Annotated in this window: 46 protein-coding genes; 31 read left to right on the top strand and 15 right to left on the bottom strand. The window is 71.6% G+C overall.

Features of this window, described 5'->3' with window-relative positions:
• Positions 1–146: 146 nt before the first annotated feature.
• The 5 genes from ABZ795_RS26900 to pdhA form a co-directional block, all read right to left on the bottom strand.
• Positions 147–2,882 carry a hypothetical protein gene (locus ABZ795_RS26900; RefSeq protein WP_357532360.1) on the bottom strand — a complete coding sequence of 912 codons (2,736 nt, stop codon included), beginning with the start codon at positions 2,880–2,882 and terminating at the stop codon, positions 147–149.
• 335 nt (positions 2,883–3,217) lie between these two features.
• Positions 3,218–3,355, bottom strand: a complete 138-nt coding sequence (locus ABZ795_RS26895; protein ID WP_327023419.1) for a hypothetical protein — start codon at positions 3,353–3,355, stop codon at positions 3,218–3,220.
• A 217-nt stretch (positions 3,356–3,572) separates the two neighbouring features.
• A complete protein-coding gene (locus ABZ795_RS26890) occupies positions 3,573–5,018 on the bottom strand; it encodes a dihydrolipoamide acetyltransferase family protein (RefSeq protein ID WP_357532359.1) in 1,446 nt (481 codons plus the stop codon).
• Positions 5,015–6,004: an alpha-ketoacid dehydrogenase subunit beta gene (locus tag ABZ795_RS26885; RefSeq protein ID WP_357532358.1), complete on the bottom strand. Its 990-nt coding sequence runs from the start codon at positions 6,002–6,004 to the stop codon at positions 5,015–5,017. The genes ABZ795_RS26890 and ABZ795_RS26885 overlap by 4 nt, the downstream gene beginning before the upstream one ends.
• On the bottom strand, positions 6,004–7,179 hold the full coding sequence (gene pdhA, locus ABZ795_RS26880; protein ID WP_327023417.1) for a pyruvate dehydrogenase (acetyl-transferring) E1 component subunit alpha: 1,176 nt from the start codon (positions 7,177–7,179) through the stop codon (positions 6,004–6,006). The genes ABZ795_RS26885 and pdhA overlap by 1 nt, the downstream gene beginning before the upstream one ends.
• 516 nt (positions 7,180–7,695) lie before the next feature.
• Between pdhA and ABZ795_RS26875 the strand changes: the two genes are divergently transcribed.
• On the top strand, positions 7,696–8,466 hold the full coding sequence (locus ABZ795_RS26875) for a hypothetical protein (RefSeq protein ID WP_357532357.1): 771 nt from the start codon (positions 7,696–7,698) through the stop codon (positions 8,464–8,466).
• A gap of 82 nt (positions 8,467–8,548) precedes the next feature.
• Positions 8,549–9,178: a phosphatase PAP2 family protein gene (locus tag ABZ795_RS26870; RefSeq protein ID WP_327023415.1), complete on the top strand. Its 630-nt coding sequence runs from the start codon at positions 8,549–8,551 to the stop codon at positions 9,176–9,178.
• A gap of 10 nt (positions 9,179–9,188) precedes the next feature.
• On the opposite strand, the gene ABZ795_RS26865 is transcribed toward ABZ795_RS26870, so the two are convergent.
• The 3 genes from ABZ795_RS26865 to ABZ795_RS26855 are packed head-to-tail and all read right to left on the bottom strand — an operon-like array spanning position 9,189 to position 14,006.
• Positions 9,189–10,412, bottom strand: a complete 1,224-nt coding sequence (locus ABZ795_RS26865) for a hypothetical protein (RefSeq protein ID WP_327023414.1) — start codon at positions 10,410–10,412, stop codon at positions 9,189–9,191.
• Positions 10,413–10,471: 59 nt separating this feature from the next.
• Positions 10,472–12,175, bottom strand: coding sequence for a GTPase (locus ABZ795_RS26860; protein WP_357532356.1), 1,704 nt, complete (start codon positions 12,173–12,175; stop codon positions 10,472–10,474).
• 4 nt (positions 12,176–12,179) lie between these two features.
• Positions 12,180–14,006 (bottom strand): ABC transporter, encoded by a 1,827-nt coding sequence (locus ABZ795_RS26855; protein ID WP_357532355.1) that lies wholly within the window; start codon positions 14,004–14,006, stop codon positions 12,180–12,182.
• 218 nt (positions 14,007–14,224) lie between these two features.
• On the opposite strand from ABZ795_RS26855, the gene dnaK reads away from it, so the two are divergent.
• From dnaK to ABZ795_RS26830, 5 genes are all read left to right on the top strand, one after another.
• The gene (gene dnaK, locus ABZ795_RS26850) at positions 14,225–16,090 is read left to right on the top strand and encodes a molecular chaperone DnaK (RefSeq protein WP_357532354.1); all 1,866 of its coding nucleotides are present in this window, start codon (positions 14,225–14,227) and stop codon (positions 16,088–16,090) included.
• Positions 16,091–16,136: 46 nt separating this feature from the next.
• On the top strand, positions 16,137–16,901 hold the full coding sequence (gene grpE, locus ABZ795_RS26845) for a nucleotide exchange factor GrpE (protein ID WP_327023411.1): 765 nt from the start codon (positions 16,137–16,139) through the stop codon (positions 16,899–16,901).
• Positions 16,902–16,980: 79 nt separating this feature from the next.
• Positions 16,981–18,162, top strand: a complete 1,182-nt coding sequence (gene dnaJ, locus ABZ795_RS26840; RefSeq protein WP_357532353.1) for a molecular chaperone DnaJ — start codon at positions 16,981–16,983, stop codon at positions 18,160–18,162.
• 29 nt (positions 18,163–18,191) lie between these two features.
• Positions 18,192–18,629 carry a MerR family transcriptional regulator gene (locus tag ABZ795_RS26835; RefSeq protein WP_327023409.1) on the top strand — a complete coding sequence of 146 codons (438 nt, stop codon included), beginning with the start codon at positions 18,192–18,194 and terminating at the stop codon, positions 18,627–18,629.
• Between the two features lie 156 nt (positions 18,630–18,785).
• Positions 18,786–19,052: a hypothetical protein gene (locus ABZ795_RS26830; RefSeq protein WP_327023408.1), complete on the top strand. Its 267-nt coding sequence runs from the start codon at positions 18,786–18,788 to the stop codon at positions 19,050–19,052.
• A gap of 73 nt (positions 19,053–19,125) precedes the next feature.
• Here the strand turns inward: ABZ795_RS26830 and ABZ795_RS26825 are convergent, their stop codons facing one another.
• Positions 19,126–19,554 (bottom strand): hypothetical protein, encoded by a 429-nt coding sequence (locus ABZ795_RS26825; RefSeq protein WP_327023407.1) that lies wholly within the window; start codon positions 19,552–19,554, stop codon positions 19,126–19,128.
• A gap of 264 nt (positions 19,555–19,818) precedes the next feature.
• Here ABZ795_RS26825 and ABZ795_RS26820 point away from each other — a divergent pair, with 264 nt between their 5' ends.
• The 9 genes from ABZ795_RS26820 (at position 19,819) to ABZ795_RS26780 (ending at position 28,534) form a co-directional block, all read left to right on the top strand.
• The gene (locus ABZ795_RS26820; RefSeq protein WP_357532352.1) at positions 19,819–20,937 is read left to right on the top strand and encodes a hypothetical protein; all 1,119 of its coding nucleotides are present in this window, start codon (positions 19,819–19,821) and stop codon (positions 20,935–20,937) included.
• 98 nt (positions 20,938–21,035) lie between these two features.
• Positions 21,036–23,627 carry an ATP-dependent chaperone ClpB gene (gene clpB, locus ABZ795_RS26815; RefSeq protein WP_357532351.1) on the top strand — a complete coding sequence of 864 codons (2,592 nt, stop codon included), beginning with the start codon at positions 21,036–21,038 and terminating at the stop codon, positions 23,625–23,627.
• Positions 23,628–23,749: 122 nt separating this feature from the next.
• Positions 23,750–24,127: a hypothetical protein gene (locus ABZ795_RS26810; RefSeq protein ID WP_357532350.1), complete on the top strand. Its 378-nt coding sequence runs from the start codon at positions 23,750–23,752 to the stop codon at positions 24,125–24,127.
• Positions 24,128–24,182: 55 nt separating this feature from the next.
• Complete coding sequence (locus ABZ795_RS26805; RefSeq protein WP_357532361.1) at positions 24,183–24,752, top strand: DUF4178 domain-containing protein; 570 nt, start codon at positions 24,183–24,185, stop codon at positions 24,750–24,752.
• Positions 24,753–24,896: 144 nt separating this feature from the next.
• The gene (locus ABZ795_RS26800) at positions 24,897–25,808 is read left to right on the top strand and encodes a hypothetical protein (protein WP_357532349.1); all 912 of its coding nucleotides are present in this window, start codon (positions 24,897–24,899) and stop codon (positions 25,806–25,808) included.
• Positions 25,809–25,925: 117 nt separating this feature from the next.
• The gene (locus ABZ795_RS26795) at positions 25,926–26,576 is read left to right on the top strand and encodes a hypothetical protein (protein ID WP_357532348.1); all 651 of its coding nucleotides are present in this window, start codon (positions 25,926–25,928) and stop codon (positions 26,574–26,576) included.
• Between the two features lie 8 nt (positions 26,577–26,584).
• Positions 26,585–27,409 (top strand): SDR family oxidoreductase, encoded by an 825-nt coding sequence (locus ABZ795_RS26790; protein WP_357532347.1) that lies wholly within the window; start codon positions 26,585–26,587, stop codon positions 27,407–27,409.
• A gap of 159 nt (positions 27,410–27,568) precedes the next feature.
• Positions 27,569–28,099, top strand: coding sequence for an orotate phosphoribosyltransferase (locus tag ABZ795_RS26785; RefSeq protein WP_327023401.1), 531 nt, complete (start codon positions 27,569–27,571; stop codon positions 28,097–28,099).
• Between the two features lie 57 nt (positions 28,100–28,156).
• The gene (locus tag ABZ795_RS26780) at positions 28,157–28,534 is read left to right on the top strand and encodes a metalloregulator ArsR/SmtB family transcription factor (RefSeq protein WP_007454255.1); all 378 of its coding nucleotides are present in this window, start codon (positions 28,157–28,159) and stop codon (positions 28,532–28,534) included.
• 392 nt (positions 28,535–28,926) lie between these two features.
• On the opposite strand, the gene ABZ795_RS26775 is transcribed toward ABZ795_RS26780, so the two are convergent.
• The 3 genes from ABZ795_RS26775 to ABZ795_RS26765 all read right to left on the bottom strand — a co-directional run bounded on the left by ABZ795_RS26775 (position 28,927) and on the right by ABZ795_RS26765 (position 33,197).
• Positions 28,927–31,452, bottom strand: a complete 2,526-nt coding sequence (locus ABZ795_RS26775; RefSeq protein ID WP_357532346.1) for a polynucleotide kinase-phosphatase — start codon at positions 31,450–31,452, stop codon at positions 28,927–28,929.
• 67 nt (positions 31,453–31,519) lie between these two features.
• Positions 31,520–32,935, bottom strand: a complete 1,416-nt coding sequence (locus tag ABZ795_RS26770; protein ID WP_357532345.1) for a 3' terminal RNA ribose 2'-O-methyltransferase Hen1 — start codon at positions 32,933–32,935, stop codon at positions 31,520–31,522.
• Positions 32,936–32,984: 49 nt separating this feature from the next.
• On the bottom strand, positions 32,985–33,197 hold the full coding sequence (locus tag ABZ795_RS26765) for a hypothetical protein (RefSeq protein ID WP_327023398.1): 213 nt from the start codon (positions 33,195–33,197) through the stop codon (positions 32,985–32,987).
• Positions 33,198–33,359: 162 nt separating this feature from the next.
• Here ABZ795_RS26765 and ABZ795_RS26760 point away from each other — a divergent pair, with 162 nt between their 5' ends.
• Both ABZ795_RS26760 and fbaA read left to right on the top strand, forming a co-directional pair.
• Positions 33,360–33,743, top strand: coding sequence for a phage holin family protein (locus ABZ795_RS26760; RefSeq protein ID WP_327023397.1), 384 nt, complete (start codon positions 33,360–33,362; stop codon positions 33,741–33,743).
• Positions 33,744–33,908: 165 nt separating this feature from the next.
• On the top strand, positions 33,909–34,934 hold the full coding sequence (gene fbaA / locus ABZ795_RS26755; protein ID WP_203221708.1) for a class II fructose-bisphosphate aldolase: 1,026 nt from the start codon (positions 33,909–33,911) through the stop codon (positions 34,932–34,934).
• 111 nt (positions 34,935–35,045) lie between these two features.
• Here the strand turns inward: fbaA and ABZ795_RS26750 are convergent, their stop codons facing one another.
• Complete coding sequence (locus ABZ795_RS26750) at positions 35,046–36,293, bottom strand: hypothetical protein (protein ID WP_357532344.1); 1,248 nt, start codon at positions 36,291–36,293, stop codon at positions 35,046–35,048.
• Between the two features lie 146 nt (positions 36,294–36,439).
• Between ABZ795_RS26750 and ABZ795_RS26745 the strand changes: the two genes are divergently transcribed.
• Positions 36,440–36,868 (top strand): DUF3151 domain-containing protein, encoded by a 429-nt coding sequence (locus ABZ795_RS26745; protein ID WP_327023395.1) that lies wholly within the window; start codon positions 36,440–36,442, stop codon positions 36,866–36,868.
• 124 nt (positions 36,869–36,992) lie between these two features.
• Here ABZ795_RS26745 and ABZ795_RS26740 read toward each other — a convergent pair whose 3' ends face one another.
• A complete protein-coding gene (locus ABZ795_RS26740; RefSeq protein WP_357532343.1) occupies positions 36,993–39,311 on the bottom strand; it encodes a chromosome partitioning protein in 2,319 nt (772 codons plus the stop codon).
• 69 nt (positions 39,312–39,380) lie between these two features.
• Positions 39,381–40,382, bottom strand: a complete 1,002-nt coding sequence (locus ABZ795_RS26735) for a hypothetical protein (protein WP_357532342.1) — start codon at positions 40,380–40,382, stop codon at positions 39,381–39,383.
• 122 nt (positions 40,383–40,504) lie between these two features.
• Between ABZ795_RS26735 and ABZ795_RS26730 the strand changes: the two genes are divergently transcribed.
• The 12 genes from ABZ795_RS26730 (at position 40,505) to ABZ795_RS26675 (ending at position 50,672) form a co-directional block, all read left to right on the top strand.
• Entirely contained in the window at positions 40,505–41,794 is a 1,290-nt protein-coding gene (locus tag ABZ795_RS26730) for an adenylosuccinate synthase (protein ID WP_357532341.1), read from the top strand.
• A 112-nt stretch (positions 41,795–41,906) separates the two neighbouring features.
• Positions 41,907–43,154: a phosphoribosylamine--glycine ligase gene (gene purD / locus ABZ795_RS26725; protein ID WP_357532340.1), complete on the top strand. Its 1,248-nt coding sequence runs from the start codon at positions 41,907–41,909 to the stop codon at positions 43,152–43,154.
• An 80-nt stretch (positions 43,155–43,234) separates the two neighbouring features.
• A complete protein-coding gene (locus ABZ795_RS26720; protein ID WP_357532339.1) occupies positions 43,235–43,750 on the top strand; it encodes a MauE/DoxX family redox-associated membrane protein in 516 nt (171 codons plus the stop codon).
• A gap of 431 nt (positions 43,751–44,181) precedes the next feature.
• Positions 44,182–44,721, top strand: a complete 540-nt coding sequence (locus ABZ795_RS26715) for a hypothetical protein (protein WP_357532338.1) — start codon at positions 44,182–44,184, stop codon at positions 44,719–44,721.
• A complete protein-coding gene (locus tag ABZ795_RS26710; protein ID WP_327023388.1) occupies positions 44,721–45,239 on the top strand; it encodes a hypothetical protein in 519 nt (172 codons plus the stop codon). The genes ABZ795_RS26715 and ABZ795_RS26710 overlap by 1 nt, the downstream gene beginning before the upstream one ends.
• On the top strand, positions 45,230–45,784 hold the full coding sequence (locus ABZ795_RS26705) for a hypothetical protein (RefSeq protein WP_327023387.1): 555 nt from the start codon (positions 45,230–45,232) through the stop codon (positions 45,782–45,784). The genes ABZ795_RS26710 and ABZ795_RS26705 overlap by 10 nt, the downstream gene beginning before the upstream one ends.
• A 2-nt stretch (positions 45,785–45,786) precedes the next feature.
• The gene (locus tag ABZ795_RS26700) at positions 45,787–45,975 is read left to right on the top strand and encodes a hypothetical protein (protein WP_357532337.1); all 189 of its coding nucleotides are present in this window, start codon (positions 45,787–45,789) and stop codon (positions 45,973–45,975) included.
• 18 nt (positions 45,976–45,993) lie between these two features.
• On the top strand, positions 45,994–46,548 hold the full coding sequence (locus tag ABZ795_RS26695) for a hypothetical protein (protein WP_327023385.1): 555 nt from the start codon (positions 45,994–45,996) through the stop codon (positions 46,546–46,548).
• A gap of 93 nt (positions 46,549–46,641) precedes the next feature.
• Positions 46,642–47,148, top strand: a complete 507-nt coding sequence (locus tag ABZ795_RS26690; RefSeq protein WP_327023384.1) for a SigE family RNA polymerase sigma factor — start codon at positions 46,642–46,644, stop codon at positions 47,146–47,148.
• The gene (locus ABZ795_RS26685; protein ID WP_357532336.1) at positions 47,145–47,744 is read left to right on the top strand and encodes a hypothetical protein; all 600 of its coding nucleotides are present in this window, start codon (positions 47,145–47,147) and stop codon (positions 47,742–47,744) included. Before ABZ795_RS26690 ends, ABZ795_RS26685 begins: the two co-directional genes overlap by 4 nt.
• A 113-nt stretch (positions 47,745–47,857) precedes the next feature.
• Complete coding sequence (locus tag ABZ795_RS26680) at positions 47,858–48,490, top strand: hypothetical protein (RefSeq protein ID WP_357532335.1); 633 nt, start codon at positions 47,858–47,860, stop codon at positions 48,488–48,490.
• 160 nt (positions 48,491–48,650) lie between these two features.
• Positions 48,651–50,672 (top strand): flotillin family protein, encoded by a 2,022-nt coding sequence (locus ABZ795_RS26675; protein ID WP_357532334.1) that lies wholly within the window; start codon positions 48,651–48,653, stop codon positions 50,670–50,672.
• Positions 50,673–50,731 lie beyond the last annotated feature (59 nt).

Raw genomic sequence — 50,731 nt, 5'->3', positions numbered from 1 at the left:
GATCTTTGTGTGAGAACTCAGATCATGGACAGGGTCCTCCCCATTCCGCTAGACCTCGACCACCACGAATCCCCCCCGATGGTCAAAACACGAGAAGCGCCCGCCCCCTTGGGGCGGGCGCTTCGCGTTTCGGGTGGTGCCAGTGATCAGCCGGCGGCGTTCTTCAGGCAGAGCACCGGGTTCTCCACGTTGCCGCGCAACTCGACGTACGGCAGGGCCGGGTCGGGGCACTTGTCCTTCGAGTCGACCTTCGACACCACGCTGAAGGTCTCCGGCTCCCCGCACACCGCCTCGATGGCGGTCTCGCCGGAGCGCTTGACGCAGGAGCCGACCGCCGGGTCGAAGGCGTTGTCGTCCGAGCCACCGAACTTGCCGAGCAGCAGCAGCAGGCCCAGCGGGATGGCGAGGATCAGCACGGCGGCCACCAGCACCGCGGCTAGCACCCGGCCGTTGCGTACCTTCGGCGGTGGCGCGTCTGCGGCCGGCTCGGCTACCGGCTTGAACGCGTCGAATCGGCCCTGCTCCGGCTCGGCGGCCGGTGCGTCCGGGCTCCACGGCGCGTTCGCCTGCGGCCCCGAGGGGAAGGCCGTGGTGTGGTTGCCGCCGGAATCCGGGCGGGCAGGGGAGCCGTAGGTGACCCCGGGACGGTCGTTCGGGCCGCCGAAGGGGTCCCGAGCGGCACCACCGGACGGGCCGCCGAAAGGATCACCGGGCGGGGCACCGAAGGGGTCACCAGACGGACCGCCGGACGGGCCGCCGAAGGGGTCACGGGAGGCACCACCGGTGGGGCCGCCGAAGCGGTCGGCGGGCGAGGGCGGTTCGGCGTGCGGCTTGACGCCGTTGACCGGGCGGTCGGTCGCCGGGGCGTCGGCGAAGCTCGGCAGGCCCGGCGGGAAGGCGGGTGAGGCCGGAGCGACCGCACCGGCGAAACCGCGCGGACCGGGCTGCTCGTGCTCCCCGAAGCGCGGGTCCGGGCCCTGGTCGAACCGGGGCGCCGAGGGCTGCTCCTCCCGCTCCTGGACCGGCTCCTCCGGTTCCGGGCGGGCCGGTCGGCCGTACACCCGGGGTGCCGGGGTGCCGGTCGGGCGCACCACGTGGTCGGCCGGCGGGGTGACCCGGCTGGTCGTCGGTACGGAGGCGCTGGCCGAGACGGCGCCGGTGGCCGCCGGCGGGGTGGCCCGGCCGACGGACTCGGGCGAGGTCCGAGGGTTGGGGATCGCGGCCTCGGCCGAGGGCTGCGCCTCGTCCTGTCGCGGCTCGGGCTGGCCCCAGCCCGGCTGCTCGCCGCCGGTACGCGGGCCCTGCGGGTGCTGCTCGCCGGAGTACTGGCCCGGGGCGGGGTAGTCGGCCGGGGGTACGGCGGCCAGGCTGGCACCGGGGACCCGCTGTTCCTGCGGGGGCAGCGGAACCATGTTGGCCGGCGAGATGCCCGGAGCCGGGGCGGGCTGATAGACCGGGCTCTCGTCGGAACGACCGGCCTCGGCCCGGGGCGCACCGGCCTCGGGCGCTCCGCTGCTGCCCCACGCCTCACCGGGGGCCCACGGCTCGACCTCGCCCAGCGGCGCGCGGTCGGTGCCGGTACGCGAGGGCAGGGGCGTAGCCGAACCAGAGGTCTCGGTGGGGGTCCAGGCGGCAGCCGGGCGGTCCTGGCCCGGGGGCGACCATTGGGGCCGTTCGTCGGCCGGGCCGCCGCTGCCGGACCAGCCGGTCGGCTCGGCCTGCTGCGGGGTGGCCCAGTCGGGCTGTGCGGGTCGGTCGTTGCCGGGCTGCCGCTCGTCAGTCGACCGTTGGTCACCGGCCCAACCGCCGGTCTCCGGCTGCCGGGCCTGGCCGCCGGTGGCCCAGCCGGGTTGTTCCTGCTGCTCGGCCGGCCATGCACCGCCTCGGGCCGCGTCGTCACGACCGGCCAGTGGCCGGGACGTCGGGTCGACCTGGGGTACCTGGGCCACGGCCCGGGCCCCCGGCTCGCTGCGGGTCGGCGGCTCGGCCCGGGTCACCGGCTGATCGGACTGAGCCCAGCCCGGCTGCCCGGACGGACCGGCCTGCCAATCCGGCTGAGCGGGCGAACCGGCCTGCTGCGCCCAATCGGGCTGGGCGGGTGCACCAACCTGCTGCGCCCAGTTCGGCTGAGCCGGCGAGCCACCCTGCGCCCAGTCGGGCTGCTGGGGAGACTCGGGCGGGCCTGCGGTGGTGGCCCAGCCTGGCGGCTGCTCATCGGGGCGGGGGGCGGCGTTCCACTCCGGCTGCTGGTCGGCAGCCCAGCCACCGGGCCGGGCGGAGCCGGGCTGGCCGCCGGTCGACTGGTCGGGGGCGGTCTGATGGGGAGTCCACTCAGCCGGTGAGGGAGTCTCCGATGTGGTGCCACCACCACCCCAGGCCGGGTTGCTCTGCCCACCGTTGGCCCAGGCAGGCTGGTCCGAGGTGGACGGCGCCGGCCAGTTGGCGGCGGGGTGCTCACCCTGGGCCGCCCAGGACGGCTGGCCACCGGCCGGTTGCTCGCCCTGTGCGTTCCAGGACGGCTGACCGCCGGCCGGTTGCTCACCCTGTGCCGCCCAGGCGGGCTGGCCGCTGGCGGGTTGCTCGTTCGGTGCGGTCCAGGAGGGCTGCCCGCCGGCGGGCGGTGCCCAGGTGCCGGAGTTCGGGCTCTGCGCCTGCCGGGTGGCCTGTGGGCCACCCCAACCCGCGCCCGGCTGACTCGCCCAAGCGGGGGCGGCCTGGTCAGGCCGGGCTGGTGGTGGCGGAGCCCAGCCGAGATCCGGGGCGGGTGCGCCGTATCCGTTGTCCTGCTGAACCGGGCGGTCGCCGTACGGCGCCGATCCGCCGCCGCCCGGCGGCACCTCGTCCGGCTCGTGGCCGGGGTGGTGCGGGCCCTCGGACGTCATGCGTGCGCCTCCTCCATCACATGTCGGCCGCCGTCGCCGATCTCTCGGCCGGGCAGCCGGCGGTGCCGGCGTGCCGGCCGTGCCGGCTCCCCGCACCGTATCCGGTTGTCACCGGGGCGCATCCGGGGAGCGCCGATCGTCACTGTCTGTTGCCGGGCGATGTCGATCCGCATCTATCGCGTGACCTGCCCGGGGCGGGGTGACGACCGTGAACCACCGTACCGGGCGCTGGGGTGAGGCGGTATCCCGGTGTCACTGCCCGGGCCCAATGCCAACGACCCGCCCGGTGCGCCGGGCGGGTCGTGGTTGGGGAGGTGAGTTGAAGTCGGGTGGCGTCAGTGCGTGTGACGCTGGGCGATGGCGAGGATCTCGTCGCGGACGGACGGCGAACTCGCGGAGCGCAGGGCTCGCTCGATGGCGCGGGCGCGCCGGTTCGCGTCACGGCGGGTACGGATTCGCTCGATCATGCTCATGGTCTGTCTCTCCTGCTGTGCTATTCGGTTGTCGGCCCCTTGTGGTCTCTATTTAACCCCAGAACCACGCGGATTTCCATCGATTATTAGGTGAGCTGCAACACCAACCTAAGAATCTTAGGTCCAGGGTGGAGTGTGGACCGGGATTCTTCGCCCAACGGCAACGGCCGGTGTGCCGGGCGTTCACCCGTGGCACACCGGCCGTCGTCGTACCGGGTCAGGTCCAGGCGAGCAGGGCCGCCTCGGGGTCGGTGAGGAAGTCACCGATGTCGCGCAGGAACTTCGAACCCAGCTCACCGTCGATGATCCGGTGGTCGAAGGAGAGCGCGAGGGTGGTGACCATGCGGGGCTTGACCTTGCCCTTGTGCACCCAGGGCTGCTCGCGTACGGCACCGAAGGCCAGGATCGCCGACTCCCCCGGCGGCAGGATCGGGGTCCCGGTGTCCACCCCGAACACCCCGACGTTGGTGATGGTCAGGGTGCCGCCGGACATGGCGGCCGGCGAGGTCCTACCGGCCTTGGCGGTCTGCACCAGGTCGGTCAGCGCATCGGCCAACTCGCGCAGGGTCAGTCGCCCGGCATCCTTGATGTTCGGCACGATCAGGCCGCGCTCGGTGGCCGCCGCGATACCCAGGTTGACGTACTCCTTGACGACGATCTCCTCGCCGGCCCAGGTCGAGTTGACCATCGGGTGTCGCTTGACCGCCAGCAGCACCGCCTTCGCCACCAGCAGCAGTGGCGAGACCCGTACCTCGCGCCACTCACGTCGGCCACGCAGTCGGTCCAGGGCCTTCATCGCCCTGGTCATGTCGATGGTCAGGAACTCGGTGACGTGGGGGGCGGTGAACGCCGAGCGGGACATGTTCTCGGCGGTGAGCTTGCGTACCCCCTTGACCGGGATGCGCTGCTCCCGGTCGGCGCCGAAGCTCGCGGCGGAGGTGGTCGCCGCGCCTACCGTCAGCGGCTCGGCCGCCGCCGGTGCCGCCACGGCCCGCTGTACGTCCTCCCGGGTGATCGAGCCCAGCGGACCCGAGCCGGTCAGGGTACGCAGGTCGACCCCGAGATCCTTGGCCAGCTTGCGGACCGGCGGCTTGGCCAGCACCGGCCCGGCCAGGTGCCCGTTGCCGTTCACCGCCGCAGGGGCAGCAGGCACCGCCGCAGGCGCCGGGGTGGCCTGGACCGGCACCGGAGCCGGGGCGGGGGCCTGGGTCGGGGTCGCGCCCTTGCGGGGCCGGCGCTTCGCGGCCGTGGTGCGGGGGCCGTAGCCGACCAGGACGGCGGTACGCCCACCCGGGGCGGGACCACCGATCAGGCCCGGCTCGACCGCCCCCTCCGCCGGAGCGATGTCCACCGCGGCCAGCGAGGCCGCCGAGGGGGTGGGCAGCTCCTCCGGCATCGGCCCGGCAGCCGGGTCGGTGTCGATCGCGATGATCGGCGTACCGACCTCGACCGTGGTGCCCTCCGGGTGGAAGATGGCCTGCACCTGACCGGCCCACTTGGCCGGGATCTCCACGGCCGCCTTGGCGGTCTCCACCTCGACGATCGGCTGGTTCAGCTCGATGGTGTCGCCCACCTTGACCAGCCAGGCGAGGATCTCGCCCTCGGTCAGGCCCTCGCCGAGGTCGGGAAGGTTGAACTCCTTGATCCGGGACATGCCGCTCACCAGCCGAAGGTGCGGTCGACGGCGTCGAGCACCCGGTCGAGGTCGGGCAGGTACTCCTCCTCCACCCGGGCGGCCGGGTAGGGGGTGTCGAAGCCGGTGACCCGCAGCACGGGCGACTCCAGGGAGTAGAAGCACTCCTCGGTGATCCGGGCCGCGATCTCCGCCCCCAGGCCCACGTTGGAGGGTGCCTCGTGCACCACCACCGCGCGGCCGGTGCGCCGCACCGACTCGTACACCGGACCCAGGTCCAGCGGGGAGAGGGTCCGCAGGTCGATGACCTCCAGGTTGCGGCCGTCCTCGGCCGCGGCGGTCGCCGCGTCCAGGCAGGTGCGCACCATCGGGCCGTACGCCAGCAGGGTGGCGTCCGTGCCCGGCCGCACCACCCGGGCCGAGTGCAGCGGGTACGCCTCGAACAGCGGGGCGTCCAGGTCGACCTGCCCCTTCTCCCAGTAGCGCCGCTTCGGCTCCAGGAAGACGATCGGGTCGTCCGAGGCGATCGCCTGCTGGATCATCACGTACGCGTCCTGCGGGTTGGCGCAGGAGACGACCTTCAGGCCGGCGGTGTGGGCGAAGTACGCCTCGGGGGACTCCGAGTGGTGCTCCACCGCCCCGATGCCGCCACCGAAGGGAATCCGGATGACCATCGGGATGCGCAGCTTGCCGCCCGAGCGGTAGTGCATCTTCGCCACCTGCGACACGATCTGGTCGTACGCGGGGTAGACGAAGCCGTCGAACTGGATCTCGCAGATCGGCCGGTAGCCCCGGATGGCCAGGCCGACCGCGGTGCCGATGATGCCGGACTCGGCCAGCGGGGTGTCGATCACCCGCTGGTCACCGAAGTCCTTCTGCAACCCGTCCGTGATCCGGAAGACCCCGCCCAGCTTGCCGACGTCCTCGCCCATGATGACGACCTTGGGGTCGTTCTCCAGGGCCTTGCGCAGGCCGATGTTGAGGGCCTTGCCGAGGGTGAGCGTCTCCGTGGCCATCAGTGCGCGCTCCCCTCGAACGAGTCGAAGTACTTGTTGAACTGCGCGCGCTGCTCGTCGAGCAGCGGCGACCCGTTGGGGTAGACGTGGTCGAACATGGTGACCGGTGCCGGGTCCGGCATGGCCAGCACCCGCTCGCGCAGGTCGATCGCCTCCCGGCGGGCCTGCTCGTCGACCTCGGCGAAGAAGTCGCCGTCGGCGATCTTCTCCCGTTCCAGGAAGGCCTTCATCCGGGCGATCGGATCCTTGGCCTGCCAGGCCTCGACCTCGCTGGCGATGCGGTAGCGGGTCGGGTCGTCGGAGGTGGTGTGCGCGCCCATCCGGTAGGTGTACGCCTCGATCAGGCTGGGGCCCTGCCCCTGCCGGGCGTTGTCCAGGGCGTGCCGGGCCACCGCGTACGTGGCCAGCACGTCGTTGCCGTCCACCCGGACGCCGGGGAAGCCGAAGCCGGCGGCCCGCCGGTACAGCGGAACCCGGGTCTGCCGCTCCAGGGGCTCGGAGATGGCGTACTGGTTGTTCTGGCAGAAGAACACCAGCGGGGCGTTGAAGACGCTGGCCCAGACGAAGGCCTCGTTCACGTCGCCCTGGCTGGTGGCACCGTCACCGAAGTAGGCGATGACCGCCTCGCCGTCCTCGCCGCCGGTCTTGCCGTCCATGACGACGCCCATGGCGTACCCGGTCGCGTGCAGGGTCTGCGCCCCGATCACGATCGTGTACATGTTGAACTTGAACTCGTTCGGATCCCAGCCGCCCTGGTCGACGCCGCGGAACAGGCCCAGGGGCATGATCGGATCGATGCCACGGCAGTAGAGGACGCCGTGCTCCCGGTAGGTCGGGAAGGCCATGTCCTGCGCGCGTAGCGCCCGACCGGAACCGACCTGCGCGGCCTCCTGGCCCAGCAGACTGGCCCACAGGCCCAGCTCGCCCTGCCGTTGCAGGGCGGTGGCCTCGGCGTCCAACTTCCGAACGAGGACCAGGTCGCGGTAGAGGCCGCGGTATTCCTCGTCGGTGAAGTCGACACGGTATTCGACGCCGTCCGGGCCGGTGACGCTGTCGATCCGCTCACCCGTCGGGGTGAGCAGTTGCACCAGCTCCGGGTCGCCGGTCGGAGCCTTCCTGGATCGGGGTGCGGCTCGTCGGCCGCGGGTGCTGGCCCCGGGGTCGCCCTTTGCCATCCGTCTCTCCCTGTCGTGTCTGCGTCGGCACCGGGGGGTCACCCGGCCGCGCGACTCGTGAGCCCGCCCCGGCTGGTGCCGGGATCGGTTCCTGGCGACCGCGCCTAGCCCCGGTGGGGGTTGCCGCGCGGCGTGAGCCGGATTCATGGCCGAACCCGGTTCGGGGAGCGTCGGCGCCCAGTCGCGCCTACCGCGTGGTGCGCGGAGGTCGCGGCTGCACTGCCGTCGTGGGTCCATATTCGCATCATGGGTGAGCCGTCCCACACCCTGCCTGCTCCGCATCCCGGCCCGGGTCCGGTTCGTTACCTGAAATGCCGAGGTGTCTGGTCCAGCGACTCCCGGCCGAACCGGCGATATTTGTCGCCATTCGGTCAGATGGGGTGTTTCGCCACGCTGCGGGGGGTTGGCTGCGGCGCGGCCACTGACCCACGCTTCTCGGGTGGGCCCCGTGCCGACCTCGGTGCCCCCCGGGCTGCTCATGGCGGTCCCGGCCCCGGTGACGGCGAGGAGTGCGTGGTGTCGGAACCAGCTGAGGGCGCGGAGGCACCCGGTCGGCACCGGCCACCGGAGGGCTACCGCCGAGTGATCGGCGCCCACCGGGCGGTACGCACCGCCGGCCCTTCCCGGGGCTACCTGCTGACGGTCGCCCTGCTGGCCGGTACGGCCTCGATGCCGGTGCTGGCCGCGATCAGCACCGGCTCGGCGACCGTGGGCAGCACCGCCCTGCCGGACAGCGGCACCCCCTTCATCCCGACGCCCTCCGTGGGGCCGGTGGTCATTCCGCCACCCCCCACCGGCGCCGCGCCGGCCACCCCGACGGCCTTACCCTCGACCGCTCCGGCCGCCCCACCGGTCAGCCCGACTGACCGACCCGACCCCGGGCCGATCCCCCCTCCGGTGGACCTGACCCCGCAGCGTCAGGTGGCCCCACCGGCGAACTCCCCCCGGCCACCGCTGCCCACCCCCGCGCCGTACCCACGCCCCAGCCCGGCACCCACCCCCACCCCGACCCGGCCCCTGCCGGGCACCTCGCCCACGCCGAAGCCGACCCCCCCGAGCGAACCCCCCACCCCCTCGGTGTCGCCCGATCCGCCGGCCGAGCCCAGTGCCTCCCCGGACCCGGATCCGCCCGCCGAGCCCACTGCCTCGGCAGAACCACCGAACATGACCGACCCGGTGGCCAGCAGCCAGCCCTGCGTCACGACGGATCCGTCCACATCGGCGCAGCCCGGTAGCCCGACGGAGCCCGGGATCTCGGCCGAGCCGGCCCCCGCCGCCGAACACTGAGGAAGCACCCCTTCGCCGACGGTACGGTGAGCACGGCGGCACATCGCCCTCGACGGACCGGAGCGAAGCAGGGGATCGAATCTTGGTCGACCGTGACCTGGCCACCGACGAGGTCGCTGCGGTCCGGCCCGGCCCGGGGCTGCGACTGGCCCGGATCGTCACCGAGTTGACCGCGCCCGCCGTCCTGGTGTCGCTGCTGACCGTGGTGATCGGCTGGCACAGCGCCCAGGGCACGGCGAGGGGCCTGGGCTGGGGCCTGGTGGCCGTGGTCTTCGTCAGCCTGATCCCGATGGCGTACATCCTCGGTGGGGTGCGCCGGGGCCAGCTGACCGATCACCACATCCGGGTACGCGAACAACGGCGGGTGCCGCTGCTGTTCGGGCTCGGTTCGGTCGCCGCCGGGCTGGCCCTGCTGGCCGTGCTCGGCGCCCCCAGACCCGTACTGGCACTGGTCACCGCCGGACTGGTGGGCCTGCTGGTGGCGGTGACGGTCAGCCACTGGTGGAAGATGTCGATCCACTCTGCGGTGGCGGCCGGCACCCTCGTGGTGCTGGTCGTCACCTTCGGCGCCTGGCTGTTGCTCGCCACCCCGCTGCTCGGGCTGGTCGGCTGGTCCCGGGTCCGGTTGGGTGACCACACCCCCGCCCAGGTGCTCACCGGTGGCCTGCTCGGTGCCCTGGTAGCGGCGGTGGTCTACGCCCTGCTGCGCTGACCCGGGCGGGTCAGCCCTCGTCGGCCAGGCGGTGCCGGTTGGCGTCGATCCAGGCGTCCAGGGCGGCCGGGTCGTCCGGGTCCACCCCGTCGGCCATCAACTGGGCCACCGCGGCGGTCGCCGGGCTGCGCCGCTCACCGGTGGCGTAGAGCCGGACGAACTCCGGCACCATCTCCGCGATGGCGGTGTCCGTACCGATTGCGGCCGTCTCCGGCAGGCCACGCCTGCGGGCGGCGTACCCGGCCCAGGCCCGCAGCACCCGGGGCAGCATCGCGGCGTCGTCCATGTCCAGTACGGCCCGGCGGTGCACCCAGTCGAGCAGGAAGAACCCGGCCACGGTCGGGCTCCAGCGCAGGGGGTCGGCGTCGGCGAAGGTGGCCGCATGGTCCAGCAGCAGGCCCAGGCAGAAGTGCAGGGAGGCCAACTCCGCGCCGTCCAGGTCGTCGAACCCCGCCCGGACGGCCTCCGGGGAGGCCAGGAACCGTCGGATCTCGTCGCTGCGTACGGCGGCCGGCAGCGGATCGGCGGGGGGCACCGGCGCGGCGCCTCCCGGCCCGGCCGGGAGGATGGCCAGCCGGGCCCCGACCAGGGCGCGATCGGTGGCCAGGGAACTGGCCCCGGGCAACTGCCCGAGTTGGTCGGTGACGGCCAGATGCCGGGTCACCTCGTCACGCATCCGGCTCGGTTCCTCCTCCCGGAACCAGGTCAGCTCGTCCTCGGCGCACAACTGCCGCACCTGGGCCAGGATCCGGCTCGCCGGCCCGCCGATGAAGACGTCCTTGGCGATGCCGATGTTGTGGTCCACCAGCGCGATCAACGCGTGCTCCGGCCCACCCAGGGTGTCGTCGTAGGCGAAGGTGGCCAGATAGGAGGTCTGGTCGCCGTAGACGTCGCCGTACGCCCAGGTGCCGGTGAGATGCACCCGACCCAGCTGCCCGGACCAGGCCGGGGCAGCGGCACCGGGGCGAACCCGGTCCGCGCCCTCGGCGTCCGGCACCAGGGCGGCGAACACCGCGCGTACGGTGGTCGCGGCCAGGGCCCGCCGTCGGGAGGTCGCCGCCAGGAAACCGGCCACGAACTCGCGTACGGCCGTCTCCCGGTCGGTCTCCGCTACCTCGTACACGCTGCCCAGCAGCGCCGCACCGAGCATCTCCGCGTCGAGGGCGGTGTCGAGCTTGGTCACGTCGCGGGCGGCGTGCAGCACGGCTTCGTACGGGGTCTGTGGCGTGGCCATGTGCTGACACTACGCCGCCGAGGGCCCGACCAGGGGTGAGCGCAGTCCCCTCGGGGCGGTCACCGGTGTCGGGCCACCTCCAGGACGGTCCGGGCATCGGCGTGCGCGGCGATCACCGCCCGGACCGGTGCCAGCACGTACTCCTCGCCCACCTCGGCCACCGCGCTGGTCAACCGGGCCTCGGCGCGTCGGCGGGCCCGTCCGGCGGCCCACCGGGTAACCGGTCGGGTCAGGGCCGCCACCAGCAACCCGGCCAGCAGCCCGCCGAGCAGCAGCAGGGTCGGCACGGGCACCTCACCGACCATCGGATGACGCAGTTCCGGCAACCCCAGGGCCCGCAGGGCGTAGCCGAGGGCCAGCCAGCCGAGCCCGGCCACGGCGGCCAGGGTCACCAGCCACTGCACCGCCCCGACCAGTCGCCACCAGGTCCGGGGACGGTCCATCCCCAGGTCGGTGCCGGAGATCGCGCGGTCCAGGGCGTCCGGCAGGTCGCCCAGTCGGGACCGGGCCGCCGCGGTGACCGCGTTCGGCCAGCCGCTGGGCAGGCCGGCACCGGCCCCCTCGGCCACCGTGCGCACCGCCAGCCCCAACGCGGACCGGTCAGCGCTGCTGGGCTCCGGCACCGAGGTGGCGGCGACCAGACTCGCCGCCTCGGGTGCCGTACCGGATCGGTCGGGAAGGTGCAGCCGACGCAGCGGATCGGGGCGCAGCCGCCGCCAGGCCCGTACCAGCGGCCAGCCGGTGGTCGAGGCGGCCCGGTGCCGGTACGCCTGCTCCACCGCCGCCACGACGGTCGGTACCCCCGCGGCGGCTACCAGGGCCCGGTCCAGTGCGGCCACCGAGGGATCGCCAGTGCTCAGCGTCGCCTGGGGGGCCCCGACCATCTCGTCCAGGGCGGCGACCACGGCGTCCACGTCACCGGAGAGCCGGCGCAGGGCGGCCTGCCGCTGGGCGACGCTGCGTTCCAGCGCCTCACGCAGCCCCTGGGTCCCGGCCGGGTCGGCGACCGTGGTGGCCAGCAGTGGCACCCCTTCCAGCCCGTCGGCGTCGAGCAGTCGACGCAGGTCGGCCAGCACCCGGGATACCTCGGCCGGGGGCAGTCGGTCGACCTGGTTGAGCACGACCACGGTCACCTCGCGGTGCCGGCGGAACTCGCGCAGGTAGCTGTCGTGCACCACCCGGTCGGCGTACTTCTGCGGATCGACCACCCAGACCACCAGGTCGACCAGGCCGAGCAGCCGGTCCACCTCCAACCGGTGGGAGTGCTGCACGGAGTCGAAGTCCGGCAGGTCCAGCAGGATCAGCCCGTGCAGGGTGGACTCGTCGTCGCCGTCCAGCGCGCTCTCCCGGACGAACCGGTGTCGGGGCAGTACGCCGAGCCAGTCCAGCAGTCGGGTGCCACCGTCCAGGGGACCCCACACGCAGGCGTGGGCCACCCCGGTGGTCGGTCGGCGTACCCCGACAGTGGAGAGATCCATCCCGGCCATCGCGTTGAACAGGCTGGACTTGCCGCTGCCGGTCGCCCCGGCCAGGGCCACGACGGTGTGGTCGCGGGAGAGGGAGAGTCGGGTTCCGGCCCGTTCGACTAGGGTGCGGGCCGGCACCAGCGGAGTGTCCGGCAGGTGGCCGTCGACTATGCCGAGGAACCGGCGGATCGCCTCCAGTCGGGCGACCAACTGGTCGGCGTCGACCCGGCCGTCCGCCCGCAACGCCTCACGCAGGCGTCCGCCCATTCCCATCACGGCCGCTCCCGGCTGGTCCATGCCCTCACGCCGACCGTCCCCGGTCGGCCGGCTCACTCAGGGCGGCGAATCCGCTGCTCACCCGGGCCGCCTCCACCTGCTCGGCGGCCTGGCGCAACGCCGTAGCGGTCTGCGCCAGCGGCCGGGCCTGCTCGGTCCGGGTCAGGTAGCGGTCGGCCTCCGCCTCCAGCAGGGTCCGCACCCGGTCCAGCAGGTCCTCCCGGGCCTTGTTGGCCAGGGTACGCACCGCCTGGTCGCCGAAGATCGCTTGCAGTACGGCCTGTCCGGCGACCGTGGTGCCCGCTCCGGTGGCGACCTCCAGCCCGGTAGGCATGAAGGCGGTCGAGGCGAAAACGGCGATCATGACAACCAGCCCGGTGGCGTTCACCGCGTAGGCCGCCGTACGGGCCACGAACCGTCGGTCGCCGCCCTCTTCGCGGACCAGTTCCAGCACCCCCCGCTGCCAGTCCCGGACCAGCCGCTCGGCGCGTTCGGGCAGGTCGGCGCCGGGGTGGGCGAGGTCCGGGGTGAGTAGGGCGGCCCCGGCCGGATGGGCCCGCCAGCCGGTGTACGCCGCCTCGGCCGCCTCGGCGGCCACCGCCCGCAGCAGGGTGACCAGCTGGGATTCGATCGCCTCGCGTAGTTCGGTGGCGGGGGCCGGACGTCGGCTGAAGGCGGCCACCAGCCGGTCCCGAAGCCGGCCGATGCGTGCCTCCAGGGTGCGGAAGAAGTCGCTGGTGCCGACGAACTCCTGCCAGCGGGCCAGCACCTCGCCGCGCAGCAGCCGGCCGTCGCGCAGCCCCTGCTCGACGGTGTGGTTCGCGGCCCGGTACGCGGCGTGTACCCGATCATCCAGGGCCTCCGCGGCGGCCACCTGGTCGTCGGCGGCGACCGCCAGGCCCTCCACGGCCGGTTGCAGGGCGGCCAGGGCGCCGCCCAGGGTCTGCCGGATCACCGCCGACCGCGCGTCGGCGTCGGCGGCCAGCCGGGCGAACCAGTCGGCCAGGGGTGCGGTGACCCGGGCGGGCAGCAGACCCTGCCCGTCGACCCAGGTCTCCGGCAGCACGAACAGCGGGGCCGAGCCCAGACCCTGTTCGGCGAGCATCTCGGCCAGGTGGGCGGCCACCTCCTCGGTGGCCTCGGCCGGCACCCGGTCCAGCACCATGGCGATCACCGCGCCTCGGGCCCGGGCGCCGCGCAGCAGTTCCCAGGGCACGGCGTCGGCGTACCGGGCGGCCGTGGTCACGAAGAGCCAGAGGTCGGCGGCGGCCAGCAGTTGGCCGGCCAGGGCCCGGTTGGCGTCGACCACGGAGTCGATGTCGGGGGCGTCCAGGAAGGCCAGCCCGGGGGCCAGCGCCGGGGCGGTGACCAGGTGCAGGGTGCCCGGGTCGTCACTGGGCTGGTTGGTACGGGTCAGGCCGGGCAGCAGTTCCCCTCGGCGGAACCAGGGTGAGTCGGCCGGATTGCAGACCAGCACGGGTGAGCGGGTGGTCGGACGCAGCACCCCGGCGGCGCTGACCCGGGCCTGCACCAGGCTGTTGACCAGGGTCGACTTGCCGGCACCGGTGGATCCGCCGACCACCACGAGCAGCGGGGCGTCCAGGCGGGCCAGCCGGGGCAGCAGATAGTCGTCCAGTTGGGCGGCCAGGGCGACCCCGGTCCGCTCGGCGGGCTCGGCCGAGGGCAGGACGAGGGGGAAACCGGCGGCCCCGATCGCGGCGCGCAGGCCGGACAGGGCATCGGGCAGGCGGTCGTCCCCGGCGGGCCGGTCCTCCCCGGCGTCGGTCGGGCCGGTGCGGGCTGCGACGGCGGGCGCGCCGGGAGGTGAGCCGGGATCGCCGTTCGTCGTCACCGCTAAAGCGTGCCCGACCGACACAAGGTAAGACAACCGATCGCCCACCAGGCGGGTTGCGCCTGGTGGGCTCAACCCTGACTTGACGATTACAGTGGGCGTGGCACTATTGAGTCAAGTTCACTCAACTTGAGGTGGGGTCGCAGCGGGCGGCGCCTGCCGGGCGGTGTGACGGGAGGCCCGTCACCTGCTCAACGTTACGAAGCGAGGAAGCGAAGATGGCACGTGCGGTCGGTATCGACCTCGGCACGACGAACTCCTGCGTCAGCGTTCTGGAGGGCGGTGAGCCCACCGTCATCGCCAACGCTGAGGGCTCGCGGACGACCCCGTCGATCGTCGCGTTCGCCCGCAACGGCGAGGTGCTCGTCGGCGAGGTAGCCAAGCGTCAGGCGGTGACGAACCCGGACCGGACCATCCGTTCGGTCAAGCGGGAGATCGGCACCAACTGGTCCGTCGACATCGACGGCAAGAAGTACACCCCGCAGGAGATCTCGGCCCGCACCCTGATGAAGCTCAAGCGGGACGCCGAGGCCTACCTGGGCGAGCAGATCACCGACGCGGTGATCACCGTCCCGGCGTACTTCAACGACGGCCAGCGTCAGGCCACCAAGGAGGCCGGTGAGATCGCCGGCTTCAACGTGCTGCGGATCGTCAACGAGCCGACCGCGGCGGCCCTGGCGTACGGGCTGGACAAGGGCTCCAAGGAGCAGACCGTCCTGGTCTTCGACCTCGGTGGCGGCACCTTCGACGTGTCCCTGCTGGAGCTGGCCGAGGGGGTCATCGAGGTCAAGTCGACCAGCGGTGACAACCTGCTCGGCGGTGACGACTGGGACCAGCGGATCATGGATCACCTGGTCAAGACCTTCCGTGGTGAGCACGGCATCGACCTGTCGCAGGACAAGATGGCGATGCAGCGGCTCAAGGAGGCGGCCGAGAAGGCCAAGATCGAGCTGTCCGCCGCCACCACCACCAACATCAACCTGCCGTACATCACCGCCGGTGCGGCCGGCCCGCTGCACCTGGACGTGACCCTGAGCCGGGCCGAGTTCCAGCGCATGACGCAGGACCTGCTGGACCGCTGCAAGATCCCGTTTGAGCAGGCCGTCAAGGACGCCGGGATCAAGGTCGCCGACGTCGACCACGTGATCCTGGTCGGCGGCTCGACCCGGATGCCGGCCGTGACCGACCTGGTCAAGGAGCTCACCGGCCGGGAGCCCAACAAGGGGGTCAACCCGGACGAGGTCGTCGCCGTCGGCGCCGCCCTGCAGGCCGGTGTGCTCAAGGGTGAGGTCAAGGACGTCCTGCTGCTCGACGTGACCCCGCTGAGCCTGGGCATCGAGACCAAGGGTGGCATCTTCACCAAGCTGATCGAGCGCAACACCACCATCCCGACCAAGCGGTCCGAGGTCTTCACCACGGCCGACGACAACCAGCCGTCGGTGCTGATCCAGGTCTTCCAGGGTGAGCGCGACATCGCGGCGTACAACAAGAAGCTCGGCACCTTCGAGCTGACCGGTCTCCCGCCGGCCCCGCGTGGGGTGCCGCAGATCGAGGTCACCTTCGACATCGACGCCAACGGCATCGTCAACGTCCACGCGAAGGACCTGGGCACCGGCAAGGAGCAGAAGATGACCATCACCGGCGGCTCCTCGCTGCCGAAGGATGACATCGAGCGGATGCGCCGGGACGCCGAGGAGCACGCCGAGGAGGACAAGCGCCGCCGCGAGGAGGCGGAGACCCGCAACGTCGCCGAGGCCCTGCAGTGGCAGACCGAGAAGTTCCTCGCCGAGAACGGTGACAAGCTCCCCGCCGAGAACCGCGAGAAGCTCAACGAGGCCCTCGGTGAGCTGCGCGGTGCCCTGGGTGGCAGCGACATCGAGAAGATCAAGTCGGCCCACGAGCGGCTGGCGCAGGTCTCGCAGGAGGCGGGCTCGCTGCTCTACGCCCAGCAGGGCGAGCAGGCCCAGCCGGGTGACTCCGGTGCGGCCGGTGCGGCCGGTGCGACCGGCGGAGCCCCGGGCGGTGCCCGGCCCGGTGCGGACGACGTGGTCGACGCGGAGATCGTCGACGAGGACAAGAAGTGAGGGACCGGACTACGCAGACTCACGGGCGCAGGGATGAGGTAGTCGTATGACGGAGAAGCCACGAGCCGCTGACCCGGGTGACACCGGGTCGGCGCCGGGTGGCTCGGCGTCGGAGCCGGCCACCGGTGACGCGCCGCGGGTCGTCATCCGCAACAACCGCAAGATCAACAAGTCCTCCGAGGCGGCCGGTGCGGCTGCCGACGCCGGATCGGACGTCTCGGCCGAAGGTCTGGTCGAGGACGCCGAGGTGGTGGTCGACACCATGAAGGTCGAGGCCTCCGCGTTGAGCGAACCCGCCACCGATGGCCCGCCGGTGGTGGACTCCCCGGCCAGTCCGGTCGGGGAGCCCACGGCCGAGAAGGCAGCGGAGGGGGCGGCCGGCGACCTGGCGGCGCTCCGCTCCGACCTCGAGGAGCGCACCCGGGACCTGCAGCGGGTCACGGCCGAGTACGCCAACTACCGCAAGCGGGTGGAGCGGGACCGTGGGCTGGTCACCGAACAGGCGACCGGTTCCGTACTCACCGCCCTGCTGCCGATCCTGGACGACCTGGACCGGGCCCGGGAGCACGGCGACCTGGTCGGCCCCTTCGGCTCGGTGGCCGAGCAACTGATCACCACGTTGGGCAAGTTCGGCCTGACTCCCTTCGGGGAGCAGGGCGATCCGTTCGACCCGACCCGGCACGAGGCGGTGGCCCACCAGACCTCGCCCGAGGTCACCGAACCGACCTGCGTGCAGGTGATGCGGCGGGGCTACCAGATGGGTGAACGACTGCTGCGGCCGGCGATGGTCGCGGTGGCCGATCCGGAATAGTGCGCGACGGTGCATCGGGCCGTCCCGTCCGCCGAGTCAGGGCGGGCGGGGCGGCCCGGCAGCGGGGAGGAGGTGGACGTTGAGTTCCAAGGACTGGATCGAGAAGGACTACTACGCGGTCCTGGGCGTGGCGAAGACCGCCTCCGCTGACGAGATCAAGAAGGCGTACCGGAAGCTGGCCCGGGAGTCCCATCCGGACCACAACCCCGGCGACCCCAAGGCCGAGGAGCGCTTCAAGGCGGTCTCCGAGGCGTACGCCGTGCTGGGCGAGGACACCAAGCGCCGCGAGTACGACGAGATGCGGTCGCTGTTCGGCTCGGGCGCGTTCCGGCGGGGCGCCCGCCAGGGCGGTCAGCCCGGTGGGACGCCCTTCGACGTCTCCGACCTGTTCGGCGGGGCCTCTCCCAGCGGCGGTCGGTTCGCCGGGGGCAACATCTCCGACCTGTTCAGTTCGATCTTCTCGGGCGGCCAGGGTGGTGCCGGGGGCGGTGCGCCCGGTCCGGCGCGGGGGCGGGACGTCGAGACCGAGGTGGCCCTCGACTTCAACGACGCCGTCCGGGGAGTGACCCTGCCCTTGACCCTGCGGGCCCCCGGGGTCTGCGAAACCTGCCACGGCAACGGTGCCAAGCCGGGCACCCAGCCGCGGGCCTGTCCGGTCTGCCACGGCGCCGGGGTGACCACCCGCAACCAGGGTGCCTTCAGCTTCTCCGAGCCCTGCCGCAACTGCCAGGGGGTCGGCACGGTCGTCGACGAGAAGTGCCCGGAGTGCCAGGGCACCGGCGGGGTGACCAAGACCCGTACCCTCAACGTCCGCTTCCCGGCGGGGGTGGCCGACGGCCAGCGGATCCGGCTGGCCGGCCGGGGTGAACCGGGTGTCCGGGGCGGCCCGGCCGGGGACCTGTTCGTGCAGGTCAAGGTGCGCCCCGACGATCTGTTCGGGCGTACCGGCGACGACCTCACCCTGACCGTGCCGATCACCTTCACCGAGGCGGTGCTCGGCACTGATCTGCGGGTGCCGACCCTCGACGGTGCGGTGACCCTGCGGGTGCCGCCGGGTACCCCCAGCGGACGGGTCCTGCGGGCCCGGGGCAAGGGGGTGACTCGCCGCGACGGGCAGGCCGGTGACCTGCTCGTCACCCTGGAGGTGGTGGTGCCGGCCCGGGTGTCCGACGAGGCGCGGGCGGCCCTGGAGACCTTCGCCGCGCAGAGCCCGCCGGCGGCCAGGGAACATCTCGACGCGCGGGTGCGTCGATTCAGTTGACTCGGTGAAGCGGTGCGGAGGTGAGCGGGATGGACGGGTTCGTCGGTTCGGATGACCCCGCCTACGAGGCCAAGGTGCTGATGATCTCGGTTGCGGCGCGGATGGCGGGGATGCATCCCCAGACCCTGCGTCAGTACGACCGGCTGGGCCTGGTGCAGGCCGGCCGGGCGGCCGGCGGCGGACGCCGGTACAGCGTCCGGGACGTGGTGCTGCTGCGCGAGGTGCAGCGGCTCAGTCAGGACGACGGGGTCAACCTGGCCGGGATCAAGCGGATCATCGGCCTGGAACAGCTGTTGGAGCAGGCCCAGCAGCGGGTGGCCCAGTTGGAGGCGGAGTTGGAGGCGGCGTACCGGCGGATGGCCGAACTGGAGTCGTTGGCCCGCTTCCCCGGCCGTGACCTGGTGCCGACCAACCGGACCTCCACCGCCCTGGTGGTCTGGCGCCCGCGCCGCGGCCCCGACCGCTGACCTGGCGGTCTGCGCGGCTGCTCAGCTCCGCCGCAGCGGACACCGATGGCCGGAAGGCGAAGCCCGTTTCCCCGAATCCGAGCGGGGGGCGGGCTGCCTTCGTTAGCCTCCACGACAAGGGGCCTGAGGCGGTCTCCCAGCTGGGCGGGAGGAGCCATGACGGAAGCCGCGAAGAAGGTGGCCGAAGATGCGGAGCACCGGTTCGACGACCTGACCGAGCGGGTCCGGGAGCGATTCGACCGGATCCTCAAGGGGCGCTTCTCCGATCAGGTCACCTCTGGTCGCTTCGGTCCGGCCCGACCCGGCAACCGCGGCGACGGTGGCGACCGCCGGGTACGGCCGGTGCCAGGTGGCCGGGGCGGACACGGCGCCGGCCAGGTACGCACCGACCAGCACCGCCGCGCCGGGGGCGGATCGCGTTGACGTGCGGGCCGGGAGCCACGGGGGGTCCCGGCCCGTTCGCGCGGTGACTACTGAGCTTGACCCGCAGGCGGAGTTACAGCCGGCGGCCCTCCCGGACCAGCCCGCCCTCACACCATTCCCGGTAGACGAACAACTCCGGCCGGGCCAGCAGCACCCGGCTGTTGTGGGCCCAGGTACGCATCAGTTCGTCGCCGTTGCGCTCGGCCTGGTCCACCAGCTTGCGGAAGCGTCGCCGAGGATGTGCCCGGAAGTTCGTCCGGATGCCGTCGGCCGCGTAGATGTAGAGGCAGTGCAGGGCGAACCGGCGGGCCGGACAGCTCGGATCCATGGCCAGCTCGAACAGGGTCATCACCAGCCGGTCACCGGAGACCAGCAGATCCCAGTCCGGGGGCATGGAGGTCAACGGCACCGAGTCGGGGTTGTACGCCCAGGTCCGCAGTTCCGTCGGGCTGGGGTCGACAGGGTTGGCGAAGCCGCGGAACGTTGACTCCTGCACGCTCACCGGCCAACCTTCCGCTCTACCCGCGGGGCGTCGTCCGCCCACCGCGAACCCTGGCTGCTGGGGCGACACGGTAACGCGGTACCGACGGGTACGGGTAGCCCCTGCCCGAAGCATCTTCACCGTCCGTTGGACGGGTCGGATCCTCCGTACGACCGATCTCACGCGGGGCGGGGCCGCGAGTCCGTCATCAGGTGGTGGCGAACCTCTCAGGCTGGTGACGCTAGCCTGACCGGCACGAACACCAGCTCAGGTGACGGAGACTGGATGATCACCCGAACAAGACGTGGGATGGCGCTGCTGGCCGTGGTGCCGGTGCTGGTGGGTTGCTCCGTCGGGGACATCCGTCGGCCTCCGCCCACCCCGGTGCCCTCGACCTCGACGCCGTCGAGTCCGGCCCCGACCCGGGTCGCGGAGATCCGGGCCAGCCGACTGGCCGTACCGCAGCGCTACGACGAGCCGTATGTCGAGTTCGTCGACGCCACGCGGGGCTACGCCCTCTTCGGCTCCTGCGAGAGCCGGCCCTCCGGACCGGACTGCCCCGCCCTGATCTTCACCACCGGGGACGGCGGCCGGTCCTGGCAGGGACTCCGGCATCCCAAGCCGGTCACCGACAACCAGCAGTTGTACGCCGCGCCGGGGACGCTGGCCCTGTGGGCCGAGCCGCACGGCTGGTGGACCTCCACCGACGAGGGCCGGACCTTCCAGCACAGCCCGGGTGAGGCCGTGCTGCGGCAGTGGCAGGCCAGTCAGGGCAGGTTCCAGATCATCGAGGCGACCGGCGAGGTCGGCCGGTGGACCGGCAGGAGGTTGCGTCCCCTGGCCACCCAGCCGCGGCTGCCCAGGCTGGACTCGGTGGCGCTGGGCGGGGGATGGATGGTCCGCGACGGTACGGAGTACCGCGGGCCGCTGGTGGCGGCCGGGGCAGGCGAGGACGGCAGGCCGTACGCCGCGATCTCCTGGGACGAGGGGCGGCGCTGGCAGGAGACCTCGCTGCCCGCCCCCGACGGCGCGGTGTGGATGGTCCGGGCGGAGTCGGTGGCCGGGGAGATCTGGCTGGTCGGGGAGGCGGAGAACCGGGTCGACTTCCCGGCGCTGTGGCACCTGGAGGGCGACACCTGGCGAGGGGTACGCGCCGAGGGGCAGCCGGGCGCCGGACGGGCCGTCCCGCTGGGTGCCGGGATCGTGGCGGTGGTCAGTTCGCGCGGTGCGGGGGCCCTGCTCGGCGGCCGGTACCTGGACCTGTCCTGGCCGGTGACCGACCGGCACTACCTGCGGCGACTGCCCGACGGCACCCTGTTCGCCGGCACCTCGGACAGCATCCTGCTAGGCCTGGGTCAGCTTGGCGACCGCACCTGGGTGCAGGTGGTGCTGGAGCGGGACTGAGGCGTTGCTGTGGGGTAGCTCACACCTCCAGGGTTGAGCGGAATAGACTCAACTCTGGTTCTGTCGGTATCAGTGGACACGCCGAACCAGGGGAGCCCATGAACACCGAACGCCTCACCACCCGCAGCCGCGAAACCATCACCGGTGCCGTCGCCCTGGCCAACCAGCGCGGGCATGCCACCGTGGAACCGTGGCACCTGCTGCTCTCGCTGCTGGACACCGAGGGTTCGACCGCTGCCGGCCTGCTGCGCGCCGTCGGGGCTGACCCCGCCGAGCTGCGCCGCGCCGCCCAGCGGGCCCTAGACGCGTTGCCCGCCGCCCGGGGTTCCAGCATCGCCGAGCCGACCTTGGCCCGGGAGTTCGTCAACGCCATCGGTGCGGCCGAGCAGATCGCTCGCCCGCTCGGCGACGAGTACACCTCCACCGAACACCTGCTGGCCGGGCTGGCCCGGGTGGGTGGGGCGGTCTCCGGGGCACTGAAGGCCGCCGGGGCCACCGAGGAGACCCTGGTGGCCGCCTTCCCGACCGTACGGGGTGGGGACCGCCGGGTCACCAGCGCCGACCCGGAGCAGACCTACCAGGCCCTGGCCAAGTACGGGGTGGACCTGACCGCGAGTGCCCGGGACGGCAAGATCGACCCGGTGATCGGCCGGGACTCCGAGATCCGTCGGGTGATCCAGGTGCTGTCCCGGCGTACCAAGAACAACCCGGTGCTGATCGGTGAGCCGGGCGTGGGCAAGACCGCCATCGTGGAGGGCCTGGCCCAGCGCATCGTCGCCGGTGACGTGCCGGAGTCGTTGCGCGACAAGAAGCTGGTCTCACTCGACCTGGGGGCGATGGTCGCCGGCGCCTCCTACCGGGGGCAGTTCGAGGAGCGGCTCAAGTCCGTCCTGGAAGAGATCAAGAACTCCGACGGGAAGGTCATCACCTTCCTGGACGAGCTGCACACCGTCGTCGGCGCCGGCAAGGGCGAGGGCTCGATGGACGCCGGCAACATGCTCAAGCCGATGCTGGCCCGTGGTGAGCTGCGGATGGTCGGTGCGACCACCCTGGACGAGTACCGCGAGCACATCGAGAAGGACCCGGCCCTGGAACGCCGCTTCCAGCCGGTGCTGGTCGGGGAACCGACCGTCGAGGACACCATCGGCATCCTGCGCGGGCTCAAGGAGCGCTACGAGGTGCACCACGGGGTACGCATCACCGACGCTGCCCTGGTCGCCGCCGCCGCCCTGTCCGACCGGTACATCACCGACCGGTTCCTGCCGGACAAGGCGATCGACCTGGTCGACGAGTCGGCCTCCCGGCTCCGGATGGAGATCGATTCCCGGCCGGTAGAAGTGGACGAGATCGAGCGGGCGGTTCGCCGGCTGGAGATCGAGGAGATGGCGCTGGCCAAGGAGCCGGACCCGGCCTCCGCCGAGCGCCTGGAGCGGTTGCGCAAGGAGCTGGCCGACAAGCGGGAACAGCTCACCGCCCTGTCCGAGCGGTGGAAGCTGGAGAAGGCCCACATCACCAAGCTCTCCACCGCCAAGGAGGAGTTGGAGCGCCTCGGCGGAGAGGCTGAGCGGGCCGAGCGGGACGGGGAGTTGGAACGCGCCGCCGAGCTGCGGTACGGCCGCATCCCGGCGCTGAACAACGAGCTGAAGCAGGCGGCGGAGGAACTGGCCCGGCTCCAGGCCGACGGCGCGATGCTCAAGGAGGAGGTCGGCGCGGACGACATCGCCGCGGTGGTCGCCTCCTGGACCGGCATCCCCGCCGGTCGGCTGCTGGAGGGCGAGACCGCCAAGCTGCTGCGGATGGAGGAGTCCCTGCGGGAGCGGGTGGTCGGCCAGGCCGAGGCGGTCGGCGCGGTCTCCGACGCGGTACGCCGGGCCCGGGCCGGGGTCGCCGACCCGGACCGCCCGACCGGCAGCTTCCTGTTCCTCGGCCCCACCGGGGTCGGCAAGACCGAGCTGGCCAAGGCGCTTGCCGAGTTCCTCTTCGACGACGAGCGGGCCATGGTCCGCATCGACATGAGCGAGTACGGCGAGAAGCACTCCGTGGCCCGCCTGGTCGGTGCCCCACCCGGTTACATCGGGTACGAGGAGGGCGGCCAGCTCACCGAGGCGGTACGTCGTCGGCCCTACTCGGTGATCCTGCTGGACGAGGTGGAGAAGGCCCACCCGGACGTCTTCGACATCCTGCTCCAGGTGCTCGACGACGGTCGCCTGACCGACGGCCAGGGCCGTACGGTCGACTTCCGTAACGCCATCCTGATCCTCACCTCCAACCTGGGATCGGCGGTGATCAGCGACCTGACCCTGGCCGAGGAGCAGCGCCGCGAAGGGGTGCTGGCGGTGGTCCGGTCGCACTTCAAGCCGGAGTTCCTCAACCGGCTGGACGACATCGTGGTCTTCGCCGCCCTCCAGGGCGAGGATCTGCGGGCCATCGTGGACATCCAGATCGCCCGGCTGCGGCGTCGGCTCGCCGACCGCAGGTTGACCCTCGAGGTCACCGACGCCGCGCGCACCTGGCTGGCCGAGCACGGGTACGACCCGATCTACGGGGCCCGGCCGCTGCGTCGGCTGGTCCAGTCCGCGATCGGTGACCAGTTGGCCAAGGCTCTGCTGGCCGGCACGATCCGCGACGGTGACCCGGTGCGGGTCGACCTGGCCGACAGCAAGGACGCCCTCTCGGTGACGGCCGCCTGACGATCGCATCCACCCTGCGGGGCCCGCATCGCGTCCAGTCGCGCTGCGGGCCCCGGGTCGTTACGAGGCCAGCGGCGTCGGGACGGGGTGCGCCGCCGGCCGGGTCGGGTCAGGATGGAGGCATGTTCGGGATGGGACGACAGCGCGACGAGTTGGCGGCGGCGATGGCGGCCCTGGCCGAGGCGGAGACCCTCACCTTCGGCGGGGTGGGGCTGGCCGGGACGATGTTGCCGGAGACCGAGGCGTATCAGCACATCGAGCAGGCGGCGGCCGACCGCCCCGAGCAGGTACGCGGACAGCTCGAACGACTGCTGTCGGCGGGCTCACCGGCCGCCCGGGTCTACGCGGCCACTCTCCTGACACAGCTCGACCCGCAGGCCGGGCAGGCGGCCTGGGAGCGGCTGCGCGCCGACCCGGCGCCCCTACAGACCGCCACCGGCTGTGTCCTGGACAGCACCACGGTCGGGGCGTACGCCGCGAATCGACTGGCCGAGTCCTGAACCCTGGCTGGCCCACACCGCGCACCTCGGACCCACCGATCTCGGAGGTGACCAGCTGGAAAAGCCGATGCTGTACCTGTTGACGGCGCTGGGCTGCCTGCTCGGGTTGACCCTGGTGGCCATGCTGCTCGGTCGACGGCGGCCCACCACCGGGCGGTCGCCCGGTCCCCGGGTGGACCCCCGCCGCATCGAGGTCGGGGACATCGTCGAGATCGGCGACCTGACCTATCCGGTACGCGGCTCGATCCGCCTGGTCGAGGGCGAGTGGACCTGGGCCGAGCATCTGCTCGACGATCCCGACGGCCGCTGCCGACTGTCCGTGGCGGAGAGCCCCGAGTTCGAACTGGTGCTCTGGTGGTCCGAATCCGGCGACGCCGGTACCGCCGGGGCCCCTGTGATCGGGTTCGCCGGCCGACGGTTCAGCTGGCGTGAGTCCGGCGAGGCCCGCTACACCGCCACCGGCGACACCGGGCTGGCCCCCAGCGGGATCATGCGCTACCACGACTACCGCGCCCCCGGCGGCGCCCGGCTCACCTTCGAGGCGTACGGCGAATCCGGTTGGCAGGTGGCCCGGGGCGAGCGGCTGGATCGCGCGGAGGTGATCGTTCATCCCCAGAGCCGATGACACGTCACCACAGGTGACGCGCGGTACGGCTCTGCTTCTGTGCCGTGCCGAACTGGTCGGGTGCCGATACGGTGATGCGCGTTGCAAGGAAGGAGAGAGATGGCCGATCCTCAGAGCACCCCAACCCGGTCACGTCCGGGTGTGGTGAGCATTTCCACGTATTTGCTGTTGCTGTTCGCAGTTTGCCAGCTGATCAGCGCAATCATCACCTTGGCCACCATCGGCGACGTACGCAACGCGATGGAGGACGCGCTACGGGACAGTGGGGGCGAAGGGCTGGAGGGGATCGCGGACCTGACGGTTGCCGTCGGTGTCGGCACCGCCCTGCTCACCCTGGCGTTGGCGCTGGCCGTGGCCGGTCTGGGTCTGGTGAACCTGCGAGGCAAGAACGGCTCGCGCATCGCCACCTGGATCGTGGGCGGCATCCTGTTCTGCTGCAACGGGTTCAGCCTCCTCAGCGGCCTGGGTGGGGGCCTCACCACTCCGGCCGACACCAGCGGAGACATGCCGAGCCCTGAGGAACTCCAGCGTCGGATCGAGGAGGCCCTGCCCTCCTGGGTCACCCCGGTCACCGTCCTGCTCGGGGTGATCAGCCTGATCTCGCTGCTGGCGGCGCTGATCCTGCTGGCCCTACCGAAGGCCAACGAGTTCTTCCGCAAGCCGACCCCCCAGTGGGAGCCACCGACTCCCGGCGCCACCTACCCCGGCACCCCGGGCTACCCGGGCTACCCCCCGGCGCCGGGCGGCTACCCCGGTCAGCCGGGCGCTCACCCCGGTCAGCCAGGCGGCTACCCCGGTCAGCCGGGTGGCTACCCCGGCCAGTCGGGTGAACCCGGTTACCCGCCCCCGCCCGGCCAGTCGGGCGAGCCTGGTTACCCGCCCCCGCCCGGCCAGTCGGGCGAACCCGGCTATCCGCCCCCGCCCGGTCAGCCGGGGCAGTCGTCCGGCGAACCCGGTTACCCGCCGATTCCCGGTCAGCCCTCCTCCGGTCAGCCCGGCGACCAGGGTGGACCGAACCCGCCGGGTTCTCAGCCGCCCGGGGGCAACCCCAGCTGATCTAGGGTCAGCGGCACGGTCCGGCCCGCTTCCGGAGCCCCGACACGCCCGAAGGTCACGACGGTGACGGTCCCTCCGAGTAGGTTGCTTCCCGAACGCCTACCGGAGGGACTCGTCGTGTCGTACCCCGTACAGGCGCCGGTTCGTCGGCCCAGGGCGCTCTGGCTGGCCGTGGCACTGCTGGCGGTGATGGCGATCGGGGCCCTCGGGTACGCCCTGGCCGGCCTGCTCATCTTCGATGGGGTCGGAGGTCGGCTGCGGGAGGCGGCCGTCGGTGCCCAGGTGAGCGCCGACGAGGTGGACATGATGGCCACCCTGGTGCGGACCTCGATCCTGGTGTCGGTGATGGTCAGTGGGCTGGCCGGGCTCCTCCTCGCCGGCTTGGCCCTCGGCGTGGCGGCAGGTCGGCAGGGGGCCAGGGTGGGCACCTGGGTGGTGGCCGGGCTCGGGATGCTGTTCGGTTGCTGCGGCCTCGTGGTGCAACTCCTCCAGCGGGCCACTCCGATAGATTTCGGCAACGACCAGGCCACCGCCGAACTCTTCGGACTGATCGGGGATGCCTACCCCTCCTGGTGGATTCCGCTCACCGTGACCCTTTCGGTCGGCCAGGTGCTCGGTTACCTTGTGGTAGCCATAGTGCTGGCGCTGCCCTCGGTCGGTGCCTCGTTCCGTCGTCCCACCCCACCGGTGCGGACGCCCGCTCCGCCCCCGATGGGACCACCACCCCCGCCGCACCACTATCCGCCGTTTGCCCAACCGCCGAGGTGAGCAACTCCGTGACCCCCGAACCAGCCTCCTCCGACTCCTCGGACGCCGGGCGCTGGGCACTGATCACCGGGGCGACCGCCGGCATCGGAGCGGCCTTCGCGCAGCGACTGGCCACCGACGGGTGGCACCTGGTGCTGGTCGCCCGTGACCGCACCCGCCTGGCGGCTCAGGCCGCCGAGTTGACCGGTCGGTACGGCGTGCAGACCGAGGTCCTGACCGCCGATCTGTCCACGGACGACGGCTGCGAGCTGGTGGAGGAACGCCTGGCCGCCGACCCGTCGGTCGAGCTGTTGGTGAACAATGCCGGAATCAGCCTGAATACTTCATTCCTGCGGTCTTCCGTGGCGGACGAGACCCGTTTGCTCCGGCTCAACGTGCACGCGGTCATGCGACTGACCCTGGCCGCGCTGCCGATGATGACCGAGCGGCGCAGTGGGGCAGTGATTAATGTCTCCTCCGTGGCCGGATTCGGCGCCCTCATGCCGGGATCGACGTACTCGGCCAGCAAGGCCTGGGTCATCAATTTCAGCGAGTCCGTGGGTCAGGCCGCGCGTCCCTTCGGGGTACGGGTGATGGCGCTGTGCCCCGGCTACACCCGTACGGAGTTTCACCAACGGGCCGGCATCGACATGTCGAAAACCCCGGAATGGATGTGGCTCAGCGCCCCGGCCGTGGTCGACGATGCCCTGCTTGACCTGGGAAAAGGCAAGTTCATCAGTGTCCCGTCGTGGAAGTACAAGCTGGCGGTGGTCGGCTTGCGGCACGCACCCCGTCGACTGCTCGAACTGGTGGCCCGGGACACCCGGGGCCGCATCGGTCGGGACCGAGGCTGACCGGCTGGGCGGGAGCGCGCGATTCCGGAGTGGATCACCGGATCCGCGTCAGTGGGTGACCCACTGTAACGGGCATCGTCATTCATCGGTCGCCCGGAAGAGTTGCCGCAGGTAGCCCGCGCACGCGGCGTACAGGTATGAGCAGTACCCTCTACCCCCATGGGGGACCACGACGACCTGCGTAAATTCATCTCTGACCTGGCTGTGGTCCACGGCCGGGTGGTGCTCTCCTCAGGGCAGGAGGCCGACTGGTACGTCGACCTCAGGCGCGTCACACTCCATCACCGGGCGGCACCGTTGGTCGGCCGGGTGATGCGGGAACTGACCGCCGACTGGTCGTACGACGCAGTCGGTGGTCTGACTCTGGGCGCTGATCCGATCGCTCTGTCGATGCTGCACGCTCCCGGACGTCCGTTGGACGCTTTCGTGGTGCGCAAGGCGGGCAAGGCGCACGGGCTACAGCGGAGGATCGAGGGCCCCGAGGTGGCCGGTCGTCGGGTGTTGGCGGTGGAAGACACCTCCACTACCGGTGGAAGTGTGTTGACCGCTGTCGAAGCACTTCGCGAGGCCGGGGCCGATGTCGTGGGGGTGGCCGTAATCGTTGACCGTGGTGCCGGCGATGCGGTGCGAGCCGCCGGATTGTCCTATCGGGCGGCCTATACGTTGGCTGACCTCGGCCTTGTGGCGTAAAAGTTTGCCGATTCGGATCTGCTGATATGCAGGCGGATCGATGCTGCTGGTGGAAGGATGGAATACGTGGGAACTGCGTTGGCCGAAATGACTATGCCTCAGATCTCGCCGCTTGCCGGTGAGCCGATCGAACGTGCCGATGCCGAGCGGCTGGCCGGGGTCCTCAAGGCCCTTGCCGACCCCGCCCGGTTGCGGCTACTCAGCCTGATCCAGTCGGCGCCAGAGGGCGAGGCGTGCGTGTGCGATCTGACCGCACCGCTCGGCCTCTCCCAGCCGACGGTCAGCCACCACCTGCGGATCCTCACCGAGGCCGGCTTGCTGGAGCGGGAGAAGCGCGGTGTGTGGGCCTACTACCGACTGGTCCCGAGCGCGATCGCCACGATCGCCGACCTGCTGACCCCGCCGCGTAAGCGGGCCACCAAGAAGGCTCGCTGACTCGCCGCCGCCTGGTGGCTACCGTGGGCAGCCACCAGGCGGCGAGGTCAGCGCAGCTGTGAGGTCGCGTACGCCTCCTCGGTGAGGTCCTGCGCCGCGCGACGAAGCCGTCGACGCTCGGCGAGGACCATCGCCGCGGGTGGCCTGCGGCAGACCGGTCAAGGCGAACGCGCCCACCGCGGCGAGGACCAGGCCGGTGATCTCCTTCCACCGCCAGGGTGCGCCGGGCACCATGCCGATCAGCAGCGGGATGACCACCTCCCAGTGCACCGTGCCCCAACCGTTCGCCCAAAGCCAGGAACAATCCGTTCCGTCGATCGCCGGAGGTCACCCGGACGGCCTCCGGCAAGGGGCACCCAGGCTACCGGTACGTGATCCATTCCCTGGCGCGGTCACAGCCGAGGGTCGACCGGCTCGGACTCACAGGCCAGGATCGCGAAGACGAACTCGTGTCGGCGCCACAGCGGTGCCCCCTCGGCCAGGGCGTCCAGCGCGGCCAGCCCCAGGGCGTGTTCGCGCAGGGCCAGGCCCCGCTTGCGGCCCAGTGATCGGCCCCGCAGGGTGGCCAACTGCCCGGGATCGAGGTAGCTAGGGCCGTAGATGAGGCGCAGATACTCCCGTCCTCGACACTTGATCCCCGGCTGGAGCAGGGCACCCTTGGCGCTGCGGGCGGCCGGGCCGGCGTACGGCTTGACGACCATGCCCTCGCCGCCCTCGGCGGTCAAGGTCGACCACCATTCGGTGGCGGCGCGTACCCCCTCGGTGTCGGAGAGGTCGACCACCTGACGACGGGTGGGGGTGAACAACCCCGGGTCCGCCGCGCAGAGTCGGTCGGCCAGGGCCAGGTGCCAGCCGTGATCCCGGTCGGCGTAGCTGGCCTTCCGGCCCGCCAGCACCGCGAAGGGCGCTAGGGTCACGCCCCGCAGGCCCTCCGTCGGACGCACGTACGCCCGGTAGGCCGCCGTGTAGGCCAGCAGATCGTCGCGTCGCCCGGCCATCCGCTCGCGTAGGGCCCCCACCTCCAGCCCTCGGTCGGCTGCCGCATCCAGCGCGGCCAAGGCGGCCGGCAAGGCCGCCCGACCGGCGGCGCCGACGCTCGCGTACTGCTCACGGATCAGTCCCTCGGCCTTGGCCGACCAGGGCAACACCTCGCAGTCCAGCAGCAACCAGTCGGTGTCCAACTCCTCCCACAGCCCGGCGGCGGACACTGCGGCCCGGACCCGGGTCAGCAGATCGGCCTCCGACTCCGCCGGGAAGAAGGGCCTGCCGGTGCGGGTGTGCACCACCCCGCGGCCCGGCGAGAACGGGCCGCCCTCGTCCTCCCGGCAGACCAGCACGACCGCCCGGGAGCCCATGTGCTTCTCCTCGCAGATCACCCGGTCCACCCCGGCCGCCCGGTAGTCGGCGAAGGCCTCCGCCGGATGCTCCAGGTAACCGTCGAGCTTCGAGGTCGAGCAGGGCGCCATGGTCGGCGGCAGCCACACCAGCCAGCGGGGATCGACCGCGAAGCGGCTCATCACCTCCAATGCGGCGGCGGCGTTCTCCGCCGGTACGGTCAGCGAGCCGTACGGGTGCTCGATGTGCCGACGGCCGAGCACATCGGTCAGTTCCAGCACCTCGTCCGGTCGGGCCGGTGCGGCGGTCAGCGGGCGGACCGGGGCGTACCACTCACGCTCCGCCGGTACCCCCACCAACTCCCGTTCCGGGTAGCGCAGGGCGGTCAGCCGGCCGCCGAACACGCAGCCGGTGTCGATGCAGATGGTGTTGTTGACCCATTCCGGCTCCGGAGTGGGGGTGTGGCCGTAGACCACCGTGGCCGTACCCCGGTACTCCCGGGCCCAGGGGTAGCGCACCGGCAGGCCGTACTCGTCGGTCTCCCCGGTGGTCTCGCCGTACAGGGCGAAGGCGCGTACCCGCCCGGAGGCCCGGCCCTGGTATTCCTCCTTGAGCCCGGCGTGGGCCACCACCAACCGGCCGCCGTCGAGCACGTAGTGGCTGACCAGGCCGTCGACGAAGGCGGCCACCTCGGCGCTGAACTCTGCCGGCTCGGCGGCCAGCTGTTCCAGGGTCTCCGCCAGGCCGTGGGCCACCTTCACCGTGCGCCCGCGCAGACTGCGCAGCAGCTTCTGCTCGTGGTTGCCGGGCACGCAGAGGGCGCGCCCGGCCGCGACCATGCCCATCACCAGGCGGAGCACCCCCGGGGAGTCCGGGCCCCGGTCCACCAGGTCCCCCACGAACACCGCGGTACGCCCCGCCGGGTGGGTGGCGTCGACCGGCCGACCGGCCTCGTCGCGGTGCACCTGCCAACCCAGCCGGTCCAGCAGGGTCTCCAACTCGGCGCGGCAGCCGTGCACGTCACCGACGATGTCGAAGGGCCCGGTCAGCTCCCGCCGGTCGTTGAACAGCCGCTCGATGCGGATCTGGGCGGCCTCGATCTCCTCGACCCCCCGCAGCACATGCACCTTGCGGAAACCCTCCCGAGCCAACTGGGAGTACGTCCGGCGCAGGTCGCGGGACATCCGGGCCAGCACCTGCCGACCGAAGGTCCGGTCGGCTCGGGCCTCGGTACGCGCCCAGGCCAACTCCTCCGGTACGTCCAGCACGATCGCCACCGGCAGGACGTCGTGTTCCCGGGCCACCCGGACCAGGGCGGCCCGGGCGTGCGGCTGGAGGTTCGTGGCGTCGACGACGGTCAGCCGACCGGCCCGCAGTCGCTTGCCGGCCACGTAGTACAGCGCGTCGAAGGCGTCCGCCGAGGCGGACTGGTCGTTCTCGTCGTCGGCGACCATCGCCCGGAAGGCGTCGGAGGAGAGCACCTGGCTGGGCGCGAAGTGCCGGCGGGCGAAGGTGGACTTGCCGGACCCGGAGACGCCGACCAGCGCCACCAGCGACAGCTCAGGCACATCCAGTACAGCCACCGCACCTCCTTGAAAGGAAGGGCCCCTTGTTAACGCCTCCGGTAGAGCAGGGGCCCCCTGTTAACACTCAATTCCGGGTGAACACGGCCAGTTGGGTCGGCGCCCCCAGCCCGGGGTCCGCATCGCCGATTCCCCGTACGACCGCCGAGTAGCCGTAGGTCGTGCAGACCCGGTCCACCCACCCGGCGAACTCCGTACGGGTCCACTCGAAGCGGTGGTCGCCGTGCCGGAAGCCGCCCGCGGACAGACCCTCGTACCGGAGGTTGTACTCCACGTTGGGGGTGGTCACCACGACCGTGGTCGGTCGGGCGTGACCGAAGACGGTGTCCTCCAACGCCGGCAACCGGGGCGGATCGAGGTGCTCGACGACCTCCATCAACACGGCGGCGTCGTACCCGCGTAGCCGCTCGTCCCGGTAGGTCAGGGCGGACTGGTGCAGGGTGACCCGGTTGCGTTGCCGCTCGGGGAGCCGGTCCAGGCGCAGCCGACGAGCGGCCAGGTCCAGGGCCCGGGTCGAGACGTCCGTGCCGATGATCTCGGTGAACCGGCGGTCCCCGATCAGGGTGGCCAGCAGGGCACCGGAACCACACCCCAGATCCAGTACCCGCTGGGCACCGGCCTCGACCAGTGTGGCGTGCACCGCCTCGCGCCGCTGGGCGGCCAGGGAGGCCCGGGGGGTCGACTGGTCGGTCGCCTCCTCCTCGCCGCCCGGCTCGTCCGTGGGGCACTGTGCGGCCAGCCGTTCCAGGGCGTGGGCGGCCAGCGCCCGCCGGTGGGCCAGGTAGCGGCGCACGATCAGGCCGCGCTCCGGATGGTCGGCCAGCCAACCGGCACCCACCCGCAGCAGCTTGTCCACCTCGTCCGGGGTCACCCAGTAGTGCTTGGCGTCGTCCAGCACGGGCAACATGACGTACAGGTGGTGCAGGGCCTCGGCCACCCGCAGGGTGCCGGTGAGGGTGAGATCGAGGTACGGGCTGTCACCCCACTGCGGGTGCCCCTCGTCCAGGGCGATGGGGGTGCCCGTGACCTGCCAGCCCAGCGGAGTGAACAACCGGGCGGCGACCTCGGCGCCACCCCGGCAGCGCAGCACGGGCACCCGGACTTCCAGCGGAATGGGGGTGGCGGCCAACTCCGGGCGTTCCCGGGAGTCGCCCCGCAGGGCCGACCGGTACACCCGCGACAGGGCGGAGGCGAGCAGGCTGGACGCGGCGTACGGCCGGTCGTTGACGTACCGCCCGAGGGTGAAGTCTGCCGGGGTGGTGGTCGGCTGCCGTCCACGACCTCTGCCCCGCGCGGCGGCCAGCTTCGTGGGGTCGACCTCAAGCAGGAGGGCGGCCGTGCAGCGTGCGTCGTCGGCCTGCGGATAGAAGACGTGCGCGGTACCGACCGGCAGGTCGAAGGCGTGCGTACGACCGGGATGCTTGACCAGCAGGTGACCGAGGTCGGTCGCCGGCCGGTGAGTGGTGGTCAGGGTCAGCAGCACCGGCCCATGGTGTCAGCTCGATCGATCTTGCGTCGCCCCGATTATCGGGTCAGCGGTAGTCCTCCTCGTCGGCGGCGACCACCCGGGCCTGCTCCATCGCGTCCCAGTCGTCGACCTCGAAGCCGCGGTGCGGTTCCTCTTCACCGTGCGCGGGGTCGATGACGGCGGCCTGCTCGATGGCGTCGGCCGGCTCAGCCTCCAGGTCGCGCTCCTCCGGGCCGAGGTGGTCGCCGGGGGCGAAGTCCTCTTCGGGCTGACCCATTCGATGCCTCCGGGTAATCGGTGGACAGTTCCCACCCACCGTACGGGCTGAGTCGGCACCTCGCTGGGAACCGACCTGCCGGGCGCGTGAGGGTACGCCGTACTCGCAGGTCAGTCGGGCCGAACCGGCCCGCCGGCGGCTACCCGGTGCCAGGATGTTGTCGTGGGCTTCCTCATCCGACTGGCGACGACCGCGGTCGCACTGTGGGTCACCACGCTGATCGTGCCCGGGGTCGAGGTGACCGGACGCAGGTTCTCCGACACCGCCTTCACTTTGATCATCGTGGCGTTGATCTTCGGGGTGATCAACGCGGTGCTCAAGCCGGTCATCAAGGTGGTGGGCTGTGTCTTCTACCTGGCGACTCTCGGCCTGTTCGCCCTGGTGGTCAACGCTCTGCTGTTCCTGCTGACCGACTGGATAGCGGGGTCGCTGGACCTGCCGTTCCATGTCCGGGGCTTCTGGGCGGCCTTCTGGGGCGCCATCGTGATGGCCGTGGTCACCTGGCTGATCAGTGTCATCGTGCCGGACTCGATGGATCGACGGTGAACCCCCGGCGCGCTGGCCCGGTTGTGCCCGGCTGTGTGAGCTACGGGATACTTCCCGCGGAGGACAGCGCGGTCCGGCGTGCCCATTGGATTCAGGCGCCGTAAACCGGCACGCAAGGAGAACAGCGGCCGCACGGCCGACAGCGGCAAGTAAGGAGCGTTCGACATGCCCATCGCTTCCCCCGAGGCTTACGCCGAGATGCTGGACCGCGCCAAGGCGGGCCGGTACGCGTACCCGGCGATCAACGTGACGTCGTCGCAGACGCTCAACGCGGCGCTCAAGGGCTTCGCCGACGCGGAGAGCGACGGCATCATCCAGGTCTCCACCGGTGGCGCCGAGTACCTCTCCGGCCCCTCGATCAAGGACATGGTCACCGGTGCGGTGGCGTTCGCCGCGTACGCCCACGAGGTGGCCAAGAAGTACCCGGTCAACATCGCCCTGCACACCGACCACTGCCCCAAGGACAAGCTGGACAAGTTCGTCCGGCCGCTGATGGCCATCTCCCAGGAGCGGGTGAAGGCCGGCCAGGAGCCGCTGTTCCAGTCGCACATGTGGGACGGCTCGGCCGTGCCGGTGGCGGAGAACCTGGAGATCGCCGAGCAGCTGCTCGCCGAGGCCGCCAAGGGCAAGATCGTCCTGGAGATCGAGGTCGGCGTCGTCGGCGGCGAGGAGGACGGTGTCGAGAACGCCATCAACGACAAGCTCTACACCACGGTCGAGGATGGCCTGGCCATGGTCGAGGCCCTCGGCCTGGGCGAGAAGGGCCGCTACATGGCGGCGCTGACCTTCGGCAACGTGCACGGGGTCTACAAGCCGGGCAACGTCAAGCTCCGCCCCGAGGTGCTCAAGCACATCCAGGAGGCGGTCGGCGCCAAGTACGGCAAGGAGAAGCCGCTGAGCCTGGTCTTCCACGGCGGCTCCGGCTCGCTGCTGTCGGAGATCCGCGAGGCCCTGGACTACGGCGTGGTGAAGATGAACATCGACACCGACACCCAGTACACCTTCTCCCGCCCGGTCGCCGACCACATGTTCCGCAACTACGACGGCGTACTCAAGGTCGACGGCGAGGTCGGCAACAAGAAGATGTACGACCCGCGGGTGTGGGGCAAGGCCGCCGAGGCCGGCATGGCCGCCCGCGTGGCGGAGGCCTGCGAGCACCTGCGCTCGACCGGCACCACGATGACCAAGTGACGCACTGACGTCGTGACGACGGCGGCCAGACTTCCTCCCGGAGCCTGGCCGCCGTCGCTTTGTTAATAGGGGGCCCTTCCTCTACCGGAGGCGTTAATAAGGTGCCCTTCCTTACCCCAGGAGAAGCCGGACGGCCTCGTGGGCGTCGTCGGTCAGGTGCACCGTGCCGGACAGGTCACCGAACGGGGAGCCGGCCAGCAGCGGGCGCAGCAGGGCCTCCACCGGCAGTTCCTCCGTCCAGTAGGTGCGGTCCAGGAAGACGTACGCCCCACTGGCCCCGTCGGTGCCGTAGTAGGTCTTGGTGGCCGCCTGGAACACCTCCTGCACCGTGCCGGCCCGGCCGGGGGCGAAGACGATTCCGCCTCGGGCCAGCCGCAGGATGGTGTCCTCCCGGATGGCGTTCGAGAAGTACTTGGCGATCCGCCCGGCGAACAGGTTCGCCGGTTCGTGGCCGTAGAGCCAGGTGGGAACGGCCAGCCCGCCGCAGTGGGCCCAGTCCAGGTCACCGGTGGCCAGTTCGGTCGAGTCGGCCCGGTACGCCGTCAGCGGATCGGTGCCCTCCGGTGGTGGGGTGACTGACCGGCCGTACAGTTCCCGGACCCGAAGGGCCGCCGCCGTGTACCGGTCGTGGTCGGTGTAGTCGGGGGCGGTGGCCAGCAGGTCGATGGCGGCGGTCAGGTCCTCGGCCGGGCGGGTCGACAGGTAGGCGCCCAGGTTGGCGGCCTCCATCACCCCCGGCCCCCCACCGGTGACCACCAGCCGCTGAGCCCGCGCCAGCTCCCGGCCGAGCACCGCGGCCATCCGGTACGACCGGCTGCCCCGGCGTACCGCGTGCCCGCCCATCACCCCCACCACCGACTGCGGCCCGTGCGCGGTCAGCCAGGCGCGGGTGGCGTCGGCCAGGGCGTTGTCCACCCCGTGGTCGTGCAGCCGCTGGCTGAGGGCCTCCCGCACGTCGGGCAGGGCCCCGCCGTGGTCCCGGAAGTGCGCGTACACCCGGTTGTCGTACATCGCCTGGTAGCCGCCCTCGGCGAAGCCGGCGGCCAGCTCCTCCGGGGTGTAGAGGTGCGGCGGCTGGGTCGGGTAGGGCAGCCCGGAGAAGGGGGGCACCACGTTGGCGCCGCGCCGGACCAGGTCGGCGCCGACCTGTCGGGAGGCGAAGCGGCAGCCGACGAAGAGGGTCCCGGCCACCTCGACGGAGGTGAAGTCGGGGACCGGCGCCAGATCCAGCCGAAGCCCTTGAATGGTCAGCCCGACCAGGCTTCCGCCGGCCAGCCGCCGATCGAATTCGGCCCGGGTCTGAATCTCGTTCGTCCAGGTGTGCGGCTCGATGACGTCCGCGGGGGGTGGGGTCGGCACCCGGTCATCCTGCCCGGCCGGTTCAACCCGCGCCGAGCGGCCCCGGCCCGGATTCCGGCGGCCTGACCGGGGCCTGTGGGCCGATCGGTCGGCGCGCCTGCCGGACCCGCTCGCACACCCTCGCGCGAAGCGGGTTGAATGGGGCGATGCAGAACCTCCTACCTGAGCCACCCGCCACCCTCCTGCCCGCCCACGAGGAGGCCGACGCCGCCCTGGCGGCGGCGGAGCAGGCCGGCAGCGACGAGGCGTACACCGCCGCGGCGGGCCGGTTCCCGAACCACAGCGCCGCCTGGGCGGCACTGGCCACCCGGGCCTTCGCCGAGGACCAGGCCGTCACGGCGTACGCGTACGCCCGTACCGGCTACCACCGTGGCCTGGACCAGCTGCGCCGCAACGGCTGGAAGGGACACGGTCCGGTGCCCTGGTCGCACAAGCCGAACCGGGGCTTCCTGCGGTGCCTGTACGTGCTGTCCCGGGCTGCGGACGAGATCGGCGAGGCCGACGAGGCGGCCCGCTGTGCCCAGTTCCTCCGCGACTGCGACCCGGCCGCCGCCGACGCCCTGGCCAGCAACTGACCCACCTGGCCGCACTGCGACGCTGACGCCGCCAGGCATGATCGCGCTCGATCCCGGATCGAGTGGTCTCCCGCGCTCTGGAAGCCACTCGATCCCGGATCGAGCGCGCCGCTCCCGCCCGGGTCTACAGGCCCTCGGCGACCGCTGCGGCGATCTTCAGCCAGGCGTCTCGGGTGGCCGCGGAGAGTCCGGCGTATCGGATGGGTTCGCCGGTGTCGATGAGCCGCTCGTACGGGGCCAGCAGCACCGCCCGGGTGCGCGCGGCGAAGTGCTCCTGGATGGCCGGCAGGTCGATCTCCTTGCGCGAGGGCGGCATCGAGACCACCGTCACCGCCTGCCGGACCAGCCGTTGCCGTCCGCTCTGCTCCAGGTGGTCGAGCATCCGGGCGGCGGTCTCGGCCGAGTCGTTACGGGCCGACATGGTGACCACCAGTTGATCGGTGGCGTCCATCGCCGCCTGCCAGTTCTGCGCCCGTACGTTGTTGCCGGTGTCCACGAAGATCAACTTGTAGAACCGGCTGACCACCTCGCGGATCTCACCGAAGGCCGCGGCGGTGAGCATCTCGCCACCGGTAGCGGACTCGTCCGAGGCCAGCACGTCGAACATGCCCTCGCCCTGCGAGCGGACGTACTGCGACAGGTCCCCGACCCGGCCGTGCGCCCCGTGGAACTGCCCCAGATCACGCAGCAGGTCCCGCACCGTACGGGAGTGGAAGTCCTGCTGGGCCCGCATCCCCAGGGTGCCCTGAGTCTCGTTGTTGTCCCAGGCCAGCACGTAACCGCCACGCTTCTGACCGAAGGTCATGGCGAGCAGCAGGATGGCCACCGTCTTGCCGGCCCCACCCTTGGGGTTGACCACGGTGACCTGACGCAGCCCACCGAAGTTGCGCCGCACCATCTCGATGTCCCGCTTGAGTTCCAGCTCGTGCCGACCCGGTGGCAGCTTCACCAGGCCGGTTTTGTTGACCACCGCGCGGAGCCCGATGGTCGCCACCGGTTCGGTGGGGCGTACCTGCCGCCGCCGGGCGAAGTCCTCCGCGGTGGGTGCCCCGCCGGTCTCCTGGGTCCAACCCTGGTCGGCGTACCCGGGAGGGGTCCGGGAGGCGGTCTCCACCGGCTGAGACGGCGCGGTGGCCGCCGGCGGGCCCTGCTGCTGCCAGGGCGCCGGCTGCCAGGCCGGTTGTGGTGGGAAGGGACCGGGCGGGGTCGCATACGCCGGCCCGACCTGGGGTGCTCCCGGCCCGGGAGGGGGCGCGACGGGCGTCCTACCGTCGGCCGAGGGCGCTGGCACCTGCGCTGCGGCCGTGAAGGGCGGCACCTGGGCGGTGGCCGTCAGAGGCGGCCCTGGCTGGGGTACGGGCGACTCGACGGCCTCCGGGTCGCCGTGCTGCGCCGAGGCCGCGTGCCGTCCCTGCTCACCGTGCTGCGGTGCCACGGCATAGCCGCCCTGCTGGGCCGAGGAGTCGCCGCCCTGGTGGGCCGAGGGGTCACCGTGCGGGTGGGCCGGGGTGAGGGGCTGATGCGGGCCGGGCTGTGGGGGTACCGCCGGGCCGGGCTGCGGGGGTATCGCGGCGCCGGAGAAGGGGGCGGTGGGAATCGGCGGCAGCGGCTGGGCCGGTCCGGCCCAGGTGGGGCGTGGTGTGACCGCGGAGGCCACCCCCCGCTCGCCGGTCTCCGGCGGGGTGGCGGCACCGGACCGCTGCGGTGGTTGCGCCCAGGGGGACTCCGCCGTCGGTCGGGCCGGTGTCGGCTCGCCGCCGTCCGGAGCGGTCTCCGGCGCGGAGTCCGGGTGAGCCGGGTCCGCGTTGTCGTTGGCCGTGGACGCCGCACCCTCCCGGTTCGGGGTAAGAGCGGTCGGCGGGTCGAGGGTGAACGGCAGGTTCAGGTCGACCTGACCGGCCTCCGGCTGAGGCCCGACGGGCACCACGGCCCGCCCCGACGCGGCGGCGGTGCCGGCACTGTCCGCCCCCGGCCCCCAAGCGCTGCCCTCAGCCCCTGGACCCCAAGCGCTGCCCGATCCGGCGGTGGTGCCGGCGCTGTCCGTGTCCGACCCCCATGCGCTGCCCGACGCGGCGAAGTCCGGACCGGCGGGCACCCCCGGATCCGGTTGGTTGGCCGTGGCCGGTGCCCAGCCGCTGGCAACCGGCCCGCCGGTGAGTGAGGGGTAGTCGGCCGGCGAGGGAGGTACGGCGTTCGGGTACCCGCCCGGCACCCCCGGCTGGGTGGCCGAGGGCACCGGGTGTACGCCGGGCGGCGTGGCCGGATGTACGCCGGGTGGTGTGGTCGGGCGGACACCGGGTGGTGTGGCGGCGGGCGGCGGTGGATCCCATCCGGACGCGCCGAAGCCGTCGATCTGGTCCGGTGGCCAGAGTGGTTCGATGTCCCGTTCCGGCACCCCATGCTGGCCGGGCGCGGGCACCCGGTCGGCGTTCTCGTCCACCACGGTTCCTCCCCATTCCTCCAGCCGAGGATAGGCCCACCGGCCGATCTCGGCCGCCGGTGCGGGACGCGGTCAGGCGGTCCAGACCGCCCAGGCCCCCGGCTCGGTCCACCAGGACCGCTTACGGGTCAACTCAGCCTGCACACCGTCGTCCAGGTAGGGCAGTGCGGCATCGTCGCGGGGCAGCACGGAGGCGGCCCGGCCACGTGCCCGGCGTACCTCCAGGCGTACCCGCCGACGGCCCAGCCGGGACCGGGTGACCACCGGTACGGCCACCGCCACCTCGACCAGCCCGTCGGTCGGATCGGGGTCGGCCAGCAGGGTTACCTCGTCGAGCCGGGCGTAGCCCCCCGCGTTGCCGATCACGCAGGCCAGCAGGGGATCGTCGCCGTTGGACAGGACGGCGTCGTCGACCTCGACCCGGCCGCGCCAGTGCAGGGGTCGCCCGTCCTCACCGGCCGCCCCGAGCAGGGCGCCGTCCAGGGTGACCGAGCCGCCGTCGTTGCGCAGCAGATCGAGCCGCCGGGGGGTGCCGTCGAGTACCGCGGCGGCCACCCCCGCCGGGTCGCGCGGCAAGCCGAGCTGCGCGGCCAGGTCACGGTGGGTGGTGCTGCGGGCCGGGTCCAGCGGCAGTACGCCGATCGGCGGCAGGTCCGGCACGGTCCGGTTGCCGGCCAGGTCCGCCGGGCGACGGCTGGGGGGTGGGGCGTACCGCCGGACCAGCCGGCGCAGCACGGCGCGCAACTGTGCGTCACCGGCCACGGCCGCCACCAGGCGGGTCTTGGAGTCCGGATCCGGCCAGGTGAGGCCGTCAGGCCGGGCCGGGCCGTCGAGCCGGGCCAGCACCTCGTCGATCTCCGCGTCCGACCGGGCCGTCACCGTCTCGACCCGGGCACCCCGAGCGGTCAGCGCGTCGGCACAGGCCAACACGGGTACGCGGGGGGTCTCGCAACGCTCCTCACGGTCCTTGGCAGCCGCCGTCACCGCACCGCCACAGCAGGCTTCGCCGCTGCCGCACCCAGCTCCGGGAGCGTCCCGCTCCGAGCCCAGTGTGAGCAGCACCACGTCGTACACGGGTAGCTCCTCCTGCTTATCGCGCGACCCCTGCCGGTCGTGCCGTCACTACTTGTTAACCTGACACCCCGGGCTCGCTGACCGGTCGCCATCTGGCACCCGAGCCTTCTGGAGGCGAGAAGATGCCAGCGATCGTGCTCCTCGGCGCTCAGTGGGGCGACGAGGGCAAGGGCAAGGTTACCGACCAGCTGGGTGAGCGGGTCGACTACGTCGTCCGTTACTCGGGCGGCAACAACGCAGGCCACACGGTGATCACCCCGGACGGCCAGAAGTACGCCCTGCACCTCATGCCCTCGGGGGCACTCTCCCCGAACGCCGTGATCGTCATCGGCAACGGTGTGGTGGTCGACCCGAAGGTGCTGCTCAGCGAGATCGACGGGCTGGCCGAGCGGGGCGTCGACGTCTCCCGGCTCCGGATCTCCGGCGACGCGCACCTGATCATGCCGCACCACCGGGCGCTGGACCGGGTGGTGGAGCGCTACCTGGGCAGCTCCCGCATCGGCACCACCGGCCGGGGCATCGGCCCCGCGTACGGCGACAAGGTCGCCCGGATGGGCATCCGGGTGCAGGACCTGCTCGACCCGGGCATCCTGCGCAAGAAGCTGGAACTCGCGCTGCGCGAGAAGAACCAGGTGATGTTCAAGGTCTACAACCGCAAGGGCATCGACCTGGACGCCACCATCGAGGAGTACCTGGAGTACGCGGAGCGGCTGCGGCCGTACATCGCGGAGACCCGGTCGATGCTCTGGGACGCCCTGGACCGGGGCGACACCGTCCTGCTGGAGGGTGCCCAGGCCACCATGCTCGACATGGACCACGGCACCTACCCCTTCGTCACCTCGTCGAACCCGACGGCCGGCGGGGCGTGTGTGGGCGCGGGCATCCCGCCGACCGCCATCACGAAGGTGATCGCGGTGAGCAAGGCGTACACCACCCGGGTCGGCTCGGGCCCCTTCCCGACCGAACTGTTCGACGACAACGGCGCCCACCTGCGCAAGGTCGGCCACGAGTACGGCACCACCACCGGCCGGGAACGTCGCTGCGGCTGGTTCGACGCCGTGGTCGCCCGCTACGCCTGCCGCCTCAACGGCGTCACCGACCTGGTGATCACCAAGCTGGACGTGCTGACCGGCCTGGCCACGGTCCCCATCTGCGTCGGGTACGAGATCAACGGCAAGCGGGTCGACGACATGCCGATGACCCAGACCGACTTCCACCACGCCACCCCGATCTACGAGGAGCACGACGGCTGGTCGGAGGACATCACCAAGGCCAGGACCGAGGAAGACCTCCCGGAGAACGCCCGGCGCTACATCGCCCGCATCGAGGAACTCTGCAACACCCGGGTCTCGGTGGTGGGCGTGGGCCCCGGCCGCGAGGAGAACGTGACCCGCCACCCCCTCCTCCCCTGACTTCCCGTTTCCGTGTTGGTCAAGAGGTTGGCGTCTCGGAGAGCCGCCGGATCTGAGACGCGAACCTCTTGATCAACAGGGGTCGGGGTGGGGGTGGGTAGGATTCCGGGTCGTGCGGGTTTTGTTGCTGGGTGGTGGCGGGCGGGAGCATGCGCTCGCGCTGCGGCTTGCCGAGGATGCGTCCGTTTCCGAGTTGATCTGTGCGCCGGGTAACCCCGGGATCGCGCAGGTCGCCCAACAGCGGTCGGTGGACATCGTCGATCCGGGTGCCGTCACGGCGCTCGCCGTCGAGGTGGCCGCGGACCTGGTGGTGATCGGGCCGGAGGCGCCGCTGGTCGCCGGGGTGGCCGACGCGGTACGCGCCAAGGGCATCCCGGTGTTCGGCCCGAGCGGCGAGGCGGCCCGGCTGGAAGGGTCGAAGACCTTCGCCAAGGACGTGATGACCGCCGCCGGAGTCCCCACCGCACGGGCCTACACCTGCACCGAGGAGCAGAGCGTCGGCCGGGCGCTCGACGAGTTCGGCCCGCCGTACGTGGTGAAGAACGACGGGCTCGCCGCCGGCAAGGGGGTCGTCGTCACCGAGGACCGGGCGGCGGCACTGGAGCACGCCCGGCAGTGCGGTCGGGTGGTGATCGAGGAGTACCTCGCCGGGCCCGAGGTGTCGCTGTTCGTGGTGACCGACGGGGAAGCGGCCGTGCCGCTGCTGCCGGCTCAGGACTTCAAGCGGGTCGGCGACGGCGACACCGGCCCGAACACCGGGGGCATGGGGGCGTACGCTCCGCTGCCCTGGGCCCCGGCCGGTCTGGTCGACGAGGTCATGCGCGATGTGGTGTACCCGACCCTGGCCGAGATGCGCCGCCGGGGCACCCCCTTCGCCGGTCTGCTCTACGTCGGGCTGGCGATCACCGCCAAGGGCCCCCGGGTGATCGAGTTCAACGCCCGCTTCGGTGACCCGGAAACCCAGGTGGTGCTGGCTCTGCTGGAGACTCCGCTGGCCGGGCTGCTGCACGCCGCCGCCACCGGCACCCTGGCCGAGCACCCGCCGCTGCGCTGGCGTCCCGGTGCCGCCGTCACCGTGGTGGTCGCCGCCGAGGGTTACCCGGCCAAGCCGCGTACCGGTGATGTGATCACCGGGGCGGACCGCCCCGGGATCATCCACGCCGGCACCCGTCAGGACCCCGACGGCGCCTTGCTCTCCGCCGGGGGCCGGGTCCTCTGCGGTACGGCCACCGGCGAGAACCTGGCCGCCGCGCGCGATGCGGCCTACCAGTTGGTACGCGAGGTGACCCTGGAAGGCTCGCATCACCGCTCCGACATCGCCGCCGTCGCGATCGAAGGCGGCATCGTCATCCCCCACTGACCAGCGCCGGTGCCACCACGGGCGGTGGCGATGTCGTCTGGACCGGTGGTGCTGGTGCCCGCCGGGACCGAGGAGGCACGGTGAGTGGGTTCTCCACGCTGGTGACCGTGGTGGCACTGGGTGGGGCCCTGCTGCTGCTCGTGGCCGGGGTCGGTCATGCCGTGCACCCGCAGCGGGTCCGGGCCCTGCTGGCCCGGCAGGCTCTGCTGCCCTCCGTGATGCAAACCTGGGCCGGTCGGCTGCTGGGCGCCACCGAGGTGGGTCTGGCCCTGATGGTCCTCGGTGTCGTGCTGCTCGCCCCGCACCTGTCCGCCGCCGGGTACGCCCTGCTGGCGGGCACCTACCTCGTCTTGGCGGGCTACGCCGAGGTGCTCCGAAGGCGTCGACCCGGTACCCCCTGCGGCTGCCTGGCGGGTGCCCGATCCACCGGCCTCCCGGTGGTGATCCGCGCGCTGATCTTCGCTGCCGCAGCCGGGTCGGTCGCCGTGGCGGCAGCGGCACCCCAAGCCGAGTCGGTGCTCCGACCCGGTCTCGAAGTGTGGCTGGCCGCCGGCGTGACGGCCACCGCCGGATGGCTGGTGCCAGAACTGTTCTGACTCCACTGTGGTCTTGGCTTCAGCCGGGGGCGACAAAGCCGCACAGAACTCCAAGATCAGGTTTAGTCGCTTCGAAGGGATCTACCCACCGAGAATCGACGCCCTGAATCGGCGATTTGGATTGGTCCGGGGGGTAAAGCCCGAAGCCGTGCCGGGCCAAGATTTTGGTCGCATAAGGACATTGCCCCAAATGCCGTGCAGGACATTGCTTTCCCTGGTGCCGTTGCTACGGTCTGACCACCAGGAAGGGAGATCAAGTGCCCGTTCAAAGTCTTGAGTTGGTGGCACCGAGCGCTGCGGTGGTAAATGTCGAGTTAGCCGAATTCCCCCGGGTCACCAGCGTCGCGGCCCATGTCCGTTTCGCCAGTGGGGCGTACGGGCGCGGATTCCAGATAGGACCGCGCGGTTACCACGAATTCGCGTGCACCTACATGGTGGCCGCGAACCCGGTCGACCGCCTGGTTGTGCACGGCCGCGAGGTGGTCGTGTCGGAGTCGCTGGACAAGCACACCTCGGTAGCCACCCTGATCGGTGACTACCACGAGCTGATGACGGTGTTCGGTGGTCCGGCCCCGCGCCGGGAGAAGCTGGTCGAGCTGTTCTCCAGCCTGGAGATCGCCGACCAGGTTCGTGGGATGGCGCTGCGGCCCAGGCGGGAGACCCTGCTGGGCACGATGAGCGAGCACATCGCGATCTTCGCCGAAGGGCTGGGCTCGCTGTCGATCCCGGGGCCCGGCCACGCGGCCGGTCACCAGCCGCGCCATCAGGGTGCCCGGACTAAGTTCGGTGAGGTGTGGCGGTCGCCCCTGCCCGGGGTCGCCTCGGCCACCCAGTTGACCGACTACACGTACACCCTCGGTTTTCCCTCCGCCATGGCGGAGGTGGTCTTCGCCGACGGCGACGACAAGGCGACCGATGCCGACAAGCTGAGCTGGTTGGAGCAGATCAACATCTCCTGGGCGGCCGGCTGATGTCACCGTCGGTGGCGCTGACCATCCTGAACTGGACCGCCATCCTGATTCTGTTCCTGGCGGTCGGAGCCCTCCTGCGGGAGATCAGGATGCTCCGGGCGCTGGTGGTCCGCGAGGTCAGCTATTCCTCCGCCGGGCCGGACGTGGTGATGGGTGCCACCGTGACGGGTGGCTCGGATCGCATCGTCGTCGCCTCGGACACCGGCTGCCCGCTGTGCGGTGCGGTGACGGCACGGCTCGCGGAACTGTCCGCTGCGGCGGGTGTCCGCCCGGTCCTGCTCACCTACGAGGAGGTCGAGCAGTGGCCGGCGCCGATCCGGCAGGAGTTCGATGTCGTGTCCGACCGGGACGAGTGGCAGAAGATCGCCCATCTGAGCCCGCCGGTGTTGATGGCCGTCCGAGCTGACGGCCAGGTGGTCGATCTGGCCCTGCCGGTCGACGTCGGGTCGGCCGAGCGGCAGTTCGACATGTTGCGAAAGAAGATCGTGCACAGCGAGGGGAGTTCGTCATGGCGTTGACGCTCGACCAGATTCCAGACCTGTCCGTAGCCCCGCCCAACGCGCCGCGCAGCCGGGCCCTGACCGAACTGCGGGTGAAGCCGCAGCGCCGTACGGTGTTGCGCGGCATCGCCTTCAGCGCCTTCGCGGTGGGTGGGTTCGTGGCCTCCACCACCGCCCGGTTCGCCTCCCCGGCCCACGCCGAGACCGGGCCCGGCGGCCTGACCGGTTGGGACCGCAACGACTGCAAGGACGCGTACCCCAACGGCTACTCGGAGCAGAAGGACAACGTCGGGGCGTACACCTCCCGGGCGGGTGCCTGCTTCGGTGGCGTGTACCGGGGCAGCACCTACTGCGCCTCCGGTTGGCACCGGTCCGGCACGGTGCGGGACGCCCCGGTCGTCTACTACTACAAGCCGGTGTCGAACGCCTGCGGTACGACCACGAAGAAGAACGCGTGGCGGTGGACCACCCCCGACGGGGTCTGGTGGCGGTGCTCGGACGGGAACACCACGGTCTCTGCCGGCGGCACCAGCAACACCTACTTCACCATCTGCCGGTACTGACCATGCTCGAACGCAGAAGTGCCGTGCTGCGGCGGCGGTTCTGGCATCCGTTCACCGGCATGGCCTGGGTGGTCGGGATGACCCTGGTCGTGGCCGCAGTGGGTCTGGAGTACGCCGGGTGGTGGGTCACCACCGGGCTGGTGGCGGGCCTGGCCCTGACGGCCGGGTTCGCCACCAGCGGCTCCACTTGAAGCAAGAACTCAGCCGCCGTGCTGAGCTCGCCGGTCTGGCGAGGTTTTCCCGCTTTCTGCTTCTGCCTCGGGCTGGTCGCCGGGGGAATCGTCATCGCGGCGGTCCTGCTGCTGGTCGGTTCTCTGGTGCGGGCGCCCCTGCCGGTGCCGGTGCGGATCGGGATCGTGCTGGTCGCCGCCGTGCTGGTGACCTTGCGTGAACTCGGTGTGCTGCGCTTCGCGCTGCCGGAGAACCAGCGACTGGTGCCGGAGAGCGTCTTCCGGCTGGGACGGTTCGCCGGGCCCTTCCAGTTCGGTCTGGAGATGGGCACCGGGGTGCGGACCTACCTGCCCAGCGGGCTGGCCTATCTGACCGCGGTGCTGCTGCTGCTCTTCGCCACTCCGGTGACGGCCCTGGCCGCCGGGGTCGGGTTCGGCCTGGGCCGGTCCCTGATGACCATGTCGGCCCTGCACTTCGACGACTCCGGGGGCTGGAACCTGGAGTGGGATCACCGGTCCACGGCGGTCAAGCGGGCCCTGCTGCTCGCCTACCTGGCCGCCCTGGCGGTGCTGATCTCGTCGCTGCTGCCGTGAGCACTCCGGTCGGCCGATCGGTTCGATCGGTCGACCGGATCCGCGTGCAACAGAACGCCGTGCCGGTGGCGTACTAGTGGCGAGGGAGGTGGGATGGAAGCCGACGAGTTCGAGATGTTCGTCCGCCAGTCCACGCCGGCGCTGCGCCGGTACGCGCGTGCGGTGGCCGCTGACCCGGACCAGGCCGAGGACCTCCTCCAGGAGACCTACGTGCGGATGGCCGGCGCGTGGCACCGCCTGCTGGTCGAAGGCAACCCACTCGGGTACGCGAAGACCACCATGGTCCGACTGCACATCAGTTGGATGCGGACCCTGGTCCGCCGGGCCCGGCTGACCCCACCGGCCCGCCCCCTGGTCGCCGACGGGGGACTGGGCCGGGTCGACGACCACGACCAGCTCCGCCGGATGCTGGCCGACCTTCCTCCCTTGCAGCGGGTGGTGCTCGTGTTGTCGTACCTGGACGACCTGAGCGACGAGGCGATCGCCGAGGCCATCGGACGACGACCGGCCACGGTCCGTTCGCTGCGTCATCGAGCCCTGGGCGCGATTCGCGCCGAGCTGCCCACCCATGTCGGCGCTGATCGGGAGGTCGCGGGATGAGCGATGTGCGGGAAGCCCTCCGTGCGGTCTGGGACTCCGACCCCGACCACTATCCGACCGGCTCGGATCCCCTGCCGGGGGTACGCGCCCGGCTGCGTCGGCGTCGTCGGGTGCAGACGGCGGGAGCGGGGCTGGCCCTGTCCGCAGTGGTCGGCATCGGGACTTTCGGGGTCATGGTGGCCGAGCGCAGCGAGGCACCGCCGACCGGGCCCACCTCCGCCAGCCCCTTCGCACCTGATCTGTGGGGGCTGCCGCCCTACCTGGATCGGGTGGATGCCACCGAGGCGGTGCTGCGGTCGGCCCGACCTCAGCTGGTGCCGACCGGTGTCCGGGCAGCGTACGAGGGCCGGGGTCCGGTGACCCGGGTGATCGCGGTGTACGACTTCACCGCGCCGACCGGGCTGCCCGGAACGCCACGCGAGGTCAGTGTCCCTAGTGGAGCTCAGGTGCTGACCACGGACGACTCGGCGACCTCGACGGCGTACCTGACGGCGTGGCGGCCGGACGGCAGTTCACTGTTCCTGGCCGTGACCGCGGATCAGGTCGAGGTCCGATCCGCAACGATCGACGCACTGATTCAGGCCAATCTCAGCTGATGTCGCCCGATCCGGCCGGTGGCATTGGGTCGATCGGCCGCCCTGGAGATTGACATACCGTGTCACGATCATCGTGGTCGGTCCGAGCCGCCGACCACGGGGAGGAGGACGCGGTGACCGGTTTTCTCGGCGCGGCACTCAGCTTTCCCACCGTACTGTTCAGCTTTCTGCTGGTGGTGGTGGTCGGCTACTGGCTGCTGGTGTTGACCGGCGTGCTGGATCTGGGCGACGACCTGGACGTCGACGGCGGGGCGGGTGCCTTCCTCGCCGGCCTAGGTCTGGGGGGTGTGCCCAGCGCCATCATCTTCTCCCTGCTCGTCGCCGTCGCCTGGTTCGTCAGCCTGGCCGGCACCGCCCTCCTCGACGGCCTGGGCTTCGGCTCCGGCACCCGGATCCTGGTCTCGATCGGTGTCCTGCTGGCCGCCGCGTTCTGCGCGTGGCTGGTGACCCGGTTGGTCGCCATACCCCTGGAGCGACTCTTCCCGACCGAGTCGGACGCCACCCGGCACGCCTTCGTCGGCAGCCTGTGTGTCGTGCGTACCGGCACGGTCACGGTCGACTTCGGTCAGGCCGAGGTGACCGCGGCCGACGGCTCCTCGGCGGTGGTGCAGGTCCGGCAGCCGGGCGAGGAGAAGATGCCGGCGGGCAGTTCCGCCCTGATCTACGACTACGACACCGAGGGCGAGTTCTTCTGGGTCATGCCCGCCGGTCCCGCCTTCGATCCACTCAGACATTCCGCCCCGTAGCCGCCCCGGTGTAACCGCCCTACCTGCGGATCATCCCGACTGGGGCAGCCGCCCCATCGCCGGCCCGTCCCACGCCGCCCCTGAGACGTCTCGAAAGGAGGATGCGCGGGCGTTCGCCCGGCCGCTGCCGCCGGGCCGCCAACCGCCCGCGCGCCCAACCATGGAAGTCATCACCACTGGAATCGGCATACTCCTCGCCGTCGTCCTGCTCGTCGCGCTCGGCGTGGTGTTCATGGTCAGTCGGTTGTTCCGCAAGGTCGAGCAGGGCAAGGCGCTGATCGTCTCCAAGGTCCGGCGGGTCGATGTGACCTTCACCGGCGCGGTCGTGATGCCCGTCCTGCACAAGGCCGAGATCATGGACATCTCGGTCAAGACCATCGACATCGAACGGACCGGCAACGAGGGCCTGATCTGCCGCGACAACATCCGGGCCGACATCCGGATCACCTTCTTCGTCCGGGTCAACAAGACCGTCGAAGACGTGATCAAGGTGGCGCAGGCGATCGGCACCGCGCGGGCCAGCGACCGGGAGACCCTGCAGGAGCTGTTCAACGCCAAGTTCTCCGAGGCGCTCAAGACGGTAGGTAAGCAGCTCGACTTCGTCGACCTCTACACCAAGCGTGACGAGTTCCGCGACCAGATCATCCGGGTGATCGGCACCGACCTCAACGGGTACAGCCTGGAGGACGCGGCGATCGACTTCCTGGAGCAGACGCCGATGTCGCAGCTCGACCCGGCGAACATCCTGGACGCCCAGGGCATCCGGAAGATCACCGAGCTGACCACCCAGGAGAACGTCCGGACCAACGAGTTCCGGCGCAGCGAGGAGAAGGAGATCACCCGCCAGAACGTCGACGCCAAGGAAGCGATCCTTGAGCTTGAGCGACGGCAGGCGGACGCCGAGGCCAAGCAGCAGCGCGAGATCGAGACCGTACGGGCCCGTGAGCAGGCCGAGGTCACCCGGGTACGTGCCGAGGAGCGGCTGCGCGCCGAGACCGCGAACATCCGTACCGACGAGCAGTTGGGCATCCAGCACGAGAACCGGGCCCGCGAGATCGCGGTCGCCGAGAAGAACCGCGAGCGGGTCATCGCCATCGAGACCGAGCGGATCGAGAAGGACCGCATGCTGGAGGTCATCGGCCGGGAGCGGGAGACCGAGCTGAGCACGATCGCCAAGAACAAGGAGGTCGAGGCCGAGAAGCGGGCCATCGCCGAGGTCGTCCGGGAGCGGATCGCGGTGGAGAAGACCGTGGCCGAGCAGGAGGAGAACATCAAGCGGCTGCGGGTGGTCGAGGAGGCCGAGCGGACCCGCCAGGCGGTGATCATCCAGGCCGAGGCCGAGGCGCAGGAGAACCTGGTCAAGGACATCAAGGCCGCGGAGGCAGCCGAGGCGGCCGCCAAGCACAAGGCCCGCGAGCAACTGGTGCTGGCCGAGGCCCGGCAGCAGGCCGCCGAACTGGACACCCGGGCGAAGATCCGGTTGGCCGAGGGCGTCCAGGCCGAGACCGCCGCGGCCGGCCTAGCCGAGGTGCAGGTCCAGGAGCGCAGCGCCGAGGCGATCGAGAAGGTCGGCCGCGCGGAGGTCGCAGTGGAGCGGGAGAAGCTGCTGGCCGCCGCCGACGCCGTGCGCGAGAAGCTGAAGGGCGAGGCCGAGGGTCTCACCGAGAAGGCCGCCGCGATGGCCGCGCTGGACGACGCCACCCGGGAGCACGAGGAGTACCGGCTGCGCCTGGAGTTGGAGAAGGAGGTCCGCCTCGCCGGGCTGGACACCCAACGGCAGGTCGCCGAGGCACAGGCCAAGCTGGTCTCCACCGGCCTGGAGAAGGCGAACATCGACATCGTCGGTGGGGACAGCGTCTTCTTCGACCGGCTGCTCAGCTCGATCTCGTTCGGCAAGAGTGTGGACGGTTTCGTGGCCCACTCGGACGTGGCGAAGAACCTGACCAAGCCGTGGTTGGACGGCAGTGCGAGCTTCACCGACGACCTGACCCGGATGGTCGGCTCGCTGAGCAGCGCCGACGTGCAGAACCTCACCCTGTCGGCCTTCCTGGCGCAGCAGATGCGCGCCGGTGGCGCCGACCAGGGCAAGCTCCAGGAACTGCTGAAGGCCGCACAGCGTCTGGGGGTGGCGGAGACTCCGGTCGCGGCCCTGACTGGCTCGCGGCAGCGCGCCGGTGAGTGAGCCGACCGCCGGTGGGGGGGGGGGGGGGGGCCCCCCCCCCCCCCCCGCCCCCGCCCCCC

The sequence above is a fragment of the Micromonospora sp. NPDC047134 genome (assembly GCF_040643455.1).
Taxonomy (GTDB): Bacteria; Actinomycetota; Actinomycetes; order Mycobacteriales; family Micromonosporaceae; genus Micromonospora.
This window is presented reverse-complemented; position numbering and strand designations above follow the sequence as displayed.

What these genes read in the sequence shown, in the direction of transcription:
- ABZ795_RS26860 (WP_357532356.1), bottom strand. Translation starts at nt 12,175, where the DNA reads ATGGACCAGCCGGGAGCGGCCGTGATGGGAATGGGCGGACGCCTGCGT.
- ABZ795_RS26710 (WP_327023388.1), top strand. Translation starts at nt 44,721, where the DNA reads ATGTCACCGTCGGTGGCGCTGACCATCCTGAACTGGACCGCCATCCTG.
- ABZ795_RS26885 (WP_357532358.1), bottom strand. Translation starts at nt 6,004, where the DNA reads ATGGCCACGGAGACGCTCACCCTCGGCAAGGCCCTCAACATCGGCCTG.
- ABZ795_RS26690 (WP_327023384.1), top strand. Translation starts at nt 46,642, where the DNA reads ATGGAAGCCGACGAGTTCGAGATGTTCGTCCGCCAGTCCACGCCGGCG.
- fbaA (WP_203221708.1), top strand. Translation starts at nt 33,909, where the DNA reads ATGCCCATCGCTTCCCCCGAGGCTTACGCCGAGATGCTGGACCGCGCC.
- pdhA (WP_327023417.1), bottom strand. Translation starts at nt 7,179, where the DNA reads ATGGCAAAGGGCGACCCCGGGGCCAGCACCCGCGGCCGACGAGCCGCA.
- ABZ795_RS26820 (WP_357532352.1), top strand. Translation starts at nt 19,819, where the DNA reads ATGATCACCCGAACAAGACGTGGGATGGCGCTGCTGGCCGTGGTGCCG.
- ABZ795_RS26780 (WP_007454255.1), top strand. Translation starts at nt 28,157, where the DNA reads ATGGAATACGTGGGAACTGCGTTGGCCGAAATGACTATGCCTCAGATC.
- ABZ795_RS26700 (WP_357532337.1), top strand. Translation starts at nt 45,787, where the DNA reads ATGCTCGAACGCAGAAGTGCCGTGCTGCGGCGGCGGTTCTGGCATCCG.
- dnaK (WP_357532354.1), top strand. Translation starts at nt 14,225, where the DNA reads ATGGCACGTGCGGTCGGTATCGACCTCGGCACGACGAACTCCTGCGTC.
- ABZ795_RS26765 (WP_327023398.1), bottom strand. Translation starts at nt 33,197, where the DNA reads ATGGGTCAGCCCGAAGAGGACTTCGCCCCCGGCGACCACCTCGGCCCG.
- ABZ795_RS26685 (WP_357532336.1), top strand. Translation starts at nt 47,145, where the DNA reads ATGAGCGATGTGCGGGAAGCCCTCCGTGCGGTCTGGGACTCCGACCCC.
- grpE (WP_327023411.1), top strand. Translation starts at nt 16,137, where the DNA reads ATGACGGAGAAGCCACGAGCCGCTGACCCGGGTGACACCGGGTCGGCG.
- ABZ795_RS26730 (WP_357532341.1), top strand. Translation starts at nt 40,505, where the DNA reads ATGCCAGCGATCGTGCTCCTCGGCGCTCAGTGGGGCGACGAGGGCAAG.
- ABZ795_RS26835 (WP_327023409.1), top strand. Translation starts at nt 18,192, where the DNA reads ATGGACGGGTTCGTCGGTTCGGATGACCCCGCCTACGAGGCCAAGGTG.
- ABZ795_RS26865 (WP_327023414.1), bottom strand. Translation starts at nt 10,412, where the DNA reads ATGGCCACGCCACAGACCCCGTACGAAGCCGTGCTGCACGCCGCCCGC.
- ABZ795_RS26810 (WP_357532350.1), top strand. Translation starts at nt 23,750, where the DNA reads ATGTTCGGGATGGGACGACAGCGCGACGAGTTGGCGGCGGCGATGGCG.
- ABZ795_RS26900 (WP_357532360.1), bottom strand. Translation starts at nt 2,882, where the DNA reads ATGACGTCCGAGGGCCCGCACCACCCCGGCCACGAGCCGGACGAGGTG.
- ABZ795_RS26715 (WP_357532338.1), top strand. Translation starts at nt 44,182, where the DNA reads ATGGTGGCCGCGAACCCGGTCGACCGCCTGGTTGTGCACGGCCGCGAG.
- ABZ795_RS26785 (WP_327023401.1), top strand. Translation starts at nt 27,569, where the DNA reads ATGGGGGACCACGACGACCTGCGTAAATTCATCTCTGACCTGGCTGTG.
- ABZ795_RS26745 (WP_327023395.1), top strand. Translation starts at nt 36,440, where the DNA reads ATGCAGAACCTCCTACCTGAGCCACCCGCCACCCTCCTGCCCGCCCAC.
- ABZ795_RS26895 (WP_327023419.1), bottom strand. Translation starts at nt 3,355, where the DNA reads ATGAGCATGATCGAGCGAATCCGTACCCGCCGTGACGCGAACCGGCGC.
- clpB (WP_357532351.1), top strand. Translation starts at nt 21,036, where the DNA reads ATGAACACCGAACGCCTCACCACCCGCAGCCGCGAAACCATCACCGGT.
- ABZ795_RS26675 (WP_357532334.1), top strand. Translation starts at nt 48,651, where the DNA reads ATGGAAGTCATCACCACTGGAATCGGCATACTCCTCGCCGTCGTCCTG.
- ABZ795_RS26830 (WP_327023408.1), top strand. Translation starts at nt 18,786, where the DNA reads ATGACGGAAGCCGCGAAGAAGGTGGCCGAAGATGCGGAGCACCGGTTC.
- ABZ795_RS26705 (WP_327023387.1), top strand. Translation starts at nt 45,230, where the DNA reads ATGGCGTTGACGCTCGACCAGATTCCAGACCTGTCCGTAGCCCCGCCC.